General features: G+C 72.9%; 48 protein-coding genes, 2 tRNA genes and 3 pseudogenes (2 of these 53 cut by a window edge). 31 read left to right on the forward strand and 22 right to left on the reverse strand.

All coding sequences use genetic code 11. The features are described 5' to 3' along the window. Nucleotides 1-203 carry the beginning of a Gfo/Idh/MocA family oxidoreductase gene (locus AB0O53_RS29640; protein ID WP_350999771.1) on the reverse strand. 931 nt of this gene lie to the left of the window's left edge, so the window shows 203 of its 1134 coding nt (coding positions 1-203); the start codon lies at nt 201-203; its stop codon lies beyond the left edge, outside the window. A gap of 156 nt (nt 204-359) precedes the next feature. Next, the gene (locus AB0O53_RS29645; RefSeq protein WP_350999773.1) at nt 360-1886 is read right to left on the reverse strand and encodes a peptide MFS transporter; all 1527 of its coding nucleotides are present in this window, start codon (nt 1884-1886) and stop codon (nt 360-362) included. Nucleotides 1887-2392: 506 nt separating this feature from the next. Here AB0O53_RS29645 and AB0O53_RS29650 point away from each other — a divergent pair. From AB0O53_RS29650 to AB0O53_RS29660, 3 genes are all read left to right on the forward strand, one after another. After that, complete coding sequence (locus AB0O53_RS29650; protein ID WP_350999776.1) at nt 2393-2569, forward strand: hypothetical protein; 177 nt, start codon at nt 2393-2395, stop codon at nt 2567-2569. A gap of 117 nt (nt 2570-2686) precedes the next feature. Beyond that, on the forward strand, nt 2687-4639 hold the full coding sequence (locus tag AB0O53_RS29655; protein ID WP_365199716.1) for a glycoside hydrolase family 15 protein: 1953 nt from the start codon (nt 2687-2689) through the stop codon (nt 4637-4639). 193 nt (nt 4640-4832) lie between these two features. Further along, a complete protein-coding gene (locus tag AB0O53_RS29660; protein WP_350999781.1) occupies nt 4833-5231 on the forward strand; it encodes an ATP-binding protein in 399 nt (132 codons plus the stop codon). Nucleotides 5232-5304: 73 nt separating this feature from the next. On the opposite strand, the gene AB0O53_RS29665 is transcribed toward AB0O53_RS29660, so the two are convergent. Further along, the gene (locus tag AB0O53_RS29665; protein ID WP_403142143.1) at nt 5305-6315 is read right to left on the reverse strand and encodes a zinc-binding dehydrogenase; all 1011 of its coding nucleotides are present in this window, start codon (nt 6313-6315) and stop codon (nt 5305-5307) included. Between the two features lie 242 nt (nt 6316-6557). Here AB0O53_RS29665 and AB0O53_RS29670 point away from each other — a divergent pair, with 242 nt between their 5' ends. Further along, nucleotides 6558-7826: a chloride channel protein gene (locus AB0O53_RS29670; protein ID WP_365199720.1), complete on the forward strand. Its 1269-nt coding sequence runs from the start codon at nt 6558-6560 to the stop codon at nt 7824-7826. Nucleotides 7827-7833: 7 nt separating this feature from the next. Here AB0O53_RS29670 and AB0O53_RS29675 read toward each other — a convergent pair whose 3' ends face one another. After that, nucleotides 7834-8010 carry a hypothetical protein gene (locus AB0O53_RS29675; RefSeq protein WP_350999787.1) on the reverse strand — a complete coding sequence of 59 codons (177 nt, stop codon included), beginning with the start codon at nt 8008-8010 and terminating at the stop codon, nt 7834-7836. 250 nt (nt 8011-8260) lie between these two features. On the opposite strand from AB0O53_RS29675, the gene AB0O53_RS29680 reads away from it, so the two are divergent. The 6 genes from AB0O53_RS29680 (at nt 8261) to AB0O53_RS29705 (ending at nt 15420) form a co-directional block, all read left to right on the forward strand. Continuing rightward, the gene (locus AB0O53_RS29680; RefSeq protein ID WP_365199723.1) at nt 8261-9121 is read left to right on the forward strand and encodes an endonuclease/exonuclease/phosphatase family protein; all 861 of its coding nucleotides are present in this window, start codon (nt 8261-8263) and stop codon (nt 9119-9121) included. Nucleotides 9122-9255: 134 nt separating this feature from the next. Beyond that, on the forward strand, nt 9256-10905 hold the full coding sequence (locus AB0O53_RS29685) for an MFS transporter (RefSeq protein ID WP_365199726.1): 1650 nt from the start codon (nt 9256-9258) through the stop codon (nt 10903-10905). Nucleotides 10906-11026: 121 nt separating this feature from the next. Further along, nucleotides 11027-11671, forward strand: a complete 645-nt coding sequence (locus AB0O53_RS29690) for a GAP family protein (protein ID WP_350999791.1) — start codon at nt 11027-11029, stop codon at nt 11669-11671. Nucleotides 11672-11845: 174 nt separating this feature from the next. Then, nucleotides 11846-13066 carry a bifunctional adenosylcobinamide kinase/adenosylcobinamide-phosphate guanylyltransferase gene (locus tag AB0O53_RS29695; RefSeq protein WP_350999794.1) on the forward strand — a complete coding sequence of 407 codons (1221 nt, stop codon included), beginning with the start codon at nt 11846-11848 and terminating at the stop codon, nt 13064-13066. A gap of 212 nt (nt 13067-13278) precedes the next feature. Next, a complete protein-coding gene (locus AB0O53_RS29700) occupies nt 13279-13860 on the forward strand; it encodes a hypothetical protein (protein ID WP_365199729.1) in 582 nt (193 codons plus the stop codon). A gap of 90 nt (nt 13861-13950) precedes the next feature. Continuing rightward, nucleotides 13951-15420 (forward strand): SDR family NAD(P)-dependent oxidoreductase, encoded by a 1470-nt coding sequence (locus AB0O53_RS29705; protein ID WP_435886692.1) that lies wholly within the window; start codon nt 13951-13953, stop codon nt 15418-15420. A gap of 26 nt (nt 15421-15446) precedes the next feature. Here AB0O53_RS29705 and AB0O53_RS29710 read toward each other — a convergent pair whose 3' ends face one another. Beyond that, nucleotides 15447-15710, reverse strand: a complete 264-nt coding sequence (locus AB0O53_RS29710; protein ID WP_365199732.1) for a DUF7683 domain-containing protein — start codon at nt 15708-15710, stop codon at nt 15447-15449. Nucleotides 15711-15794: 84 nt separating this feature from the next. Here AB0O53_RS29710 and AB0O53_RS29715 point away from each other — a divergent pair, with 84 nt between their 5' ends. The 3 genes from AB0O53_RS29715 to AB0O53_RS29725 all read left to right on the forward strand — a co-directional run bounded on the left by AB0O53_RS29715 (nt 15795) and on the right by AB0O53_RS29725 (nt 19235). Beyond that, complete coding sequence (locus AB0O53_RS29715; protein WP_365199735.1) at nt 15795-16307, forward strand: MarR family winged helix-turn-helix transcriptional regulator; 513 nt, start codon at nt 15795-15797, stop codon at nt 16305-16307. Continuing rightward, nucleotides 16304-17158, forward strand: a complete 855-nt coding sequence (locus tag AB0O53_RS29720) for an alpha/beta fold hydrolase (protein WP_365199738.1) — start codon at nt 16304-16306, stop codon at nt 17156-17158. The genes AB0O53_RS29715 and AB0O53_RS29720 overlap by 4 nt, the downstream gene beginning before the upstream one ends. A gap of 439 nt (nt 17159-17597) precedes the next feature. Continuing rightward, nucleotides 17598-19235, forward strand: a complete 1638-nt coding sequence (locus tag AB0O53_RS29725) for a sigma-70 family RNA polymerase sigma factor (RefSeq protein ID WP_365199741.1) — start codon at nt 17598-17600, stop codon at nt 19233-19235. Between the two features lie 16 nt (nt 19236-19251). Here AB0O53_RS29725 and AB0O53_RS29730 read toward each other — a convergent pair whose 3' ends face one another. Both AB0O53_RS29730 and AB0O53_RS29735 read right to left on the reverse strand, forming a co-directional pair. Beyond that, nucleotides 19252-20619, reverse strand: a complete 1368-nt coding sequence (locus AB0O53_RS29730; protein ID WP_365199743.1) for an NAD(P)/FAD-dependent oxidoreductase — start codon at nt 20617-20619, stop codon at nt 19252-19254. Between the two features lie 155 nt (nt 20620-20774). Then, the gene (locus AB0O53_RS29735) at nt 20775-21704 is read right to left on the reverse strand and encodes an AraC family transcriptional regulator (protein WP_350999813.1); all 930 of its coding nucleotides are present in this window, start codon (nt 21702-21704) and stop codon (nt 20775-20777) included. Nucleotides 21705-21838: 134 nt separating this feature from the next. Here AB0O53_RS29735 and AB0O53_RS29740 point away from each other — a divergent pair, with 134 nt between their 5' ends. From AB0O53_RS29740 to AB0O53_RS29750, 3 genes are all read left to right on the forward strand, one after another. Next, a complete protein-coding gene (locus AB0O53_RS29740) occupies nt 21839-22513 on the forward strand; it encodes an NAD(P)H oxidoreductase (RefSeq protein ID WP_365199746.1) in 675 nt (224 codons plus the stop codon). A gap of 320 nt (nt 22514-22833) precedes the next feature. Further along, nucleotides 22834-23406 carry a snapalysin family zinc-dependent metalloprotease gene (locus AB0O53_RS29745; protein ID WP_350999818.1) on the forward strand — a complete coding sequence of 191 codons (573 nt, stop codon included), beginning with the start codon at nt 22834-22836 and terminating at the stop codon, nt 23404-23406. 190 nt (nt 23407-23596) lie between these two features. After that, on the forward strand, nt 23597-25213 hold the full coding sequence (locus AB0O53_RS29750) for a protein kinase domain-containing protein (RefSeq protein ID WP_365199749.1): 1617 nt from the start codon (nt 23597-23599) through the stop codon (nt 25211-25213). Nucleotides 25214-25288: 75 nt separating this feature from the next. Here AB0O53_RS29750 and AB0O53_RS29755 read toward each other — a convergent pair whose 3' ends face one another. From AB0O53_RS29755 to AB0O53_RS29765, 3 genes are all read right to left on the reverse strand, one after another. Continuing rightward, nucleotides 25289-25813 (reverse strand): VOC family protein, encoded by a 525-nt coding sequence (locus tag AB0O53_RS29755; protein ID WP_365199752.1) that lies wholly within the window; start codon nt 25811-25813, stop codon nt 25289-25291. Nucleotides 25814-25979: 166 nt separating this feature from the next. Beyond that, nucleotides 25980-26768 (reverse strand): hypothetical protein, encoded by a 789-nt coding sequence (locus tag AB0O53_RS29760; RefSeq protein ID WP_350999825.1) that lies wholly within the window; start codon nt 26766-26768, stop codon nt 25980-25982. Between the two features lie 529 nt (nt 26769-27297). Further along, nucleotides 27298-27954: a TetR/AcrR family transcriptional regulator gene (locus tag AB0O53_RS29765; RefSeq protein WP_365199755.1), complete on the reverse strand. Its 657-nt coding sequence runs from the start codon at nt 27952-27954 to the stop codon at nt 27298-27300. 113 nt (nt 27955-28067) lie between these two features. On the opposite strand from AB0O53_RS29765, the gene AB0O53_RS29770 reads away from it, so the two are divergent. Together AB0O53_RS29770 and AB0O53_RS29775 are read left to right on the forward strand one after the other, a co-directional pair. Further along, nucleotides 28068-29744: an ABC-F family ATP-binding cassette domain-containing protein gene (locus AB0O53_RS29770; protein ID WP_365199758.1), complete on the forward strand. Its 1677-nt coding sequence runs from the start codon at nt 28068-28070 to the stop codon at nt 29742-29744. Between the two features lie 26 nt (nt 29745-29770). Then, nucleotides 29771-30652 (forward strand): Vgb family protein, encoded by an 882-nt coding sequence (locus AB0O53_RS29775; protein WP_365199761.1) that lies wholly within the window; start codon nt 29771-29773, stop codon nt 30650-30652. Nucleotides 30653-30775: 123 nt separating this feature from the next. Here the strand turns inward: AB0O53_RS29775 and AB0O53_RS29780 are convergent. Both AB0O53_RS29780 and AB0O53_RS29785 read right to left on the reverse strand, forming a co-directional pair. Then, nucleotides 30776-31827 (reverse strand): annotated as a pseudogene (locus AB0O53_RS29780) (IS701 family transposase). A gap of 86 nt (nt 31828-31913) precedes the next feature. After that, on the reverse strand, nt 31914-32162 hold the full coding sequence (locus tag AB0O53_RS29785) for a hypothetical protein (RefSeq protein WP_350999836.1): 249 nt from the start codon (nt 32160-32162) through the stop codon (nt 31914-31916). Nucleotides 32163-32262: 100 nt separating this feature from the next. Between AB0O53_RS29785 and AB0O53_RS29790 the strand changes: the two genes are divergently transcribed. Then, nucleotides 32263-32991 (forward strand): DUF6082 family protein, encoded by a 729-nt coding sequence (locus tag AB0O53_RS29790; protein WP_365199764.1) that lies wholly within the window; start codon nt 32263-32265, stop codon nt 32989-32991. On the opposite strand, the gene AB0O53_RS29795 is transcribed toward AB0O53_RS29790, so the two are convergent. Further along, complete coding sequence (locus tag AB0O53_RS29795; protein ID WP_350999842.1) at nt 32988-33503, reverse strand: hypothetical protein; 516 nt, start codon at nt 33501-33503, stop codon at nt 32988-32990. The genes AB0O53_RS29790 and AB0O53_RS29795 overlap by 4 nt on opposite strands. A 338-nt stretch (nt 33504-33841) precedes the next feature. Between AB0O53_RS29795 and AB0O53_RS29800 the strand changes: the two genes are divergently transcribed. Further along, entirely contained in the window at nt 33842-34405 is a 564-nt protein-coding gene (locus AB0O53_RS29800) for a matrixin family metalloprotease (protein ID WP_365199767.1), read from the forward strand. A 2-nt stretch (nt 34406-34407) separates the two neighbouring features. Continuing rightward, nucleotides 34408-34962, forward strand: coding sequence for a hypothetical protein (locus tag AB0O53_RS29805; protein ID WP_350999850.1), 555 nt, complete (start codon nt 34408-34410; stop codon nt 34960-34962). 130 nt (nt 34963-35092) lie between these two features. Here the strand turns inward: AB0O53_RS29805 and AB0O53_RS29810 are convergent, their stop codons facing one another. The 3 genes from AB0O53_RS29810 to AB0O53_RS29820 all read right to left on the reverse strand — a co-directional run bounded on the left by AB0O53_RS29810 (nt 35093) and on the right by AB0O53_RS29820 (nt 36236). Then, a complete protein-coding gene (locus AB0O53_RS29810) occupies nt 35093-35245 on the reverse strand; it encodes a hypothetical protein (protein ID WP_350999852.1) in 153 nt (50 codons plus the stop codon). Between the two features lie 50 nt (nt 35246-35295). Continuing rightward, nucleotides 35296-35369 (reverse strand) — tRNA-Ser (locus AB0O53_RS29815). A 402-nt stretch (nt 35370-35771) separates the two neighbouring features. After that, the gene (locus tag AB0O53_RS29820; protein ID WP_350999854.1) at nt 35772-36236 is read right to left on the reverse strand and encodes a hypothetical protein; all 465 of its coding nucleotides are present in this window, start codon (nt 36234-36236) and stop codon (nt 35772-35774) included. Between the two features lie 201 nt (nt 36237-36437). On the opposite strand from AB0O53_RS29820, the gene AB0O53_RS29825 reads away from it, so the two are divergent. Next, nucleotides 36438-36605, forward strand: coding sequence for a hypothetical protein (locus AB0O53_RS29825; protein ID WP_350999856.1), 168 nt, complete (start codon nt 36438-36440; stop codon nt 36603-36605). Between the two features lie 153 nt (nt 36606-36758). Here AB0O53_RS29825 and AB0O53_RS29830 read toward each other — a convergent pair whose 3' ends face one another. Then, entirely contained in the window at nt 36759-37502 is a 744-nt protein-coding gene (locus AB0O53_RS29830; protein WP_365199772.1) for a DUF6193 family natural product biosynthesis protein, read from the reverse strand. An 83-nt stretch (nt 37503-37585) separates the two neighbouring features. Next, nucleotides 37586-37990 carry a hypothetical protein gene (locus AB0O53_RS29835; RefSeq protein WP_350999861.1) on the reverse strand — a complete coding sequence of 135 codons (405 nt, stop codon included), beginning with the start codon at nt 37988-37990 and terminating at the stop codon, nt 37586-37588. 105 nt (nt 37991-38095) lie between these two features. Here AB0O53_RS29835 and AB0O53_RS29840 point away from each other — a divergent pair. Then, nucleotides 38096-38392: pseudogene (locus tag AB0O53_RS29840) on the forward strand (formylglycine-generating enzyme family protein); the annotation flags it as partial. 254 nt (nt 38393-38646) lie between these two features. Continuing rightward, a complete protein-coding gene (locus AB0O53_RS29845; protein WP_350999864.1) occupies nt 38647-39714 on the forward strand; it encodes a hypothetical protein in 1068 nt (355 codons plus the stop codon). A 202-nt stretch (nt 39715-39916) separates the two neighbouring features. Here the strand turns inward: AB0O53_RS29845 and AB0O53_RS29850 are convergent, their stop codons facing one another. Next, nucleotides 39917-40933 (reverse strand): hypothetical protein, encoded by a 1017-nt coding sequence (locus AB0O53_RS29850; RefSeq protein WP_365199776.1) that lies wholly within the window; start codon nt 40931-40933, stop codon nt 39917-39919. Between the two features lie 269 nt (nt 40934-41202). Between AB0O53_RS29850 and AB0O53_RS29855 the strand changes: the two are divergent. Continuing rightward, a pseudogene (locus AB0O53_RS29855) lies at nt 41203-41605 on the forward strand (type II toxin-antitoxin system PemK/MazF family toxin); the annotation flags it as partial. A 238-nt stretch (nt 41606-41843) separates the two neighbouring features. On the opposite strand, the gene AB0O53_RS29860 reads toward AB0O53_RS29855, so the two are convergent. Next, a complete protein-coding gene (locus AB0O53_RS29860) occupies nt 41844-42875 on the reverse strand; it encodes a hypothetical protein (RefSeq protein ID WP_365199779.1) in 1032 nt (343 codons plus the stop codon). Nucleotides 42876-43283: 408 nt separating this feature from the next. Here AB0O53_RS29860 and AB0O53_RS29865 point away from each other — a divergent pair, with 408 nt between their 5' ends. Next, nucleotides 43284-47393 carry a hypothetical protein gene (locus AB0O53_RS29865; RefSeq protein WP_365199782.1) on the forward strand — a complete coding sequence of 1370 codons (4110 nt, stop codon included), beginning with the start codon at nt 43284-43286 and terminating at the stop codon, nt 47391-47393. Between the two features lie 133 nt (nt 47394-47526). On the opposite strand, the gene AB0O53_RS29870 is transcribed toward AB0O53_RS29865, so the two are convergent. Then, nucleotides 47527-49959, reverse strand: coding sequence for a hypothetical protein (locus AB0O53_RS29870; RefSeq protein WP_365199785.1), 2433 nt, complete (start codon nt 49957-49959; stop codon nt 47527-47529). Between the two features lie 3 nt (nt 49960-49962). Beyond that, nucleotides 49963-50036: transfer RNA gene (locus tag AB0O53_RS29875), tRNA-Gly, on the reverse strand. A 408-nt stretch (nt 50037-50444) separates the two neighbouring features. Between AB0O53_RS29875 and AB0O53_RS29880 the strand changes: the two genes are divergently transcribed. The 5 genes in view from AB0O53_RS29880 to AB0O53_RS29900 are tightly spaced (at most 5 nt apart) and all read left to right on the forward strand, a layout consistent with a single transcriptional unit that may run on beyond the window. Further along, nucleotides 50445-51410, forward strand: a complete 966-nt coding sequence (locus AB0O53_RS29880) for a 3-oxoacyl-ACP synthase III family protein (protein ID WP_365199788.1) — start codon at nt 50445-50447, stop codon at nt 51408-51410. A 3-nt stretch (nt 51411-51413) separates the two neighbouring features. Continuing rightward, nucleotides 51414-52298: a hypothetical protein gene (locus AB0O53_RS29885; protein ID WP_365199791.1), complete on the forward strand. Its 885-nt coding sequence runs from the start codon at nt 51414-51416 to the stop codon at nt 52296-52298. Between the two features lie 5 nt (nt 52299-52303). Then, complete coding sequence (locus AB0O53_RS29890; protein WP_365199793.1) at nt 52304-54415, forward strand: AMP-binding protein; 2112 nt, start codon at nt 52304-52306, stop codon at nt 54413-54415. After that, the gene (locus AB0O53_RS29895) at nt 54400-55578 is read left to right on the forward strand and encodes an NAD-dependent epimerase/dehydratase family protein (protein WP_365199796.1); all 1179 of its coding nucleotides are present in this window, start codon (nt 54400-54402) and stop codon (nt 55576-55578) included. Before AB0O53_RS29890 ends, AB0O53_RS29895 begins: the two co-directional genes overlap by 16 nt. Then, on the forward strand, nt 55575-56825 hold the start of the coding sequence (locus AB0O53_RS29900) for a non-ribosomal peptide synthetase (protein WP_365199799.1). It continues 2040 nt past the right edge of the window; only the first 1251 of its 3291 coding nucleotides appear in the window; it begins with the start codon at nt 55575-55577; its stop codon lies off the right edge, out of view. The genes AB0O53_RS29895 and AB0O53_RS29900 overlap by 4 nt, the downstream gene beginning before the upstream one ends.

Here is a 56825-nt window from a genome sequence, read left to right on the forward strand (position 1 = left end):
AGAGAACCCACCACCGGGACACGGGAGTCGAGCACCGTCCCCGCCTGCCCGGGGTCGACCACGGCGACGGTCCGTACGCCCAGCTCGGCCAGCTTGGCCCGCTGCATCCGGCCCATCACACCGTGGCCGACGATCACGCACGTCGGGGCGGCCGGGATCCGGGGCGTCGACGGGAGCCGGGCGGCTCCGCTCCGGTCGACCATCGCAGTCCTCCTGCCTCCGGGGTGTGCTGCTGCCGGAGGCGGGGCGCCGCCGGGTGGGCGTCGAGCCCGGCTGCCACCGTAGGGACACCGTCCGGCGCTCCTTGTCCTGCGTTCGGACCGCACCGCGGACGAAGGCCGGGCCTCCGGGCGCGTACGTCAGGGGGCGGTGGCGGGGCGCCAGGCATCGACCCGCCTGCGCCTCAGGAACAGGGCCAGCCCGGCGAGGAGGGCCAGGCAGCCTTCCGCGGCGACGACCGGCGTCGTGCCCAGGTTCACCCCGGACAGCACCAGGAGAGAGGCCACGCTGTCGCCGGCGGTCACGGCCAGGAACCAGATGCCCATGGTCTGGCTCGCGTACTTCAGCGGTGCCATCCTCGTGGTCACCGAGAGGCCGACGGGCGACAGGGACAGCTCGCCCACGGTCTGGATCAGGTAGATCGACACCAGCCACAGGGGGCTGACCTCGGCGCCCCCGGCGGCCATGGCCATCGGCACCACGAAGACGAGGAAGGACACGCCGACCAGGCCCAGGCCGAGGGCGAACTTGACCGTGGCCGTGGGTTCCCTGCGGCTCCGCGCCAGCCGGAGCCAGCCCCACGCGAACACCGGCCCGAGCAGCATGATGAACACCGGGTTCGCGGACTGGAGCCAGGAACTCGGGAACCCGAGGCCGAAGACGTGGCCACTGGTGCTGTTCGCGCCGAAGACGGCCATGGTCGAGGCACCCTGGTCGTACACCATCCAGAACACGGCGGCGGCCGCGAAGAGCCACACGTAGGAGTTCATCCGGGACCGCTCGCCCGCGTCCAGCTCCCGGTCCCGCCGGATCCGGACCAGGACGGCGACCGGGATGGCGACACCCGCCAGTCCCAGCGGCACCAGTGCCCACTTCAGCGTGTAGTGCCCGGACACCACGAGTGCGGCGTAGCAGACCGCGACCGCCCCCAGCCAGAGCCCGAACGTGCGCGTGACGGAGCCGAGCCGGCCCCGCTCCAGCGGCTCGGGAACATCGTCGTGGACGCCGCGCATGTGGCGGGTGCCCAGCACGAACTGGGCCAGTCCGAGTGCCATGCCGACGGCGGCGAGCGCGAAGCCCAGGTGCCAGGAGTACTGCTGCCCGATCGTGCCGATGACCAGCGGGGCCAGCAGGGCGCCGAGGTTGATGCCCATGTAGAACACGGTGAAGCCGCCGTCACGGCGGGGGTCGTCGGGCCCGTCGTAGAGGTGGCCGACCATCGTGGACACGTTCGGCTTCAGCAGGCCCGAGCCGACCGCGACCAGCGCCAGCCCGCCGAAGAACGGGGGCAGGCCCGGCACCGCCAGCAACAGGTGCCCGCAGATGATCACGCACCCGGCCACGATGACGGTGCGCCGCGGGCCCCACAGCCTGTCGGCCAGCCAGCCGCCCGCCATGCAGGGCAGGTACACCATCGCCATGTAGAGCGAGGTGATGGCGAGCGTGGTGGAGCCGCTCATGGCCAGGCCGTGGCCCTGGGAACCGGCCGCGGCGGCGGGCCCGCCCGAGATCAGGTAGAGGGGCAGCAGCGCCCGCATCCCGTAGAAACTGAACCGCTCCCACATCTCGGTGAGGAAGAGCGTGGCCAGGCCACGGGGGTGCCCGAAGAAGGTCTTCCGGGCCACCCCTGCGCCCTGCGCGGCGGGAACCCGACTGATGGTGATCATGGCGGACCAATGCTCGTGGGACGGACGGGGTGCCGCCGGAGGTACGGGGCAGCGCACCGGCAAGTCTCGCGCCGCGCGGCGGGCTCCGGGCAGGTCCGGACGCGGGATCACGGGGTGAACGCCGAGTCCTCCGCGGGAGCCTCCGAGGGCGCCCGGCACGCCCTCCGATCGGTCGATCCGCACCCGCGCGATCCGCGCCAGGGTGGCGTACAGGCAACCGAAGGAGCCGTGATGTTCGCCGTACGCGCCCTCGCAGCCCTGGTCCTCACCGCGGGAACGGTGATGCCCATCGCCCTCGCGCCGTCGGCCCATGTGGTCCCGGTCGCGGCCGCCGAGTCCCGCACCGGCCGGGCGGCCGGAACGCACCAAAGCGCCCGCAGCGCAGCGCAGTTCACCCCAACCGTGCCGTCGTCCACGCGGTCCTCCGATGGGAGGAAGCTCGCCGCGCCGGGCGGTGGTGGAGTGGCCCGTGAACCGTTCCGCATTCCTGTCCGAGGAGGCAGACCATGACACCCACCACCCTCGCCGCCGGCCCCCGCACGTCCCTGGCGGCACACATCGGGTTCGAGCCCGTCGCGATGCCCGGAGTGCCCCAGCGGGACCGGCGCGCATGCCCCTACTGCCAGTGCAACCGCAACTCCGACACCGTGGCGCCCCGGCCGGGCCCCCGGCACAAGAGCTGAGCGCGCCGGGGCCGATTGCGGCTCCCCGCCGCAGGCGTAGTCTGGGAATCTCGGGAGTTCGAGACCCCGTTGCCGACGGCCTTTCGGGGTTCGTCCGCAGGGGAGCGGATCCACCGCATGAACGCTGACCAGTACCCGGCCATCTCGGACTACGCCTTCCTCAGTGACGGGCATTCGCTCGCGCTCATCGGGCGCGACGCATCGGTGGAATGGGCGTGCTTCCACCGTTTCGACGCGCCACCCGTCTTCGCCCGTGTCCTCGACCGGCGCAAGGGCGGGTACTTCCGCATCGCGCCGACCTCCCCGTACGAGGCGACCCGGCGCTATCTGCCGGACACCAACGTCCTGGAGACCACCTTCCGGACGGCGGACGGGGTCGTGACCGTCACCGACTGCCTTCCGGTCCACGAGGACCCCGCGCACCCCGGCCGCCCGGCGAGGAGGGAGCCGGGGCACGTCCTCCAGCGGCACGTGCGCGGTGTGTCCGGTGCGGTCGAGATGGCCGTCGAGTTCTTCCCCGCGTTCGACTTCGGACGCTCGCCCGCCTCCTTCTCCCTCGCAGAGGGTGAGAGCGGTACGTGCGTCCTGCGGGCCTGCGGCGGGGCGGAGGCGCTGGTCCTGCGCAGCGGCCTCGGCACACTGGAGGAGGCCGCGGCCCCCGGCGGGGGGTGCCCGGGCCACGTGTCCCGGGCGCTGGTCACGGCCGGCTCCGCGTCCGTCGTCACCCTCGTCCGCACGGCGGCGGACGACCCGCTCCCCGGGCCCCTGTCCGCCGGGGAACTCGACGACCGACTCGCCGAGACCGTCACGTACTGGCGGGAGTGGGCGGAGCGCTGCACGTACCGGGGCCCCTACCGCGACGCCGTCGTCCGGAGCCTGCTCGTCCTCAAGGGGCTGATCTATGCCGAGACCGGCGCGGTCATCGCCGCCCCCACCACGTCCCTGCCCGAGGAGATCGGCGGCGAACGCAACTGGGACTACCGCTACACCTGGCTGCGGGACGCCTCGGCCATGCTCGCCGCCCTCGCCGGGAGCGGCTACGCGGACGAGGCCCGGCACTTCTGCGACTGGCTGGTCGACGCGACCTCCGGCGCCGCGAAGGAGCTCCAGGTGCTGTACGGGATCGCCGGCGAACGCGAGCTCGACGAGACGTGCCTGGACGACCTGGAGGGCTATCGCGGCTCGCGCCCCGTGCGCATCGGCAACGAGGCCTGGGAGCAGTTCCAGCTCGACGTCTACGGGGAGCTCCTCGCGGCCCTGGACCTCGCGATGCACTTGCGCGGCGACGACCACCGCCCCGAGCGGGCGACGTTCGTGCACGACGTCGTCGAGCTGGCGGTGGCCCGGTGGCGGGAGGCGGACGAAGGTATCTGGGAGGTCCGGTCGGGCCGCAGGCACTACGTGTTCTCCAAGCTCATGGCGTGGATCGGCCTGGACTCCGCGATCCGCATCCTCGACCGCCACCCGGACCAGCCGCGCGGCGCCGAACTGCGCCGGCGCTGGGAGCGCGAGCGGGACGAGATCCGCGCCGAGATCGAACGCCGGGGCGTGGACCCCGCCACCGGCGCGTTCGTGCAGGAGTTCGACGGTGCCGCGCCGGACGCCACGGCCCTCCAGGCGATCCTGCGCGGATTCGTCGCGCCGGACGATCCGCGGGCCGCGGCCACCGTCGACCTGATCGACGCCGAGCTCACCCGGGACGGTCACGTCTACCGTTACCACGGGGGCGACGGGCTGAAGGGCGAGGAGGGCAGCTTCGTCCTGTGCACGCTCTGGATGGCGAGCGCGCTCGCCTGCCTGGGCCGGACGGAGGAGGCAGAGCAGCGGCTGAGCCTGGTCCTGGGCTGTGCCAACGACCTCGGCCTGCTCGCGGAGGAGTACGACCCGCTCACGCACAGCCAGCTCGGCAACTTCCCGCAGGGCTTCAGCCACCTCGGTGTCATCGCGGCGGCGTACGTCATCGAGGTCGTCAAACGGCAGGACGAGACCCCCGGGCCGTCCCGCGGGGCGTCCCCCGGGGCGGAGGACTACCTCGACAAGCTGGCCCGCGTCCGGCGCGCGGCGGCATGACCGGGCCCACCGGGCCGCGCGCAGGCGCCGTACGGTCGTTCCCGGCTCGTCCTCACGCTCGGCCGACCGGACGACGCTCCCCGACCCACGGATACGGCTCACTGGTGCGTAGACGGGCGACACCGCCCGCTCCGCCGAGACCAGCGGACCGCCGGGCCTTCGCGCCCCGGGGCCGTGACCGGATGTGATCGCCATGCACAGGCACGAACACGCAGAGCACACCTTCACCGCCGTACCCGAGTCCGTCGCCGAGGCGCGCAGCTTCACCACCCGGACCCTGAAGGCGTGGGAGGTGACGTGCCGCGCCGACGACATCTGTCTGTGCGTCTCCGAACTGGCCTCCAACGCCGTCGAGCACGGCACCCGCACCACCGGCGGCCGGGGCGCCTTCCTCGTCCGCATCGACGCCGACGACACCCACGTCCGCGTCGAGGTCGAGGACGACGACCCGCTCGCCACCCCCCGCGTCAACCGTGCGCGGCAGGAGGACACCGGCGGACGCGGCATGACGATCGTGGCGACCCTCGCCACCGCCTGGGGGTTCGAGACCCACGCTCTCGCCGGCAAGGCCGTCTGGTCCGAGTTCAGCTGAGCCGCGCAGCCCGGAGGCCGCGCAGCCGTGCAGACGGGCTGCCGTGCCCCGCGTAGCCGCCTGCCAGGTGTCGTCAGGGTGTGAGGATCAGCCGGATCGGGTTCCCCTCCTTGCGTTCCAGAGCCTCGACGGCCTGCGCCGCGTCCGCCAGCCGATAGGTCCCGCTGATCGAGCCGGAGAGGTCCAGACGCTGCAGGCCCACCAGCCGGACCAGGTCGACGAGATCCTCTGGCCGGGAGCCGTAGTGGCCCAGGACCCGCTGCCGGAACCGGCAGAACCAGAGGTTGTCCCGGATGGTGAAGGGCTGGTCGGTGAGGCCCACCAGGACCAGCCGGCCGGACTCGGCGAGAGAGGCGAGCGCCTGGTCCCGTGCGGCGGGCACCCCGGCGAAGTCGAAGGCCGCGTCGATGCCCCCGGCACCGGCGGCAGCGCGCACCCGGGTGGCGAATTCGGGATCGGCCGGGTCCAGCGCGGCGTCAGCCCCCAGCCGCAGGGCCCGCTCCCGGGCGGCGGGCAGCGGGTCCACGGCGATGACCGGGCAGGCGCCCACCAACCGGAGCAACTGCACGGCGTGCGCGCCCAGACCGCCGACGCCCCACACCGCGACGGCCTCCGCGGGGCGTACCTCCGCGCCCGAGGTGATCGCCGCCCACGGCGTGGAGACCGCGTCGGGGATGACGCACGCCTGCTCGAAGGGGATCCCGGACGGCAGGGGGACCACCGCGTCGGCGGCGGCCACGGTGTACTCGGCCCAGCCGCCGTCGATGTTCACCCCGCGCGTGCAGGAGACGCCGCCGCGGACCTCGCCGGCCTGGAGGACGACGCGGTCCCCCTCCGCGAGACCCGTGACGCCCGCACCGAGAACGGCCACCTCGCCCGCGGTCTCATGACCGAGCGTCACCTTGTTGCCCGTCAGGGGCTGGGGTGCGAGCATCCCCTGGATCAGGTGGACGTCCGACAGGCAGACACCGGCCGCTCGCACCCGGACCAGGACCTGGCCCGGCCCGGGCTCGGGGACGGGTACCTCCTCGACGGCGAAGCCGCCCCCTCCCGTGGTGAGCCTTCCGGCCAGCATCGTCGCCACGTCCGTCGTCCTTCCTGGTCCCCGCGCCGCTCGATGGCGCGCCTGCACCGAGTCAAGCGCAACGGGCCCGGCACACCCCCCACCGGTCGCGGGACGCGCCGGTGCCGAGGACTGTTCGGCCGCCCGGGCCCCGGCGGGCACGGGCGCGCGGCACGCGTTCGCCGCCCGCCGGGACGGGATCCCGCCGAAGTCGGCCCGAGCGTCGTCCGGCCCGGGCCCACGGCCGCGTCTACTGTTCCCCCATGCCGGTCGATCACAGCCCCACTGTCCGGCGGCTCCGGTTCGCCGCCGCGGTCCTCACCGTCGGCCTGGCCGCCGGGGCGGCGGGAGCCGCGCTGGCCCTGCTCCTGCACACGGTGCAGCACCTCGCCTTCGGGTACGACGGCGGCACCTTCCTCGCCGGGGTCGAGGCCGCCTCCCCGCAGCGCCGGCTGGTGTGCGTGACCCTCGCCGGCGTCGTGGCCGGCCTGGGATGGTGGCTGTTGCACCGCTACGGGCGCCCCCTGGTCGAGATCGGGCAGGCCCTGCGGATGGAGCAGCCCCGCATGCCGGCACTCACCACCACCGCGCACGCCACGCTCCAGGTGGTGACCATCGGGCTGGGCTCGCCGCTGGGCCGGGAAGTCGCGCCGCGGCAACTCGCCGCCGTGCTCGCGACCGGCATCGTCCGCAGGACCGGGCTCAGCCCCGCCCAGTGCCGCACCCTCGTGGCCTGCGCGGCCGGCGCCGGCCTCGCGGCGGTCTACGACGTACCCCTCGGCGGCGTGGTGTTCACACTGGAGGTGCTCCTGGGCACATGGGCCCTGCGCTCCGTCGTCCCGGCCGTGCTGACGTCGGCGGTGGCCACGCTCGTCGCCCGCCTGGTGGTGCCGGACGAGCCGGTCTACCAGCTGCCGCCACTGCCGTTCAGCGGTTCCCTGCTGCTGTGGTCCTTCCTCGCCGGACCGCTGGTGGGGGCCTGCGCCTACGGTTTCTCCCGGCTCATGGCGGCCGCGAGCGACCGGGCCCCGCGCGGCAACGCCCTGCTGTGGACCGCACCCGCCGCGTTCCTGTGCCTGGGCCTGCTGGCCGTTCCCTTCCCGCAACTGCTCGGCAACGGCAAGGGACCCGCCGAGGTCGCCTTCACCGCCCAGCCCACCCTCGCGCTGGCGGTCGTCCTGCTGGTGCTGCGTACGGCGGTCGTCGCCCTGTGCCTGCGGGCCGGCGCCTACGGAGGGCTCCTGACACCGTCGTTCGCCAACGGCGCGCTGCTCGGCATCGTCGTCGGCCGGCTCTGGGAAATGATGTGGCCGGGCACCGTCCTGGCGTCCTACGCGGTCGTGGCCGCCGGGGCGTTCCTGGCGGTGTCCCAGCGGATGCCCGTGACGGCGGTCGTGCTCGCCCTGGAGTTCACCGGATCCGAGCAGGAGGTGGTCATCCCCCTCCTGCTCGCCGTCGCCGGCGCGACCGCCACCGGCGCACTGCTGCGCGGCGCGGCCGCACCGGCGGCACGGACGAAGGGGACCCGGTAGGGGGTGGCTACGCCGTGCGGCGGGCCGAGGGGGACGCGGCCTGCGTGGGGTAGGACTCCACGATGTAGTCGTAGGCGTCCGCGACGACCTGTCGGCGCGTGCGCATGGCGCGTTCGGCGGGCCCGAACGGCTTGCGGCCGGCGGCGGTACGGGCACTGAGCTGGGCGGATCGCTGCGGTTCCATCGTTGTCTCCCTCTCCGCGTCCCCCTGGTCCTTCCAGCCTGTCGGCACCCCGGGCCCGTGAACAGCGGCGGAACGGAGGACGGGGCGGAGGAAAGCGGGGGAGCAGGTGGAGGACGACGGGGTCCGTCGGTGCCGCACGACGGTGTGGCGGACGGTCGGTCGCCCGGATGAACGGCGGCGCCGGGAATCCCCGGCCACCGCGTGGAGGGCACCGTGTGATGATGTGCGTCCACTCAGGGGAGGTGTGATCGTGCTGAACAGGGGCGCGCGGTGGGCCGTGGTCGCGCTGACCGCGGTGTGCCTGGTCCTGCTCCACGGCGCAGGCGCACCGAACGGTGGCCTCCCCCTCGCCGAGCCGCTGCCGTCCGGCGCCGCCGGGGCGCCCGTACCGGACCGGGTCGGCACGTGGAACATCTGCAATCCGTGCGGGAGCGGGAACGACTTCGGCCGGGCGACGGAGATCGCCACGTACGCGCCGCAGGTGATCGCCCTGCAGGAGGCGTGCGTACGGGACGTCGAGCGGATCCGCGGATACCTGGAGGAGGTCCACGGGCTCGTCTACCGGGTCGAGTACGGGACGGTCCTGCGGAACTGGAACCGCTGCGGTGGCCTGCCGTGGCGGCCCGGCGGCTACGGCCAGGCGATCCTCTCGGCGGCACCCATGACCGACCGGGTGAGCGTCGCCTACCCCGACGGCGGCTCCGAGGCCCGCGGCTACCTGGCCGTCACCACCCTGGTCGGCGGCCGGCCCGTACGGGTCTTCAACACCCACCTCGCCGAGCGCCGGCAGGCCGAGGTGCGCGCGGGGCAGGTCAGGGTGCTCGCCGCGGCGGTCGCCCGCCACGACCGTGCGATCGTCCTCGGCGACTTCAACGCCGTGCCGGACGCGCCCGAACTCGGCCCCATGTGGGCCCTGGCCCCGGACACGGACCCCGGCTGCCGCCCGGACGCGGGTGCGGGCGCCTGTACGACCACCACCGACTGGGACAGGAAGTTCGACTACGTGTTCCTGCGCGGCATCACCCCGGGCCCGCACCACGTCCGCCCCAGCCCCTACTCGGACCACCACCTGCTGTACACCGACCTGAACCGGGCCCAGGCCCTGTCCTGAGCGCTCGGCATCTGGACCCAGGGGGGCATGCGGGCGGTGTCGGTGGCGGTGGGCGTGTCATCCCCACGGGGCGGTGCCTGGCACGGAGGATCAGGCGAGACCCTCGCCGAGCACGACTTCGCCCCGGAGGTTCCATGTCGACAAGCGGCGCGCCTCGCACCGACGTTCCGCGTGAGGCCCCGGCACGGGCGTCGCTCGTCCTGGCGTCCCTGATCATCGTCGCCGCGGTGGCCAACCTGAACCTGTCGGTGGCCAACGTGGCGCTGCCCGCGATCGGAAAGGCCTTCGACTCCTCCCAGACCACCCTGAACCTGGTCGCCGTGGGGTACTCCCTCGGCCTCGCCGCATCCGTGCTCTATCTGGGGGCGGTCGGCGACCGCCACGGGCGCAAGCTGCTGCTCCTCCTCGGCGTTGCCCTGTCCGTCCCCGCCTGCCTGCTCGCCGCGTACGCGCCGAACGACTCCGTCCTGGTGGCGGCCCGGATCCTCGGCGGGCTCTCGGCGGGCATGGCCTACCCGACCACCCTGGCCCTGATCACCGCCCTGTGGGCGGGCCCGGCCCGGACGAAGTCGATCGCGCTGTGGTCCGCCCTGGGCGGCGGCATCTCCCTGCTCGGGCCGGTGATCGCGGGCGCGCTGCTCGAACGCTTCTACTGGGGGTCGGTGTTCCTGGTCACCCTGCCCCTGGCCGTGGTCGCGCTGGTCATGGCCCTGCTGTTCGTCCCCGCGCACGCGAACGAATCCACCGAACCGGTCGACAACCTCGGCGGCGTCCTGTCCGTCCTCCTGGTCGCGGGACTCGTACTGGCGATCAATTTCGCCGCCGTCCCCGGCCAGGGGCCACTGGTCGCCGGCCTCGGCGTCATCGCCCTGGTCGCCGGCGCGTCGTTCTACTGGCGGCAGCGCCGGGCCCCGAACCCGCTCTACGACCTCCACATCGCCGGCCGGCGCACGTTCTGGGTCGCCGCATGCGCGGGAATCATCGTGTACGGCTCGATGATGGGATCGGCGTTCATCAGCCAGCAGTACCTGCAGAACGTGCTCGAGTACAACCCCGTCGAAGCCGGCGCCGCCATCCTCCCCCTCGTCGTGATGATCGTGCTCGTGGCGCCACGGTCCGCGAAGCTGACCGAAACACGCGGTGCCCGCGCCACCCTGCTCAGGGGCTACCTGTTCCTCTTCCTCGCCTTCGCCTGGATGCTGGTGTTCTGGGGCGAGAACAGCAGCTACTGGCAGATCGGCTTCGCCTACGTGCTCATCGGCATCGGCGCCGGCCTGGCCGGGACGCCCGCATCCCACTCGCTGACCGGATCGGTGCCCGTGCGACGGGCCGGCATGGCCTCGGGCACCGCCGACCTGCAACGGGACCTCGGCGGGGCCGTCATGCAGTCCGTCATGGGCGTGCTCCTCACCGCCGGCTACGCCTCGGCCTTCAGCGCCGCGATCGCCGCCTCGCCCGAGAGCAAGGACGTTTCCGACCAGGTGCAGAGCGAGCTGACGAAGTCGTTCGCCTCCGCCGGACAGGTCGCCCAGCAGCACCCCGAGTACGCCGACCAGATCGTCGCCGCGGCACGCCAGTCGTTCCTCCACGGCGACGACTGGGCGTACACGGTCGGCCTGGCGGCGATCGCCCTGGGTGCGCTGCTGATCTTCTTCCTCTTCCCGCACCGGGACGCCGAGCGGGAACTCCTGCGGCGCTTCTGCACCGAGGACACCGCCGCCGCAGCCTCCGCGGCCTCCACAGGCTCCACAGCCCCCGGGACGCCGAAGGGACGGCGAACCTGAGCCGCGGGCGAGCATGCGGGCGTGGCCCGCTTGACCGGCCGCGCCGCCACCCGCAGAGTCGGGGAGCGGCACCGCGGCGCCGCCCGACTCTGCTGACCGGCCCCGAGGAGCGGCTGATCGTATGGTCCTCGACCTGCTGGTGATCGGTACGGCCGTCACCTTGGGGCCGCTGCACAACAGCGCCTTCATCCTGCTCCTCTCCTCACGGCGCGGCACCCGCCAGGGCCTGGCGTTCCTCCTGTCATGGCTGGCCAACCTGGTCGCGGTCATCGCCTGCGTGATGCTGCTGACCGGCGGACAGCCCCCGGCCCGCAACAGCACGCCCTCGACCGTCGCGATCGCGGCGAAACTCGCCATCGGCGTGGCTCTGGTGCTCTACGGCGCCCACCGGCACCGCCGGCCGCCCCGCCCGCACGGCCCACCGCGCTGGGCCGCCCGGGTCGACAACGCCTCCCCGGCCACCGCCGCCGGCCTCGCCTGGCTGCTGCAACCCTGGGCACTGGTCGGTGCCGGCGCCGCGATCGCCGTCGACGCGGACCTCTCCACCGCCACCGACTGGCTCGCCCTGACCGGCTACTGCCTGCTCGCCACGCTCAGCCTCATCCTCATGGAGGCGTACGCGCTCCGGGCACCCGCGGCCGCCGGCGCCCGGCTGAACGCCCTGCGGGGCTGGCTGGAACAGCACCAGGAGCAGCTGATCGTCACGCTCTCCCTGCTCGTCGGCCTGTGGCTGACGGCCCGGAGCACCTACGAGCTGATCGCCTGACACGGCCCCGGCACGGCGGTTCGTCCCGCCCCGGGTCCGTTCGGAGGACGCGCCCAGCACGGCGCGCCGCGTTCCATGGAAGTGCCGGCGAAACATCGGCGGGACTCCGCGTGACTCTGCGGGACAGAGAGTGCCCTCCCGCCCTCCGGCTCCCCTTCCGGAAGGACACCACCCGTGGAACTCGCCCTGCTCGGCACCGCCGCCCCCGAGGGCCTGCCCCGACCCGGCTGCCCCTGCGCCGGCTGCGCCACATCGGTCGGGGTGCACGCCCGCGCCGCGACCGCGGTCCTCGTGGATGGGGTCCTCCTCCTCGACGTGACACCCGGCGCCTGCGCGGCCGCCGCCCGGGCCGGGCACGCACCGTCCGGGATCCGGTACGTACTGGCAGCGCGCCCCGAGGAGGGCGGCCCGGCCGGAGAGCCCGGGCCCGGCCTGCCCCCGGCGGGCCGGCTGCCCGCCGGGCGGGAACTCGCCGCGGCGTCCGGGCACCGGGTGCGGGCGGTCGGCGTCGACGTACCGGGCACCGGCTACGCGGTGACCGGCCCCGACGGCACCCGCGCCCTGTACCTGCCGCCCGGCGCGGCCCCCGCCGGCTCGTACGCCGGCGGCGCGGAGGGCGCGGAACGCCCGTACGACGTCGTCCTCGCGGACGTGCTGGGCCGCCCCGAGGCGCCGGCCCGGCTGAGGGCCTCCGGTGCGATCGGCCCCGGCACCGACGTGATCGCGGTGCACCTGGACCACGACGACCCGCTGGGCGCCGAACTGGCCCGCCGCTGCGTGGCGGCCGGTGCCCGGGCCGTGCCGGACGGGACCGCAGTGCTCACCGGCCGGCCGGCAACGGCCCCGGCCGTGCCCCGCCGGACCCTGGTGGTGGGCGGGACCCGCTCGGGGAAGTCCCTGCAGGCGGAGCGCCGCCTGGAGGCCCACCCGGACGTGGTGTACGCCGCCACCGGAGGCCGCGGCCGCGAGGGGAACCCGGACTGGGGGCACCGCGTACGACAGCACCGGGAGCGGCGACCCGCCCACTGGCGGACGGTGGAGACCCAGGACCTGCTCCCGCTGCTCGCCGAGGACGGTCCGCCCTTGATGATCGACTGCCTGGCGTCGTGGCTGGCCGACGCGATGCAGCGGATCGATGCCGCGGACGACACCGCCTGGCTGGGCGGCGGGCAGGAGAAACTGCGCGCCCGGTCCGCCGAGTTGGCCGCCGCGGTGCGGGAGGCCCGGCGGCGGGTGGTGCTGGTCAGCAGCGAGGTGGGATCCGGGGTCGAGCCCGGCACCGTGTGGCAGCGGCGGTACCGCGACGAGCTCGGCTGGCTCAACGCGGCGGTAGGCGCGACCTGCGAGGAGGTACTCCTCGTGGTCGCCGGACAGGTGATGCCCCTGAAGGGCTGACCGCGGCTCGTCGCCCGCCAAGAGGCGCGCCGCCACCACGCCGCCGCCGCGGCCGGGCCATCCGTGTCGAATCCGGCTGCCTTGCCGCGGACCTGACCTCCTGCGGGCGGCCGGGCCGTTCTGACGGACGCGCACGTCCGATACTCACGGGTACGCGCCGAGCAGCATGTGTGACACTCCCCCTGGAAAGATCACTCGGGGGGAGTTGCGCGTTGAACGCGTTGTTGAAGCGGGTGTGGATCGGGATGGCCGCGGCCTTGATCGTGAGCCTGGCCGCCACGATCGCGCCGGACCATGTGCAGATAGGCGACGACGGACGCATCCACCTCGGCGCGCCCGCGCCGACACCGTCCCCGTCCACGGTGAACCCTGAACCGGAGTCCACGGAACCGCCGCTGACCCGGGACGCCGTGGACGAGGCGATCCGGACCGCGCTCGCCTCGGCGGGCCTCGACCCGGAGCAGGGTCGCCCCTTCGCGGCCGGCGCCGCATCGAAGAGGACGGGCTGGACGGCGGTCCGCGAGAAGAACGCCGCGCAGGCGGAGATGAAGGCGGTCTGCGCGGACCTGGAGCGCCAGGGCTGGACGCTGAACCCGGACCCGCGCGGTGACCGCCCCGAAGCCCGCAGCTACAAGCGCGGCGGCTGGTACCTGGTGGTGAACACGCGCGAGAAGACCGGGGCGCCGTCCACCACCTCCGCCCCGACCGGTGCGGAGGCCGACCTGACCCTGACCGGGATCCAGTTGAACCTCTCCGACATACCGCTCCCCGAGATCACCGTCCGCATCGGCTGACCCCGCGAACCTGCGCCCGGCCCCGGTCCGCCCGCCCCGCGCCGGGGGGCGGCGGATCGGGTCAGGGCGGCCCGCACCGAGAATGGGGCGGTGAATGCGAAGACGTGTATGGACAGCGAGTCGGTGGAGAACCTGCTGGCGCTCCTCGAACAGGCCGCCGGGCTGCCGGCGCAGGACGCGCAGCGGCGCCGCATCGAGGGAGCCGCCAAGAACCTCCTCCGGCGCGGCCGTCGCGATCGAAGGGCCCAAGCACGCGTACGGGACCGGGAGATCGATGCCACGCTCCTCGCCGCCACCGTCACCGGAGCGCACGACCGGATCATGGACACCGCGCTTCCGACCCGGGCCGCCGGCCCGCAGCAGCTGACGGAGGCCGGACCCGGTACCGAGCCGCCCGCGGACGGCCCGGCGGCCCCCGCGAGGGAGCGGGCGGCCCTCGGCACCCTGCGCCGCGGCCAACGCTGCTACGTCTGCAAGGACCACTACCGGGAAGTGCACCCCTTCTACCACCAGCTGTGCATGCCCTGCGCCTCCGCCAACCTCGACCAGCGCACCGCACGTACCGACCTCACCGGACGGCGCGCGCTGTTGACCGGCGGGCGCGTCAAGATCGGCCACGAACTCGCCCTGATGCTGTTGCGCGACGGCGCCGACCTGACCGTCACGACCCGTTTCCCCCGCGATGCCGCAACCCGCTTCGCGGCCGCCCCGGACCGCGACCGCTGGTGGAACCGGCTGACGATAGCCGCGCTCGACCTGCGGGACCCGCGGCAGGTGCTGGCCTTCGCCGAGGAGGAGTTGCTCCGCGCCCGCCCGCTCGACATCCTCATCAACAACGCGGCCCAGACACTGCGGCGCCCACCCGAGACGTACGCGGCCCTGGCCGCCACGGAGGCCGCCGGGCTGCCGGCCGCGCGCCACTGGGTCGCTCCGGGCTTCGTCGTGCCCGGCCATCCCGACCGCGCCCTCACCACCCCCACCACCGACGCCGTCCCCGCCTCGGCGACCGCGCCGGACATACCGGGGAGCCTCGGTGGTGGTGCGGTCGATGCGGCAGGGCTGCTGCCCGACACGGCCCCGATGAACTCCTGGACCCTCCAGCTCGGCCAGATCGGTGCCGCCGAACTCATCGAGGTGCAACTCGTCAACGCGGTCGCACCGTTCCTCCTCGCCGACCGGCTGCTGCCGCTGATGGAGGCCTCGCCCCACCCCGCCCGCTACCTGATCAACGTCTCCGCGGTGGAGGGCCAGTTCGGCGCGCTCAACAAGTCGCCCGACCACCCGCACACCAACATGGCCAAGGCCGCGCTCAACATGCTCACCCGCACCAGCGCCACCGCCCTCGCCTCGAAGGGGATCCACTGCTGCTCCGTCGACACCGGCTGGGTCACGGACGAGAAGCCCGCGGCCGCCCGCGCGCGGCACGCGGCGACGGGATGGAGGCCGCCGCTGGACGTCGTCGACGGCGCGGCCCGCATCTACCACCCCATCCGCGAGGGCGAGGCGGGCCGCCCCCTGAGCGCGGTCTTCCTGAAGGACTACCGCCCGGCTCCCTGGTAGCCCTACGGGTCCACGGAGCCGGGCGATCAGTCCGCCCGGTAGCAGCCGGTCTGGTAGTCGAGCGTCGGGTCGGGGGGACCGCAGTGCAGGATCCCCTCGACCTCGGGCCAGATGGTGACGGGCACGTCGTAGCCGTAGACCATCCACGGATCGTCGGGGTCCGGCGTGAGGACCTCCCGGAGCCGGATGATCTGGTCCCGACTGATGGTGTGCCGCGTACGCAGGAACTCGTCCTGCTTGCTGTACCCGTCGAGTACCCAGACGACGTTCTGAGGTTCATCCGCGATCATCGAGCGACCCTAACGGCTGCCCCGGTTGCCTGTCATGGCGATAATCCCGCGCGAAGTCGACACCTATAGTGTCATGATGACATCATGAGTGTCGTTGAGCATGTGAAGGATGAGTCCCCGTCAGGGCCCCTCCTGTACGAAGTGATCCGCAGCCTGTGGCCCCTGCACCGCACGGTCGTGCGCGCAGTGGAGCGGGAGCTGGCGGGCACGGGGATGACCGCCGGACAGCATGCGGTGATGGACGAGCTGCACCGGGGCGGACCCCGGACGGTTCCTCAACTGGCCCGCCTGCTGGGCCTGGACCGCCAGCCGGTCCAGCGCCTGGTGAACGATGCGACGGCCCTCGGCCTGGCCGGGAGCACCCCGAATCCTGAGCACCGGCGCTCGCACCTGATCCGGCTCACCCCTGCGGGGGAAGCCGCCATCAGGGCAATCCAGGACGCCGAGGAAGCCGAGCTGCGCCGTCGGCTCTCCGATCTCACCACCGGCGAGGTCAGGACGACCCTGCACGTACTCCGGCGTCTCGGCGAGGAGTTCCGGGACCTCGCACAGGACGCCCCGCCGCACCCCACGGACCGAGGAGATGACCCACGATGACGCATGCGCGGACACGGACACCCGAGGTCACGGCCGCCACCGTACCCGTCGAGGCCGGTGAACTCTTCTGCGAGTCGGCCGGCGAAGGACCCGCCGTCGTCCTGCTCCACGGCGGCATGCTCGACCTGCACATGTGGGACGAGCAGTTCCTGCGACTCGCACGCCTGGGCCGCCGCGTCATCCGCTACGACGCCCGCGGCCACGGAAGCTCCTCCACCGTGGCCGGGGACCACGCCCACCATGACGATCTGCGCGCTCTGCTCACCCGCCTCGACGTCCCGCGCGCCACCCTCGTCGGGCTCTCCCCCGGCGCGCGGACCGCCGTCGATACGGCGCTGGCCCACCCGGATTCCGTGTCGGCGCTGGTCCTCGCCTCGCCCGGGGTGAGCGGCCGGCCCTTCACCGACCCCTACGTCGCGCACCACACCGCACAGCAGATGGCCGCGGTGGGCGACCCGGACGGTGGGGCGCAGCGGTTCGTGGAGCACTTCCTCCGGATGTGGGTGGACGGGCCCCGCCGCGAGGCGTCCCAGGTCGACCCCCGGCTGCGCGAGCGGATGCGAGCGTCGGCGTCCGCCAATGTCCTGCGGCACGCGCGCGGCCTCGGGGCGGGCATGCCGAGAGAAGTCGGTGCGGCGGACCGGCTGGCCACCATCGGCGTGCCCACCCTGGTCCTCGACGGCGACCTCGACAGCGGCGACATCTCGTCGAACGCCCGGGCCATCGTCCGAGCCGTTCCCGGGGCGCGGCGCCAACGGTTCGCCTCGGCGGCCCATATGGTCAACCTGGAGAGCACGGCTCTCTTCAACCGCGCGGTCGTGTCCTTCCTCGCCTCCACGGCCCGCCACTGACCGCCTCCGGACATTCCGGTTCGTGTGATCCTCCTGACGAAAACGGCGGCGGAATGGGAGGAGTCCACGAATCCCAAGCCCGCCGTGGAGGCCGTCGCCACCCCGCGCGAGAACGGGGGCGGCGCCCGCCGGTCCTGTTCCCATCGACGGCCGGGACCCGGGGAGCGTCCTCCAACAGGCAATCGCAGCACATGAGTTGGGGTCGCACCAGACATCTCGGCGCATCGGGTGCCGGGTTGGCCGACCGGGCCGCTCCCGGCGGTCGACCCGAACCCACCGGGCGCCACCCACCCCTCACGCCCATGACAGTCCGTTTGCTTGCGGCCCGGCGACCGTGCACACTTGCGCGAAATTCCGGTCGGGCGCAGCGTCGCACCCCCATGTCAGACATACCCGGATCCGACGCCCGGGTCTCCAGCAAGCCACACGGGAGCGCGTGTTGAGTACACCGGGTACCGCCCGTCAGCAGCACCTTCGAAGCCTCAGCGACGGGGAACTGTGCGCCCTGCTGCGCGGGCACACCGCGGAGCCCGACGCCGCGGTCAGCGAAGTGATGGACGAGGTGTTCGCCCGTCACCACTCCTCGGTGCTCGCCTACGCCCGTACGTGCTGCCGCGACCTGTCCACCGCCCAGGACCTCGCCGCCGAGGCCTTCGCCCGCACCTACCGCGCCATCGCCTGGGGTGCCGGACCCGAGTACGCGTGGCGGCCCTACCTGCTGACCTGCGTGCGCCGCCTGGCGGCCACATGGGCGCGGGAGGCCACCCGTACCCGGCTGTCCGACGACTTCGAGGAATGGGCCGCGCAGCTCTCCGACGGCCAGGACGCCGAGGAGGCCGTCTTCACGGCGGAAGAGGGGTCGCTGGTCCTGCGCGCCTACGAGTCGCTGCCGGAGCGGTGGCAGGCCGTACTGTGGCACTCCCTCGTCGAGGACGAGCCCGCGGCCGAGACCGCGGCACGCCTCGGGATATCGGCGGGAGGCGTCGGCTCACTCGTCGCCCGAGCGCGGGAGGGCCTGAAAGAGGCCTACCTGCGCGCCCATCTGGACCGGAGCGCGAGCGACGAGTGCAAGCACTACGGCGGGCAGATCGCCGCCAGGCTGCGCCGGCCGGGCAAGCGCCTCACCAGGGACCTGAGCCGCCACCTCCAGGCGTGCGACGACTGCGCACGGGCCGAGCGTGACCTGCGCGAGGTCAACGGCCGACTGGGCGTGCTGCTGCTGGGCGGAATCCTGCTGTGGAACCCCGCCTCCTTCCTGTCCGCCCTGGGCGGGAACGGCACGCAACTCGCCGCGGCCACGCTGAACGGGACGCAGCTCGCCGGAGCCAAGGCCGGCGCCGTGAAATGGGTGGCCGCGGCCGCCGTCGTGGGCACGGCGACCACCGCGGCCGTCCTGCTGCCGGCCGACTCCGGCAGCAGCGGCTCCCGCCAGGCGGCGGCCCCGGCCAGAACGCCCGCGGCCACGGGCGGCCCGTTCCCGGTCCCGGGACCGATCGAGGCCATCGGCTCGGCGGCCTTCGCCAAGGCCCCCGCCACGGGACTCCCGTCCGCCTCCGCATCGGGCTCCGCCTCCGCGTCCGCCCCGCCGACCTCGGCGTCCCCGTCACCGGATCAGACCGGCCCCGCACTGGTCAACGTGGCGTCAGGACTGTGCGTCGGCGTCGATGGCGGCGGCGGTTCCGACGGCGCCTATGGTTCGCTGCAGCTGGAGAAGTGCACCGGGAAGGCCGACCAGGGCTGGCAGCGGCTGCCCGCCCAGCAGAACGCCTACCAGCTCCGCAACGCGGAAACCGGCACCTGTCTCGAAGGAACGGGCGGCGGCAACGTCGCCGTGGTCACCCTCCGCACCTGCCGGACCGGCCCGGACCGGGTGACGCAGCTCTGGCGGTTCGAGCAGGACGCACGACACGGCGCGTACCGCGTCTGGTTCGTGCCGAAGGTCCCGCACAGCGACTACCCCGACCATCTTCTGGGCCCGCGGAACTGGCCGAAGGCCGATCCGCCGCGCCCGGGATCGGAGATGGCGCACCTGCCCAACTACTACAACTCGGTGAACCTGCTCTTCGCCCTGAGGTGAGTCCCGCACGCTGCCGTCAGCTGCCTCCGCCGTCCGCAATGCGGGCCCGTACCTCCTCCGGTGTGAGGTAGTGGTCGGTGTACTCGAAGTCGCTCAGCGTCGCCGGCTTGTTCGTCTGGAAACCGGTTCGGACGAAATCGTCGCCGGCCACGGCGTTCAGCAGCCAGTTCGTCATCACCCGGGTCTTGGCGGCGCCGGTGCGCAGCGCCGCCCAGTGGTAGCCGCGGGCCACGGCCTGGGCGGGCATGCCGCGCAGGTCGATGCCGAGCGGCCGGGAGACGCCGTCGCGGCCGCCCAGGTCGACGACCAGTCCGAGGTCCTTGTGGACGTAGCGGCGCAGCGGTGTCCCGCGCAGTGTGGCGACGACGTTGTCCGCGGCCACCTTGCCCTGGCGCATGGCGTGTTGTGCGGTGGGCGGGCACACCGCACCGTCCCCGCCGTCGGCGAGGTCGGGCACGGCGGCGGCGTCGCCGAGCGCGAGGACGCCGTCCGCCCCCGGCACCCGCAGGTCCGCGGCGACGACGAGCCGGCCGCTCCGGGCGGTCTCGGCGCCCAAGGTGGCGACGAGGGGGCTCGCGGCGACGCCGGCCGTCCAGATGAGGGTGCGACAGGGCAGTACGCGCCCGTCGGTGAGGGTGACGTCCTCGGGGCCCGCCTTGGCGACGGAAACGCCCAGCGAGACCTCGATCCCGCGGCGGCGCAGCACGTCGAGGGCGGCCCGGCCCAGCCGGTCGCCGAGTTCGGGCATCAGCTTCGGGGCCACGTCCACGAGGTGCCAGCTGATCTCGCGGCGGTCCAGCCGGGGGTAACGGCCGACGGCGTTCGCGGTGAGCCGCTCCAGGGAGGCGGCCGTCTCGGTGCCCGCGTAGCCGCCGCCGACCACGACGAAGCCGAGCCGCGACGCCCGTTCCGCCGAGCCCGGTGCGGCGGCGTCGGCCAGGTCGAGCTGGGCGATGACGTGGTCGCGCAGGTGGGCGGCCTCGGCCAGCGTCTTCATGCCGCGCCCGTGTTCGGCCAGGCCCGGGATGTCGAAGGTGCGGGTCACGCTGCCGGGCGCGAGTACCAGCTGGTCGTAGGGCTGGTCCACCAGTTCCCCGGTGATCTTCCGGATGACGCAGACCTTGGCCCGGGTGTCGACGCCCACGGCCCCTCCGGGCACGATCCGGGTCCGGTGGCGGCTGCTGCGGCGCAGGGACACCGCCACGGACTGGGGGGTGAGCACCCCGGAGGCCACCTGCGGAAGCAGGGGCAGGTAGAGCTGGTAGGAGGACGGAGTGACCAGGAGGATCTCCGCCTCCCCGGGTGACAGCGTCCGCTCCAGGCGGCGTACGCAGGCGACGCCGGCGAAGCCCGCGCCGACCACGACGATCCTCGGTCGCGCCATGGTGTGTCCCTTCCTCGCTGTACGGGTCCCTGGCGCACCTTCCCCGACGGACCGGTTCCTGCACGCGGAAATCGGGACGGACCGCTCCGGAGGTCAGGACCTGCCGCCGAACGGCCGCGCCCCCGCGTGCGGCCATCGGGGGCGCCCGGCGTGACTCACGCCGCCGTGGTGCGGAACGTGCTGGGGCTGAGGCCCTTGTGGCGTTTGAAGGCGGCGCTGAAGCCGAAGGCATCGGCGTAGCCGACGGCCTTGGCGATCCGGGCGATGCTGAGGTCGGTGTCGGCCAGGAGCGCCGCCGCGTCGTCCATGCGGCACTCGGTGAGGTAGGCGAGGGGCGGACGGCCCATCAGCTCGGTGAAGCGGCGGGCGAACAGCGCGCGGGAGACGCCGGCCCGGGCGGCCAGCGACGCGACCGTCCAGCTCTCGGCCGGACGCCCGTGGAAGGCGTGCAGGGCGGGGGCGAGGACCGGGTCGGCGAGGCCGCGGTACCACTCGGGCGCGTCGGCGCCCGCCCGGTCGAACCAGGTGCGCAGCGTGCAGACCAGAGCCCAGTCCAGGAGCCGGTCCATCAGCGCCTGCGAACCGGCGGAGAGCCGGGCGGCGTCGGCGGCGGAGTTCTCCAGCCAGGCGCAGACCTCGGCATCCTCGGTGACGACCAGGACGGGCGGCAGCGCGCGCAGGAGCCGTTCGTGGCGGTGTCCCGAGGCGCGGTAGGCGCCGACGATCAGCGCGGTCGCCCCCTCCGGGCCGGTGCCCCAGTGGATGCCGTCGAGTTCCTCACCCGTGCACGCGGCGTCCGCGGTGAAGCAGTTGATCTCGTACGCGGCATGCGGGCGTCGGACGGTGGCCGGCTCGTCCGCGAGGCGGAACCGTGCGGGGCCCCGGACGATGGCCGTGTCGCCCGCGCCGACCGCCCGCTCGGTGCCGTCGGACAGCAGCAGCGTGCCGCCCCCGCGCAGGACGCTGACCATGGTGAGCGGAGCGGCGTCGGCGAAGGTGATGCTCCAGGGCGCCGTCAGGACGGCATGGCTGACGACCGAGCCCTCGGCCCGGATGCCGCTCAGCAGTGAACTCAGGGGATCCACAGCGCAATCGTAGACGATCTCCTATGTACTGGAGATTTTCTCCCATGGATCATCCACGGAGCCGCGGTTGTACTGGACTCACCGCACCGATCGAGCCCTCGGGAGACACCGTGCCGCAGCACAGGAGTGACACCATGCACAGCAGTGACGCCAGGACGGCCCTCGTGGTCGTCGCGCACCACCGCAGCGATTCCCTCACCGCCCACACCGCCCGCCGCGCGGCGGCCCGGTTGGAGGCCGCCGGATACCGCATCGACCTGCTCGACCTGCACGCCGAGGGGTTCGACCCGCGGATGAACGCGGAGGACCAGCCGGACTGGGGCGACCGGGAGAAGCCGTACTCGCAGGAGACGCTCGCCCACATGCGGCGGATCCTCGACGCCGATGTCGTCGTCGCCGTCTTCCCGGTGTACTGGCAGAGCGTGCCCGCCGTCCTCAAGGGATGGATCGACCGCGTGTGGAACTACGGGTTCGCCTACGGCCGCAGCAAGCCCCGCCTGGCGGGCAAGCGCATGCTGTGGCTGGCCCTGGCCGGAGCCACCGCCGACGACCCCGTCGCGGGGCCGATGCAGTCCGCCCTCGAGGCCAATCTGAGCGACGGCATCGCCTACTACTGCGGCTTCTCCCGCTCCAGCGTGGGCCTGCTCCTGGACGCGGAGGAGCGACCGCAGCGCATCGACGCCGAGGGCAATCTGCTGGTCGGCGAAGCGGTCGCGGGTGCCGAGCGGGAGGCGCAGTACGCCGACTTCGACCGGCGGGCAGGGAAGTTCGTGGAGGAGTTCCTCGCGGACGAACGCGTCACGGCCTGACGCTGCGGCCGTCCATGCGGCCCTACGTGAAGCCTTGCGTGAGGCCTTACGTACGGGCGCCGGTCGCAGCCGCCGGTCGCAGCCGCCGGGCCACCGCGCGGACTGCTCGTGGGTGTCGCCCGCTGACCGGGCACCGGCCGGAGTACCCGCCGGATTTGGCTGGCATGCGCATGACGGCTTGGTGCGGTGCGGGGCTACGGTCTTAGGGCTCTGGAGGGTGGCCGGCCGAACTCGCGCTCCACAGGCGGGCGGTGGCGGCGTCTCCAGCGCCCCGGCTCCGCCGAGGGGCCGGGTCCCCCCACGCATGAAGGAAGACCGCCATGTCTCTGGGCACCTGGCTGAAAGTCGGCGCCGCCTCCGCGGCGCTGGTCCTCGCGGCGGCACCCGCCGCGACCGCGGCACCCGCGCCCGTACCGGACGCCACCGCAGCGGTAGTGACACTCCGTTACGACGACAGTCGGGCGGTCGGTTGGGAAGCGGCCATCGCGGCCGGTGTGGCTTCCTGGAACGCGAACGTGAGCAACGTGCGGCTGGTGGAGGCCGCGCCGGGGGTGCGGGCCGAGATCGTCATCGTGGCGACGACGGGCTGGCCGCAGGCCACCCTCGGTCCGGTCCGTCCGGGGCGGCAGGTGCGCGTGGAACTCGGCGCGCAGGCCGTGAGCCAGGGGTACGACAAGACGCGTATCGCCGCGCACGAGCTGGGCCACAGCCTGGGCCTGCCGGACACCAAGCCGGGACCGTGCTCCCAGCTGATGTCCGGGTCCAGCGCGGGGACGGCCTGCACCAACGCCGTGCCGAACGCGACGGAGCGCTCGCGCGTGCAGAACGCGTACGCGGGCGGGCTCGCGGCAACCGTCCCGACCGACGGCCGGGTACTCGTCGACGCCCCCTGACCGTCGGGCCGACAGGTGGGCCGGTGCGGCGCCCGTCCCGGGACGTGACTCCCGGAACGCGGGCCGCGCCGGCCCGTTTCCGTTTCCGCGCTTCGCGGCGTCCGCACCTGCGGGCGGGGTGTGGGGGCGTCTAGGGTGGCCTGGTCGGGGTGGCCCGTTGCGGGCGGCGTGGTAACAGGGTTGGGGTCGGGTGGTGTGGGTGGAGGTGCTGCGGCCCGATGATCCGTCGGAGATCGGTGGCTACCGGCTGCTGGGGCGTCTGGGCGAGGGCGGGATGGGCGAGGTGTTCCTGGCCCGTACGCTGTCGGGGCGGCCGTTGGCATTGAAGACGGTGCACCGGGATCTGAGTCTGCAGCCAGGTTTCGCCGAGCGTTTCGACCGGGAGATACGCACCAGTGACCGGGTGCGGGGTGCGTGGACGGTCTCGGTCGTCGACTTCAGTGCGCCGGGGGCCGCGCGGCAGTGGCTGGCGACGGAGTACGTGGCCGCGCCGTCGTTGGCGGACTGGGTCCACCGTCACGGGCCGCTGCCCGGGCCGGCGCTGTACTGCCTGGGCCGGGAGTTGGCCGCTGCGCTGGTCACGGTGCAGGCGGCGGGGGTGGTCCATCGTGACATCAAGCCGGGGAACGTGCTGCTGGGCCGAGAGCGGCCGTTCCTGATCGATTTCGGGATCGCGCGCGGGGTGCGCGATGCCCGGTACACCCAGACCGGCGCGGTCGTCGGCACTCCCGGCTATCTGGCTCCGGAGCAGGCCACCGGCGGGGTCGCGGAAGCCGGTGCGGACGTGTTCTCCCTGGCCGCGGTCCTCGTCCACGCGGCGACGGGGCACGGCCCGTTCCTGGGTGCGGGGGAGGAGCTGCAGGTGCCGGCCCTGCTCTACCGGATCGTCCATGACGAGCCCCGGCTGGACGGGGTTCCGGAGGATCTGGCGGTCCTGGTGGGGGAGTGCCTCGCCAAGGACCCTGCGCTGCGGCCCACTGCCGCGGAGTTGCACCGGCGTCTGGCCGCCGCGGCTGCGGGGCAGGGGGTGGGGGAGTGGGCGACCGTGGTCCCGGCGGCCCTGGCCGAGGACGTCGCCGGGCGCGAGGGCGAACTGGGCCGCCTCCTGAACCCGCCGCCCCCGCCTGTGCCTTCGGTGCTGCCTGCGCCGGCGGGGCCGCCGGCGGTTCCGTCGCCTCCCTCTACGGCTCCCGCGGTGTCGGGGCCGGGGGCGGCGTCGGCGCCGGGCCGGGGCCGGCTGTTCGCCGTGGCGGGCGGGGTGGCTGTTCTGGCGGTCCTGGCCGCGTTCCCGCTGCGGCTGCTCATGGACGGTGACGGCGATGGCGACGGCGACGGCAAGGGCGCAACGACCCCCACCGCCTCCGCCCCGGCCTCCCCCTCCGGCTCTGCTTCCGCGTCGGGGGCGGGCGTGCTGCCCGCGTCGTGGGTGGGGACCTGGTCGGGGGTCGGGCCGGGGACCCCGGATGCGGATGGTGTGACTCGGGTGCGGGCGGGCGCGTTCTCGGTCACGGTGACGTTGAACGCCGCGGCGGTGGGCGAGGTGGTGGGCCGGCAGGTCAGCGACGTCAAGGAGTTGGTGACGGGGCGGAACGTGGGCTGCACGGAGGCGCTGGAGTTGCGGCAGGTCCGCGGGGACTCGGCGGTGTTCGCGGCGGTGACCAGTCACCCGACGGACCGGGCGGCCACGTTCGAGTGCCCGCGGGGCAATCTGTACGTCCTGACCATGACGGGGTCGGACCGGGTGCTTCTGGAGTCGGAGGGGGCCCAGTCGGCGGGTGCTCCGGAGGCCCTCACCCGCCGCGGCTGACCCGTCCTGCCGCCGCGGTGGGCCGAGGCCGCGTCCAGGAACAGGACGTGGGCGTGGTCACGAACCCGGGAAGGCTCAGGGGGTCGGGCGCCGCGGGGCGCTCGCCCTCCCTGAATCGCGGCCGCTCAGCGCGATGTCCAGCGTCTCCTGGGCCATGCGCATCGCCTCGGCGTACTTCGGCTCGGACATGCGCTCCCAGGCCCGGTCCGGTGCGACGTCCTCGACCCGGCTCACCACCCACCAGATGTTGCCGAACGGATCCCGCACCCGGCCACCGCGATCCCCCCACGCACTGTCGGCGGCCTCGGTGACCAACTGAGCCCCGTGCGCCACAGCGGCGGCCAGGGCGGCGTCCGCGTCCGGGACGTAGACCCGCAGCAGCGAGGGCATCACCGGCCAGTCGGACCGCCGGTCGAAAGCCAGCACCACCGTGTCGCCGACACGGATCTCCCCATGGCCGATGGTGCCGTCCTCGACCGGAACCCGTGCGATCTCCTCGCCGTCGAAGGCGGCGGTGATGAAGTCGAGCAGCGCGCCGGTGTCATCCGTGACCACCCACGGTGCAACGCTCGTGTATCCCTCGGGTGCGGTGTGCCTCATCGGTCTCGTCCTCCCTGTCGGTCCCTCGCGATGGGACGACCCTACGACCCGACCCGGACGACGCCGCTGGAGGACGGCCGCCACTGCGGGGCGGCCGTGACGCGAAGCGCGCATCGTCGTCCGCGGCCTCGCGGCTGCGGACGACGATGCGCTGCCGGTCAGGGGTTCAGCCGGCGCGACGCGTCCTGACTCCGGAAGCCTCGAAGTCGTAGATCGTCCCGTTGATCCGCAGGCCGTCGACGGCGCCGATCCACATGTTGTCGCGGCCCTTGCCCACCGCGGCGGTGTAGAGGGTCGGCTGTGTGCCGCCGTCGTTGAGCGCGGTCTTCAGCTGCGGGAAGGGGCACGGGGTCGCCGGGCTGCAGCCGGTCGCGGTGCCCGCGCTGCCCGTCAGGAACCACGTACCGGTCGTGGTGGCGTCCAGGTAGCCGCTCCAGGCGTTCGTCACCGGGGAGGCCGGGGGAAGCCACACCAGCGACGAGTAGGCGGTGGCTGCCGCGGCGAGGTTCGGATTGATCTCGAACGTGATGTTCGGCATGTTCGTCGGGCCGCCGTAGGAGATGTTCTCGCCGGTCTGGAAGACGTGGAAGCCGACCTGGTTCAGACCCTGGGCGCCGAGGACCGGCTTGCCGTAGAAGTCGACCTCGTTGCCGAAGCTGGCCTTCTCACTGGGCGGAGTCAGCGAGGTGGCGCGGTCCGAGACCTCGATTCCGAGGCTGCCCCGGCCGTAGGGCGGCCTCGCGGCGGTACCCGTCACACCGAATGATCCGTACGGGCCGTCCCGCAGCGCAGCGACGGGAGAGCCGATGGTGTTGCGGGTGATGACACCCCAGTGGTGCGGGCTTCCCGGACCTCCGCCGGTCAGGGCGGCCGCCGGGGCGACCCCGGCGGCGATCGCGATCAGCGCTGTCACCCCAAGCGCGACTTTCCGCTTCATGCCGAAGCGAGCGTTCACGCTCACTCCTTTCGTGGTCGGTACGTGGAGGGCAAGACGTGGGCGCCTCAAGTCGAGCCTGTGTCGAGCACGCCACGGTAGGGGACCGCAGCACCGGAACCCGGCACAACGCGCATATGCCTTTGGCAATTGGTTCCGTTGGCGGAGCGGATGATCGGGGGACCCGATGCGGCCCGACGCGGCGGTGGGGGACGTTGTCGTACGAGCCCGACGGCGCCGAGTGGACCATCGCCGGACACCGGCCCGACCGGGTCATCGACAGCGGCGAACCGGGAGACGGCGAACGCGCTCGTGGGGTGTTCGGGCGCCGCGCGAACCCGGGGGGCGGTCCTTCGCGTGGGCGGCTCGCCGCATGACGTCCGCTGCAGCCCGCCGAGGGGGACGCCGCACGCCAACGTCCGCACCCTTGTCGGTTGCCCTGCCGGTCGGCACGTCCAGCGCGTAGAGGCGGTAGGTGCCATCCGCACGGGGCATTCGGCTCCGCTTCAACCGGCGTGCCCCCGGCTCCGTCAGGAGACCGCGCCCGCCGTCATGCCCCCGGGACGCCGTAGGCGCCCGTCCGCCCCGCCGCCGCGGCACCCGCCGCGGCCCGGCGGGGGAGGTCCGGGTCGGGGGCCGTCCGCAGGAGCAGGAGCTCGTGGTAGAGCGGTGCGGTCGCCGCGACGAGCAGCGCGCGGGCGTCCGCCGGGCCCGGCAGCTCGCCCCGCCCGGCGGCGCGGGCGACGACCACCGCGCAGCGCGCGTAGCGGTCCTCCCAGAAGCGGGCCAGGGCCCCCGCCGCCTCGGCCGAGCGGAATCCAGCGGCGATCAGCGCCGTGGTCAGGCTGGGCCCGCCACCCGCCAGGGCCTGGTAGACCTCCTGGTTGAGCGCGGCGAGGTCCCCCTCCAGCGACCCGGTGTCGGGCGGGCTCCACGCGTCGTCGGACGCGGCGTCGAGCACGTCGGCCAGCAGGCCGCCGACGTCGCGCCAGCGCCGGTAGACGGTGGTGCGGTGCACGCCCGCCCGTTCGGCGACTGCTTCGACGGTCAGCCCGTCGTACCCGTCCGCCATGAGCAACTCGCCCACCGCGGCCAGCACCTGGGCCCGGACCCGGGCGCTGCGCCCGCCCGTCCGACGCCGCGGTACGGCCGAATCCGGATGATCTCCATGGCCGGAATTCTCGCTTGCCTGCTCATCGGTATCCATGGAACGATCTTAACGCAACATCAGTCGCTATAAGGAGCTTTCGATGACCCTCACCCGTCACCACGCCGCCGCTTCCGCACTCTTCTTCGCCCCCGAACCCCCGGAGCCGCTCCATGACCGCACAGCTCACCGCGACTGACCTCCGCAAGTCCTACGCGGGCCGCACCGTCCTCGACTCCGTCGACTGCTCCGTCACCGACGGAACCCGCCTCGGCATCGTCGGCGAGAACGGATCCGGCAAGTCGACCCTCCTGCGCCTGCTCGCCGGAGCCGAACGCCCCGACAGCGGCACGGTGACCGTCCGCGCCGAAGGCGGCATCGGCCACCTCGCCCAGGAGGAGCACCTCCCCGCCCGCCTCACCGTCCAGCAGGTCCTCGACCGCTCCCTCGCCGAACTCCGCGCCATGGAAGACCGCATGCGCCGCACCGAGGCCCGCATGGCCGACGGCGACACCGCGGACGAGACCCTCACCGCCTACGCCGACCTCCTCACCGCCTTCGAACTGCGCGGCGGCTACGACGCCGACGCCCGTACCGAACGCGCCCTGCACGGCCTCGGACTGCTCGCACTGCCCCGCGACCGGACCGTCGGCAGCCTCTCCGGCGGCGAACAGGTCCGCCTGCGTCTCGCCGCCCTCCTGGCCTCCGACCCCGAGATCCTGCTCCTCGACGAGCCCACGAACCACCTCGACCACCCGGCCCTGACCTGGCTGGAGGAGCACCTCCGCACCCGCCGCGGCATCACCGTCGCCGTCTCCCACGACCGCCGGTTCCTCGAACGCACCACCACCGCCCTCCTGGAAGTCGACGGCGACCTGCACCGCACCGTCCGCTACGGCAACGGCTACGCCGGCTACCTCGCCGGCCGCGCCGCCGAACACCGGCGCCGATCCCAGGCCCACACCGCTTGGCGCGAAGAGACCGACCGGCTGCGGCAGTCCGCCGCCGTCACCGCCCGCAGAGTGGCTCCCGGCCGGGCCATGAAGGACGGCAACAAGATGGCGTACGACCGCGCGGCCGGCCGGGTCCAGCAGTCCCTGGCCGGCCGGGTCCGCAACGCCGAGGAACGTCTCGCCCGCCTGCTGGCCCACCCGGTCCCCGCACCGGCCGAACCGCTCCGCCTCACCGCCGTCCCGCGCACCACCGCCAGCGGCACCGCCAACGCCAGCGGCACCGCCAATGCCACCGTTGGTGCCACCCGCGGCCCCGCCCTCACGGCGGAGGGAGTGTCACTGGCAGGCCGCCTGGCACCGGTGGACATTTCCCTGCCGGCCGGCGGCCGTCTCCTGATCACCGGCCCGAACGGCGCCGGCAAGAGCACCCTGCTCGGCGTCCTGGCTGGCACCGTCACCCCCGACCGGGGTCGCGTCGTCCGCCACGCCCGTACCGGACTGCTGACCCAGCACAACCACCCGGGACCGGCCCACCGCCCGCTCCTCGCGGCCTTCGCCGCGGGCCGCCCCGGCACGCCCGAGGAGCACACCGAACAGCTCTTGTCGCTCGGACTGTTCGCCCCCGGACAGCTCACCACCCCGGTCGGCACCCTCTCCGCCGGCCAGCGACAGCGGCTCGCCCTGGCCCGGCTGATCACCGAACCGGCCGACGTCCTCCTCCTGGACGAGCCGACCAACCACCTCTCACCCGCGCTGGCAGAGGAACTCGACGAGGCCCTGGCCGTCTACCCCGGCGCCGTGGCCGTCGTCAGCCACGACCGCCGCCTGTGCGCCCGCTGGCAGGGCGACCGCCTCGCCCTCCGCGCCCCCGCCCAGGCCGCCACGACCGCGGCCTGAACCACCCCCTCCCGAAAGGCCCCCTCTTGACCCGCCTGATCCACACGTACACCTTCCCCACCGCGGGTGCCGGCCCCTACGCCCTCACCCCCGGCCCCGACGGAAACATCTGGTGCACCCTGGTCCACGCCGGCCACATCGCCCGCCTCACCCCCGACGGCCGGATCGACGAGTTCCCCCTGGATTCCCCCGACTGCGGCCCGACCCTGATCACCACCGGCCCCGACGGCGCCCTGTGGTTCACCCGCAACCGCGACCACCGGATCGGCCGCATCACCCCCGACGGCGAAGCCCGCTCCTACCCCGTCCCCGGCTCCGGGCCCGGCCCGTACGGCATCACCGCCGGCCCTGACGGCGCGGTCTGGTTCACCACGCTGCACAGCGCGACCATCACCCGCCTCACCCCGTCCGGGGAGCTCACCGAACACGCGCTCCCCGACGGCTCCTTCCCGTCCTTCGCCACCACGGCCGGCGACACCCTGTGGTGCACCCTCAACCAGGGCAACGCCCTCGCCCGGACCACGGTCACCGGCGAGACCACCCTCCACCCCCTGCCCACCCCCGGCGCTGCTCCCGTCGGCCTCGCCGCCGCCCCGGACGGCACCCTCTGGTTCGCCGAGATCGCCGCCGGCAGCATCGGACACCTGACCCCCGCAGGAATCACCGAAATCCCGCTGCCGGACCCCCAGTGCCGCCCGCACGCCGTGACGGTGGCCCCCGACGGCTCCTGCTGGTACACGGCCTGGGCCACGGGCCGCATCGGCCGCGTCACCCCGGACGGCACCGTCACGGAGTTCCCCCTCCCGACCCCCGCCTGCGAACCCCACGGCCTCGCCTTCGCCCCCGACGGCACCCTGTACGTAGCGCAAGAGAACGGCGAGGTCACCCGCTGGGACGTCAGCCCGTGACCCCGCCGGCCCGCGCCGACCAATGGACGTGGAGGAAGCCCCGTTGCGCCCCTGAGGAGCTCGTGCGCGCCACCGATATAAGTCCCGTCGTCGCCCCGCCGGCCTCCTATTACTCCAGTGCGACTAACGGAGAGTCGCCGCCGGTAGTGGCTGCGGCGTGCCGATGCCCAGTGCCCCGATCACATGGCGGACCTCCGGGACGGTCAGGTCGACCGGCTCGACGCTTCGGGTGGGACGGTCCGGATGCGCAGGTCTGGTCGGCCGCGCGTTGTCGCCTGCCACGGCCAGGAACGCGAGGGCGAGCATGGCCAGGGTTGTGTGCCGGTGCCAGGCGGTCCGGTTGCGAACCTGATAGTGGTCCAGGCCGACCTGCCCCTTGGCTGCCTGGAAACACTCTTCGATGCACCAGCGGATGCCGGCGACGCGCACGAGCTCGGACAGCGCCACGGTCCGGGGCGACCAGCACAGGTAGAAGGCAAGCTCGCCGGTGGCGGGATTGCGGCGAAGCAGCAGGTGGCGATGGTCGTCGGTGCCGATATGTACCCAGGCCCAGTCGTAGTAGCGCGGGCCCTTCGCCCCGGGACCGGCACTCTGCCGGTGCCAGGCGGAGACGGGCAGCCGAGAGGCGACCTCGTCCACGCGGACCAGGGTTCGGCCCTGATTGATCCGCGCCCTGGTCGCGCAGGAGACGGCCGGCACGTAGCCGGCCTCGCGGGCCTCCAGTCCGGCCCGCAGGCCGGGGTCCTGGCCGTATGCCTCGTCGCCGGTCACCCACAACGTGCGCACTCCGGCATCCAGGGTCGCCGCGATCATCTGAAGGGCGAGACGGGGCTTGGTCGAGAAGACCACGTCCTCGGGCACGCGGCCTTGCGGCGCCGTTCGGCGTCCTGGCGCCACGTGTGTTCGGGCAGATAGAGCCGACGGTCGATGATCAACGCCCTTCCCCCGCTGGAGGCGTACGCGAGGCAGACGTCCACCTGGCTGTTCTCGATTCGCCCGGCGGTTCCGGTGTACTGCCGCTGGACGCCCGCCGAATCGCGGCCCTTCTTCAGGAAGCTGGTCTCGTCCACGATCAAAACGCCGCCATCGGTGCCGAGACGGTCCACGACGTAGCGGCGGACCTCGTCACGCACCGCGCCCGCGTCCCAGCGCGCACTCCGCGGCAGCCGCTGCATCGGCCCGGGACGGACATGGCCCGCGGTCACCGCATGATCTTCGAGAGTCCACACAACCCTTGATCATCTCGCGGTGGCCGTACCTGTCAGGCGTCGTAGTACTCGCCGTCGTCGCCCTGAACCCTCGCCTCCAGGACCTTCGCCACCTGGCACATCGTCGCGATCACCGCATCGCTCGGGTTCTTGGACACGATCCGCCCGGCGTTCCACCACATCGGAACCATCACGAGGCCGGGATGGGCAGCGACCACCGCTTCCCATTCCGCCGTGTTGATGTCCTGACCATCTTCATCCCACCAGTTCTCACTCCGCGTGATGTGCACGTCGTAGCCCATGGCCAGCCAGAGTAGACCGTGAGACCGACGTGATCGCGAAGTCGCACTGGAGTACTAGGACCTGTCCGGCCGATCAAGTGGGGGCCGGATTGAGTGCCTCTTGCCGGGCGTCAACGCCGGCTTCATTCTGTTCAGCGAACCGGCAGTCGGCGTTTCGGGGGGACATGTGACGACTGGAAGCGGCAGGACGCAGCGCACGACATGGGCACTGACGGCCTTCGCGTACGGCCTGCTCGGACTCGGACTGCTGGGGTTGATCGTTTCCACGCCGTTCGTACTGGCCGCTGTGGCGCCGGCGAGCACTGACTGGGGAAAGCTCAGTGACATCAGCCAGACGTACGGGGCCGTGTCCGTCGTGCTCTCAGCCATCGCATTGGCCGGTGTGGCTCTCTCGCTCCTCTACCAGGTCCGGCAGGCACGCACGAACAGCGAGCAGGCCATCAGGGACAGCCATCTCCAGCTCGCGGCACTCGCACTGAGCGACCCGAATCTACTCCAGGCATGGTCACCGCCGGTTGCGCCGGTGACCTTGAAGCGGCATCAGCAGCACCTGATCACGTCTCTCGCTCTCGGAGAGCTGTTGCAGCGCTTCCGCATCGGCCATCTGTCCGTCGAGAAGCTCGCGGTGAAACTTGACGGGCACTTCCGCGGGGAGATCGCGCGGGAACAGTGGGAACGCGAAGGGTCGGGGTGGCGCCGCACCATGGAGGCTGGTGATCGCCGTGACCGTGTGTTCGTTCGCCTGGTGGATGAGAGCTACCGGGCTGCTGTGGTGGCGGGGCCGGCGTCCCCGCTTGTGGAGTTTCAAGATCGGCCAGACAGGTCCTAGCGGGGCCGACGGGCGGACAGTCCGGCTCGGGCCCGCCAGTAGTCCGCGTCGCCAGGGTCGGCCAGCCACCCCATCAGACGCTCAGTACCTGCTTGGAAGGCGCCGGCCAGCGAGTTCTCCTCGCCGACGACCAGCCTGAGCGCGTCGACGTCATGAGTGGCGTGATCGGTGTCGCACCAGCAGGCGACGGTTACCGCCGCCTCGACTGCGAGCTGAGCCAGGCCTGTCCACACCACCCAGAGCTGGAACTCCAGCTGATCGCCCATATCCGCCCGCTCAATGACATCCAGGCCGAGGATGAGCGGCGTCCCCTGCTGCGTACGCGGGAAGACCGCGTGTTGCAGTGCCCATTCCCACTTCGCCCCTTCCCCTTCCCCGTCTCCGTCCCCGTCGACGCGAGCCGCATCGACTGCGCGGGCCGCATGCCTCAGGACTTCCACGTCGGCAGGCGACAGGAAAGGGAAGAGCGTGGTCAAAGGAACGTCGTCGAAGGCACCTCGGCTCATGGGCATGAGCCGATCATCTACTCTCCCCGGCTCGGACAAAGCGCCGGGGGTGCACCGCGGAGCCGGCGTTCGACCAGCGTTTGTCCCATGTGACGAAGCGACGCAGTTGCTCGCGGGGATCGGGGCCCTCGCCCCCGCGCCGGACCTGGTTCTCCCGCTCCCCGGCGGGGACGCCGCTGAGCAGCATGTCGTGCATGTCGCGCATGGCTGTCACGGCTGTGGTCCCCCTGACTCCAACCCATGGTCGTCTTGCTGACGATAACGCTCTGCGCAGAGATGTTCGGGTGGCTGGTCGTGGCGCTGAAACGATCTTGCTCGACGGGGGCTGCCCTACCGTTGATGGGATGCGCAACTTCTTGGTCGGCCCGGCGGTTTTCGCCGCAGTGCTGCTTCTCGCACCGGCTCCGGCGCATGCAGCGGTGGCGGCGCCGTGCATCGCGAAGTCGGGGAGTGACGCGACCGAGACGCGCGAGGACAGTTCGGTCGATGACGGTGAGATCCGGTGGACGGCGAGCACGAAGTACCGCGCCGAGTACGCCCACGCCAACCGGGCCTGGTCGTACCCGGGCGCGAGGATCCGGATCGCGCCGGATGCGGCGACGACCGTCAACGACCTGAACTACGAGGACTTCTCCGACCCCCGCAGTTCAGCGGCAGGGGTCTGGTCCCGACGGCCGGGCCCGGCGGCGACCGACCTGATCCGCTTCAACAAGGCGCGCATGGACACCTACGATCCGGCCACCCGCCGGATGGTCGCGGCCCACGAGCTCGGGCATGCGCTGGGTCTGTGCCACAAGTCGGGCAGTGGCAAGAGCGCCGTCTCGTCGGTGATGTGGCCGGACGTCGCCCAGTACCCCGATGCCCCGACCGATGTCGACAAGGCCAACCTGAAGAAGCTGTGGGGCTGATCATGAGCGTGAAAGTGTGGGTCGGCGGCTGCCTCGTCGCGGCCGTCGCCGCGGCGGGAGCCGCCTGGTTCACCATCGCCCAGGACACCGGGAGCACCACGCACGCGGTGTGCGGACCGGACCTCGGCCGGGACGACGTCGTCGCGGCCCGGTCCCAGGCCGTGGCCGTCGTCGAGGCCGTCGAGAACACCCGCTACCGGGAGGACGGCGGCAGCGCCTACCTGACGACCCGGGTGAAGACCCTGCACACCCTCAAGGGCGAGTTCGGCGACGTCCTGGACGTGACGCAGGGAGTGAAGAACGGTGGAGCCCCCGGCCGGTACACGACGGAGGACCCGGACCGCTACGCGGTCCTGGAGCCCGGCCGCCAGTACGTGATCGCGGTGCAGTCCGGATCGACCACGGGCGCCGCGGGCAGTGAGGCGTGGGCCTGGTACGCCGAGCCGGCCGAGCGGGGCCTGGCGGGAGAGCGGGAGCACTGGCAGAAGGCGATCGCCACCCCGCCCGAGACAGCCGCCAACAGCGCGTGCGAGGACATCGACGCACCGACGGGCTGACCGGCGCCGGGCGCGCCCGTGTACGAGGGCGGCCGCCGCGCGGGCGTTGGCGATCGCGCTGGAGCCGCCGCCGTACGGGCCGCTCCCGGCCCTCGTGACGCTGTCGACCGCGGGCAGGACCCTGCTGCCGTCATACGTCGCCGGTACCGCCCGGTCGCTGGCATCGCTTTCCCAGAGCGGTCGGCCCCTTCATGGAAGGGGCCGAGTTCTCCGCGCGCATCCAGTGGCCCGTCATCTCCTTGCGGGCCCGGCTCGCCTCGTCCTCGGGCATGGCCTTGGTCATGGCGAGCATGTTGGCCTCTGCGCCCACCCTGTCGCGGGTAACGCACGACGGGGGAGTGGCCGGAATCGAACCGGCGTCCTCCCTCTGAGCAAGAGGGCACGTCGACCTCTGCGCTACAACTCCCCCGCCGCGGTGCGCGCACCCTATGCGCTTCCGCCAGGACCCCCGTAGCGGTTTTCGAGCCGGCCGTCTCCGGCAGGAGCACAGCTGTCACCTCGGCGACCGGACGGTGTCGTCCGGACCGGATCTGGCAGCAACGCTCGGCGCAGGCGCGGAAGCCCTCGCCGCCCGGGAGTCGCTGTGCACCTCCCTGCGCAACCGCGGCGCAGCGATGGCTGGCCGAGGCCTCACCGTGACACGGGGACACGCTCCTGAGGCTGGTGCGTTCCCATGCTGATGGACAGGGACACGATGCCGCCGACACCGTGGACGTACTGTCCGTACGTCATCGGCGCAGCTCGCTCTGGCTCGCGTAGTGAGCACCGGAGGACCGGCCCACCCGTAGCCCGCCTGTTGCGCAGGTGGTTCAAGGCATCTTGGCGGCGGCCCGCAAGACGGCGCCGCCCCGTAGAACACCCGGCCGGACCGCAGCGCGGAGGGCCTCGATCACCCGACGTTGGTCGCTCTGCCGCATCATGATCAGGGGGATCTTGAGCTCCGGTTCGCCGGCCTGACGGCAGCGGATCACATACCCGAGGCCCCCCGCCTCCTGCACCTCGACGCTGTCGAGGTCGCCCAGCGGTAGCCGCCTCGGAGTGAGGCCCCGGCGCACGGCGACGTACCCGTCTGCCACCGAGACGGCGAGCAGCCAGTGCAGGGCGAACGCAAAGACAACGAACGCGGCCCCGAGGGCAAGCCAGACCGGCCTCGGCAACACCTGGCCGCCGCTGGTGAGACCTTGCGTGAGCGCCAGGAGTACTGCGGGGGCAGCAGACACCAGAAGGCGGCGTGGGTCAGGGCGGACGAACACGGGCTCGCTGTGTGCATGCATGGAAGGACGCTTCCCCCGTCGAAGTGGTGGGTGGGGCGAGACCCACTCGGGGCCGACCGGGCCCAACCCTTCGTCACGCACGGAGCCTGGTCAAGTTCCCGCTGTCCGGCGGGAGCAGTCGTGGGCTCTTCTCCGAGGAGCCCGAATACCAGCCCCATGCCTGGTTGTCTCCCGGCTCGGGGGGCTCTCCTCAGCGCCGGCATGCAGCAGCCGGGCGAACAGGACGGCACCGACACCGTCGCCACGCACCTCAACCGCCGCACCAGCGAGACCTCCTGGCAGGAAGCCACCTGCACCGCCCTGGCCGGCCGCCTCGTCGACCTCGAATTTTTCTGCCGCGGTGGGCCGAGCTCCGTTGCGCCAGGATGATCACATCTCGAAGACATCGCGAACCAGTTCGACTTCGAGCAGGTGGTCGAGGCCGGGTGGCGGTTCGTCGACCGCTGCGACGGCCGCGGCGGAGGCCGGCCCGCCAGGGTGCCCCGCCCCCTCCCGCCGCCGCGTTCCGGCCCTGTATCGCTCTCAGAGGCTTTGGGTGGCTCGCTCAGAAGACGTCTGGAGCAGCTCGGCGGGTATCCGGCCGACGGCAATGGCGATCGCTTCGCCGGCTGTGGGCACGTGATGCAGGGCAGGGCCGCCAGCCCACTCCCTGATGGTGTAGTCGCCGGCTTCCCGGGGTGAGCTGATCGACACGAAGGGCGGGGAGAACGGGGGTTCAGGGGTGTTGGAGAAGCTCAGGGCCCAGTGGCTGGTGAAGGGGTAGAGTCCGCGGAGCCTCGGTTCGGCGTGGGCGGATTCGATGAGCGCCTGGTACTGCGGCCAGTCGGCGTCATCAGCATCCTTCAGCAACCACTGCCACTCTGAGGCGATGACGTCGGCGGGGTTGTTGTCGGGGACCTCGAAACGTCCCGTCAGGAGGTCGAAAGCCGCGGCCTGCCTGATGTCGTCGAGGCCGGCCCCCTCCGCCCAGGCGCGGATCACCGGGGGAAGCGCACGGACGTCCTTGGTGTTCCCGCAGATCATGAGCCTGTCGTTCGACGAGCCGTAGACGCTCCAGCGTCGCTCGTGATGCCACGCCGTGACGTACGACGAATGGCGATGCGGAGCGACACTGGTGATCGTGGCATGACGCAGTGGATCGGACGGGGTGACGGCCAGGGGAAGGGACATGCCGTGTTCGGCAGCAGCGGCTTGGAGTGCTGCGGCAAGGCTGCCGTGGGCGGCCACGTCCGGGTAGAGGACGGCTGGGTCTGGTTCGCGACTCATGATGTTCCGATCTTCACGCTTGTGCAGCCGCAGTGGAAGCCTTCGTCACCCTGGGATGCTGCCTCATCCGGCGGCGGCACCTGTCACAGCCGACCTGAGCCCTCGCCCTCCCGCAGTACCCATTCCCTGACCGAAGGAGAACGGTCAAGGAGCCGGCTGACCTGCATGCCTTCTTCGCGCGAGGTCACCCTCGGCAGCGGGGTGAAGTCGTCGGGAAGTACGTCGAGCCAGCTCACCACGCGGTCTCCCGCACGCAGCGTGATCAACGATTCACACCGCAGCTGAGGTGGAAGGTCCGGACGGTGGAACGGGCGGTTCCACAGAGCCGGCCACAGGTAGTGGGTGCCATCGGGCGCCGTATTCGCCCGGACCCACGACGGGTCCAGTCGCGCGTTCAGGCCGAGGTCACATGCCCGCTCCTCCAGCCTGCACAGCGAGGCCGAATCGATGACCTTCACCTCGCGCGGCAGCGGCTGATCGAAATCCATGCCCCCATGCTGTCCGACAGCACCCAACGACGAGGAACCGACCCCCAACCAGCGGGCGAACCGCTCGTAGGCGGTCTGCCAGTGTCCGTACCGCTCGGGCAGATCCCGCGCTACGGGGAACTCGACGAGATCGGCTGGTACCGCGGCAACTCGCACGAGCGCATCCACGAGGTGGGCGGCAAACGCCCCAACTCCTGGAGGCTCTACGACATGCTCGGCAACGTCTGGGACTGGTGCTTGGACGTCTACGACGCCGAGGTCCATGGCGCCTACCGGGCCCTCCGCGGCGGTGGTTGGTTCGATGAGCACTGGAGTTGCCGGGCCTCCGCGCGGCGCCGCAGCCACCCGACTTTCCAGGTCGACGACGTGGGATTCCGCGTTGCCCGTTCCGTCGTGCGCTGATCCACGTCGTGTCCAGCCCGACCTGTGCGCGGTCGATCGGGAGAGAAGCGAGGCCCCATGCTTGTTCAAGCCGGCGCGAGTCCGGCGCACCCATACCGCGTTGGCCTGGAACGCCTTGCGGCACACAGGGCCCGCGCAGGGTGTTCAGGGAGCGTTGCGGTTGGCCTCGGTCGTGTCGTTCGTATGGTGGGGCCACCCGAGGGTGCCAGGGGGGCCGGCCCCCTCTGTCGGTAGCTGGTGACAAGATCACCGGCATGAGTTTCGTACGAACTACTCCGCCGCGGCCTGTCGAGGTGACAGCGGTCTTCCCGGAGCTCGCGCCGCTGGCGCGCCCGGCGATGCGGCTGCATCCGCGTCCGGGGCAGCCGTCGGTCAGGGACAGTTCGGTCGGCGGGCCGTTGCTGTGGCCGGCAGGCGAGCCGTGGCCGCACTGCGAAGACGTGCACCTGCATGTGGATACCGGATCCCGCCGGTCGCCGACCGAAGTGCGGCTCCGCCGGAGCCTGTCTTCCCGGTGGAGCCCTGACGGCCCGGTTCCCACGCTCACACCCGCAGAGGAGGCGCTCAAGGAGCGCAACGCCGCGTGGCTCGCCGAACGGCTCGAAGCCGGCCCTCCCGGCTCGGCTGAATGTCCGGTCCCGATGCTGCCCGTAGCTCAGCTGTTCCTGTGCGACGTACCCCTGTTGCGGCCGCCCGGGCAGGCCGATCTTCTTCAGATTCTCTGGTGCCCGTATGAGCACGATCCGGATTACAAGCCGGCGACCGCACTGTTCTGGCGGTCAGCCGCGGAGGTCGGCGACGTCCTCGTCACACCACCGGAACCGTACGAGGCGGACTATCCGGGCTACGTGCCGGAGCCGTGCCTGCTGGCCCCAGAATCGATCACCGAGTACCCCAACACCCTTGATCTGAGCCCGGTACTGCAGGAGATGCTGGAGGACCGGAACAGGTGGCAGGCAGGCGGCGCCGACGTGGCCGGCTCCTATGCGGCGTATCCGCGCGAGTTCTATTCCATTCATCTGGGCAACGCGCCCGGCTGGAAGGTCGGCGGCTGGCCCCCGTGGGGCCGCACCGACCCGATCCCCCGGTACTGCGTCGTGTGCGAGGCACAGATGGTTCCGCTGCTGACGATCGCTTCCCGTGAGTGGGACGGCGACGACGGCTGGGTGCCGCAGGAAGACCAGGCCGACGCCGCTGGCCCCCACTACGCCGGCCAGGACCCCTCGCAGCCGACGGGGGTAGAAGTAGGCAGCACGGACAACATGCAGATCTACATCTGCCCGACCGCCCCCGAGCATCCGCACACCGACTTGATCCAATGATCCGTCCCAGCGCGCCGGTGACACTCAGCCAGCTTCGCGCGCTGCTGGTGACAGTCCGGGTGCGGCTCCCACGCGAACCCCCGCGCGTCAACGCCGCGCCTGAACGGGGAATGGGCGCAGGAGCCACTGCGGGGAGCCGCCTGCGGTCGGGCCGTTCCGGGCCCCCGTGGCGCCGTCGACCGTTGTCGGGTCGTTTGATCGGTCATCGGCAGTATCCGGTGTGCAGGAAGTCGCGTTGGCCCGGTGTCCCGAGGTCCAGCGGGATGGCGACATGGCTCGGCAGCGCGGTGAAGGGGGCGTTCGGCAGGATGAACTCGCGCCCGGTGTACCTCTCCCGCACGCTCTGCCGGTCGGCGGGCCGGCACACGAACGGGTTGGCGTACGTGTTGTAGCCAAGCCCCACACCGGTGTTGAGGAACCCGGCGTCCTGGCACTGGAACAGCGCGCCCCGCAGTGCCGAGGCGTCCCGGTCGCCCCGGTAGCGCGTCTGGAAGTTCGCGAAGCACGTCGATGAGCCGGCGCCGTCGTACGGGGACGGGCCGGCGGCGGCCAGGGCTCCGAGGAAGGAGAGGGTGCAGCCGATCTCCGCAGAAGGAGCCTCACCCGCGAGCAGCGCGTCACGGCGGCAGCCGGTGACGTCCTCGAACGCCCCGACGACGTCCTTGTCCCGGTCCAGCCGGGAGTACGCGACGACCAGGTCGCGCTGAGCCGCGAGCGGGTACGCCCCCGTCGAACCGAACTCCTCGTCGAGCAGCCGGAACCAGGTCTCGAAGGCCGGGACCTGGGCGCGGACGCCGGCCGGCAGCGTGTAGACCTCCAGATCGGTCGGCGTCGACCAGTCGTCCAGGCCCGGGTAGCCGACGTAGGACAGGACACCGATCCCGACCTTGGCCGGCTGGTCGCCGTACCGTGCCCGCAGCCTCAGGTACTGCTCGAGGTTGGTGCTGGACCCGGCCCAGGCGTAGCGGAAACCGCTCGGGTAGAGGGAGGTCTCGCCCCGGGCGTGCGTGGTCCCGAAGAGAGAGGGTGCCACGCACCGGACCTCGCGCGCCTCCCAGGCGGCCCGGTACTCGGCCGGGGTGGAGACGCACGGCGCGGCGGGGCCGCCCGCACCTTCGCGGGAGAGCGGGAAGGCGCTCGGCGCACCGAGAAGGAGCAGTCCCACGACGAGGGCGGCCAGCACACGGGAGTGCGATCCGACGGATCGTTGTCTCTTCATGGGGCTCAGTCTCGAAACGCCCGCCCGGCTCCGCGAGCCCACTGCTCCACCCGGCCCAGCCCCTCAGGGCGGGCGCCGAGTACCGGCTCGCGGACGCGCGCGCCTGCGAGACCACGGAGTACTTCGACGCCGTCTGCGCGTTCTCGTTCTCGTTCCCGCTGCTGCTCATGCCGCAGTGGGACGTGGTGGCATCGTTACGTCCGGTGCACCCTGTGCGGGCGTTCGGTGGACTGGCAGCGTCTGCCTGCCGTCATGTGTCAGGAGGACTTGTGCAACGTGGCGAGGTCTGGTGGGTCCAGTTCGACGAGCGGAGGCCTGTCGTACTGCTGTCGGGAGACGACACGTCCGGGATCAGGGTGATGCAGGTCGTTGCTCCGGCGGGCATCGACATCAGCGGTCTGGGCATCGAAGTGACGGTCGGTACCGGTGAAGGACTGCCGTTCGAAGGCGTGCTGCGGCTCGCGTTCCCGCGTCCGGGCCTCACCCCGTGCACGTGGCAGACCACTGTGTCCCGGGACGACCTGATAGAGCGGGCGGCCGTCCTGTCCTCCGCGAAGCTCAGCGAGATCGACGACGCCCTCCGACTCGCTGAACAGGCGCAGGAGCGGAATAGGGCCACGACCGCGAAGCTCAGCGAGACAAGGGGACGCCCTCCGGCGCGGTGAACTCGGCTCGACGGAGAAGGAGCCGAAGTGCGGGACGGCGTGGGCGATCTCGGGCAAGACGATCGACGCCGGCTGCCTGCCGCCTCGGCGCCCCTCACCACCGCCGGTCAGAAGCGGCTGCGCGGGCCCGGGCGGGTGGTCATGCGGTGCGGCCAGGGCCGCGACGGTACCCTGTGGCTCCGCGCCGGCCGAAATCCCCCTGGGGAGCCGGTTGGCGGGGGACCGAACGGGCTGCAGACCGCTGGCTACTCTGCCCCGCATCTCTTTCGGGAGGCGGGACGCGTACGCAGCCAGTACGAGCGTGCCGCGATGGTCAGGGCGATGCCGTAGACGGCGAAGGCGACCATCCCGATCCAGCCAACGAGCAGCGCGTCGCCCGTGGAGTGGAAGTCGCCGCGCCGCATCGTCAGGACGCCCGCCGTGGCGAGGGCCAGGTATCCGATCCCCACAACACCGTACGGGGCGAGCGTGGCAGCCCCGAGCAGAGCCGGGGCAAGCGGGAGCCAGCGCGGCACCCGTAGGCCGCGCAGGAACAGCGTCCAGCGCGGGAAGACCTGCCCCCACGGACGGACCAGGCCCCAGAGCAGGGAAACGCCGAGCACGGCCAGCAACGCGGTGGGGTCCAGGCCCCAGGACTCCAGGGTGAGGAAGATCTCCGAGGCGCCGTTCCGCTCCGAGACAGCGAGCATCTCGTGACCTGTGATTCCCGCGAACGTGCCGCCCGACGCCCAGACCAGCTTCATCGCCGCGTACGGCACAAAGGCCAGTGTCCCTGCCCAGGCGGCGAGTTGGACGAACGGTGACGCCGCGGACGGAGTCCGTGGGTCAGTACCGGCGGGCACGCGGTCGGACCGGGCCGTGGCCGCCAGCAGGACCGCCCCGACCGCACCCAGGGCCTTGTTCGCAGCGGAGGCCGGGCTGTCCACTCCCTGACCGAGGATCAGCGTGATCACATCCATCAGCAGGCTGAACGCCGTGATGCCGGCCAGCCCGCAGGTCACCCGGAGCAGCCCCCGCAGCGCCGGCCGCAGCCCGTAGCGCACCACCGCCGCGCTGCCCAGCGTCCCCAGCGCGCCCACCGCCACGACCGCCCAATCCAGTCCGGACAGCGCTGGGTCACCGCCGTGGCGGAGCAAGGAGGTCCCGCTCAGCACGCACGCCAGGCCGAGGCCGGCATACGCCACTCCCCACAGCATCGTTGCCCAGGCCACCCAGTGCGGCCATCGCCGCCACCAGGCGCTCCACAGCACCTTCATCGTCCTCATTGCACTGGTCATGCCCTGAACGTCGCATCGACCACGGCGGGGTGGCGTCGGCCGCCGGAACGAACGCACCCACCCGGCCGGGTGAGTCACATCTGCGACCACGGTATGAGTGACGGAGCGTGATATCACGAGGTGGCACTCGGTCTTCAGGAGTCCGATCTCTTCCTCGATGTGTTCACCGTGGTGGTGACACCGAGGAGGGTGACGCCCGCCGAGCCGATCGCGACGAGCGAGATCGCGCCGAGGTGACGGGTGAGGACGAAGGCGAGGAGCGCGCTTTTCCGGCGGCGCCGGTGTCGTCACGGGGTGGATGATGCGACGGCCGTCCCTCAGAGCCGCCTCCTGCCGGTCCGGCAGACCCTGTCCGACGCCCCGGAACCCCCGGACCCGCTGTCAGAGCCCCCTGGCAAGATCGCACGTATGACCAGCAACACCGGAACTCACGTCCCACTCCCAGCCAATCACCGAATCTCCGAGACGTACGCCGACTGGGCACGTACGCAGGGGCCGGGCGTCGAGGCCGACGCCCGCGACACGCTGGAACGGGCCGGCAGCAGCAGGCACCGGGCCTGGGAGAAGCCCGGCCGGTTCGTGGATGACGCGGAGCGCCTCGCCCGCGGCCTGCCGGCCGCCCACCTGCCCTGGTTCTGGGACACCATCGGCCATTGGATGCTGGAGACCCACCGCCGCTCCGCCGCCCGCGCCTACGCACACGCGCGCGCCGCCGAGCGCACCCACGCCCTGCCGGTCGATCCCGACTGGCGGCGGGCGAACCAGCTGCTGTTCGCCCGCTTCGGCGGCCTGCCCGCCAGTGAACTCAGCGGAGCGGCGGCCTGGTTGGCCGGTGTCCTCGAACCGGATGACGCGCACCGCGAGTTCGTCCGCCTGCTGAACGCCTGGGCGGCGTCCCCCGGCGAGCTTCCCGCCGATCTGGCCCGCCGCGTCCGGGACTCGGCCCGTGCGGCCGGGCTCGGCAGCGAGGAGGAGGCCCGGGTACTGGGCGGTGTGCTGGCCGCGGCCCGCGGCAAGGCCGTACCCGACCGGCTGCTCGACGCGGCAGCCGGCCCGCTCGGCGACCACCCGCCCGCCGACGAGCAGGCCACCGCCCTCATCGACCTGTTTCCCGAGTCGAAGAACGACGCGGCTGCCTGGCTGCGGCTGCTCATCGCGTGCGGCGCCGCCGAGGCGGCCGCGGCCGGGCGGATCACCCCGGAGGGCGGCCTCGGCGACTGGCTGCGCCGGTACGCCGCCGGATACTCGCACCGCACGGTCCGCGGCGGTGGGGTGACCCGCCAGCCCATGCCCGCGGAACTCCTGGACCTGGTGGGCCGGTTCGCTCCGCTGCTGCGCGCGCACGGCACCCCGGTCCACCTGCACGAGGACCGCTACCGGTGGCAGCATCTGGACGCCGACCTCCTCGACCTCTGCCTCGCCGAGGGCATACCCGTCCACGACCCCGGTGCTGCGATCAGCCTGGAGTTCTGGGGTGAGCACTCCCAGCGCGACCTCAAGGCACTCGCCACCGACCCGGTGTTCGGCCCCCGGCTGGAAGGCACCGTCCACGCCGGGCTCCGCACCTTTGGCGGCCCTGCGATCAGCGGCACCGCCATCAGCCGGCTCCCGCACAACCCGGGCATCACGGCCGAGGTGCACGCCCGCGTCGAGAAGCTCCTCGGCTCTCTGCGGGGCGGGGGCCTAGCCGCCGCCGACGAGGCCGTCGACGAGCTGTACGGCCTCCTCGACCGGCCCACCGCCATCGCCCTGGACGGCATCGAGGAGGCCCTCGACGCGCTCGACCTCACCGGCCCGCTGGCCCGCGCGCTGCGGGCCGGGCTCCCCGAGGAGCTGGGCTGGCCCGCCCTGGACCAGGCCCTCGCCGCGTTCCGGCCCGACGAAACCGTGCACGTCACCTGTACCTGGCCGGTGCTCACCGTGTACGGCGAGACCCGCGCCCTCGCCGTCGACCACGCCGGTCTGCGCGCGGACCACACCCTGGAACTGCCCGACGGCGCACTCGGCCACACCGTGCACTGGGTCGGCGGCCAGTTCCTCGTCGGCTGGAACGAGCAGCACGAGGAGAACGCTTCCCACACCGCCTACTGGTCGGACCACCCCGGCGAAAGATTCGAACCGGAGCAGACGTACGGACTGCGCCCCTACGGCGGCAGTATCCAGGGAGGCCTCGGCTACCAGTTCGAAACCTCGGACGGGGGCGGCCGGTTCGACGGCGAGCGCGTTTTGTGGGCCGGCGGACGCGAGGGCATCGGCCACCGCGACTACCAGATGAGCGACGGCCACACCCTCTGGAGCGCCGAGGTGTTCAGCGAGGACTGCGGTGGCTGGAACCGCCGCGATGCGGCCACCGGCGTGCCCACCGCCGACCGCACCCTGCCCGCCTTCCACGACCCCGACCGGTCCCCGCCCGGCATGAAGCCCTTCCCCGACCACCGCATCCTCGCCGCACTGCCGCCCGGCGCCCCGCCCTCCCCGCTCGGCCAGGACGGCACACTCACCGGCTGCCGGGTCGACTACCGCACCCCGTACGCCGGTCCCTCGCCCCGCGAGTTCGTGCTGGAGGCCATCGACGGCCGCACCGCCTCCTACCGCAGTAACACCTGGGGCCGGCGCCCCTGGGGAATCCTTGCCCTGCCGCTCGGCGGTGAGGACGCCGTCCTGGCCGGAGGGACCACGATCCGCTGCCATGCCGCCGCCGACAACTCGTTGCTCTGGCAGGTCCAGGGCTTCCCCGGCAGCCGCCACAAGGGCCGGAGCCGGGCCACCCTGGGCGAACTGGCCGGGCCGGTGCCGCCACCTGCCTTCTGGCACTTCCTCACCCCGCGCGACGAGCCCTCGTCCCGGGCCCTGCGGACGGTCACCGACAGCGCGGTGCGCGACCTGCTGCACCAGGGCACCGGGCACGCCCTGCCGGGAGTGACCGACCCGCAGGTCCAGGAGGGCGTCGACCGCGCCGTCCGGCTCGCCGCCGACGTACTGCGCCGCCGCCAGGAGCTGTCCCACCGGGTCGGCGTCATGCGGGCCGGGCCGGTCGTGGACCTGCCCGACCCGGCACCGGACAACCGGCTCGTCCCGGCCCTCCACGGCCTGCTGCCCCAGCTGCGCGGCTACGAGGAACGGCCGCCGCAGCCACAGCCCGCCCTCCTCACCGCGGTCGCCGCCGACGGCCGGTACCTGCGCGGCCAGATCGACGACGAGATACGGGTGCTCGCCCTGCCCGCGCCGCCCGCCGAGTGGGCGGTGCTGACCGGCCGGATCGATGCCGTGGCCTGGCGGACCGTCGTCGCGGCCACCCCCGACGAGCAGCGACAAGCGCTCGCGGCACTGCTCGGCGTATGGAGCCGGCAGCCGTTCGCGGAGGCTGGCAGCTCCTGGCGGACAGGCCGGGCCCCGGAGCAGCGGATCGCCGCACTGCGCGCGGACGGCTTCGCCGTGGCCTCCGGCCCGGACCGCAGCGGCCTCGCCCCCTTCCTCCAGCGGGCAGCCGATCCGGTGCCCGCCGACGCCGAGGAGTGGTCCACGCACACCGTCGTCGCCGATGACACCACCCGGCTCCCCGGCCTGCTGGCCCTGCTCGCCGGACAGGGCCCGCTGCCCGTGCCCGAGGAAGCCGTGGACCTGTTCCGCTGGCGCACCGGGGTGCCGCGCCCGATCGCCGCCCTGGTCCTCGACGGATTCGCCGGCAGCGACGACTACGGTGCGCACCGCAAGCTGGTCCGCTCCAAGCCGTACAAGGCCGACCAGAACACCCGCTACGCGTACGACGAGTTCCGGCGACGGCTCGGTCCGGCCGGCCGGCGCACCGTACTCGCCGCCGCTCTGCCCGGCGACCCGGCGGAGCTGTGGGCCCCCGGCGGGACGACCGCGGCCGCGGAACGCATGGCCGCGGCCTGGACCCAGCTGCTCGGTGCCGCCCCGTACACCGATGACGGCAGCCATGCCGCGGCCCTCGCCGCAGACCACGGACTCCCGGAGACCTGGACCACGGCCCTGCTCACCGGCCGCCTCGAGGAACCCCTTGAGGCCGACAGCGTGCGGGCCGCCGCCACCGCTGTCGCCTGGGCTCTCGCCGAGCGCCCCGTGGGCGACCCCGCGGCGCAGGGTGCCCGCGTCCTGCTCGGCAGGCTCACGGACCTGCCCGCCGATGTGCTCACCGCGCTGAGCAGGCTGGCGGACCGGTCCGCCGCTACCCCCGTTCCTCCCGGCCAGTACGAGACCAACCCGCTGTTCAGCGTCCCGGACCTGGTGGACGAGGTGGCGGCGGCTCTCGGTGTCGGCCGTGACGCGGCCGCCCTCCAGCTCCAGCTGCATGCATTGGACCGCCCGGCCGACCGCACCGTCCGCCGCTGGAACTCCTGGTCCGTCGACCATCACCGCGCCGTCCGCAGGGAGCTGACCGCCGCGAAGGCCCCGCGCCCCAAACCGACCGCCCCGGCAGAAGCTCCCCCCGCGGTCCCGGCACCCGCGCACGAGCGGTTCACCCGAGCATGGGCGGACAGGTGCGGCACAGCCTGAAACGAAGGCGTGACGGCCACCGCCGCTGACCGGCACGCGTACGGGCCGTCGCCCCACCGGGCGACGGCCCGTACCGCCGCGGGGACTGCTCTCACCGATACCCGAATCGGGCGAACGGTCGGCCCCCGACCGGTCAGCGGACGGCCGCGCGCATCCAGTGCCCGGTCGTGGTCCAGCCTTGGAACCGGCGGGCCAGGCCGCCCAGGGCGGTGCCGTCCGCGTCGAAGGTGCCGCCGCCCACGACCAGGCGCAGCCCGGCGATCGCCGGGGCGAGGCGGGCGGCCGTGTGCCACGGCTGTCCGGCAGCCTCCGCCGCCATCCGCTGGACGAGAGCGGCCTGCCGGGCGGCCGGGCACAGCGACAGGAAGAACAGCATCTGCCGCCAGGCGTACGCCGCGTCCTTGATGGTGCCGAGCGGGCGCGGGTGGCCGTGGACACGGGTGACGAGGCGGCACACCGCCGCGAAGCCCGCCTCGGCCAGGGCCTCCCAGCCGGCCTCCGGGGCGACGCCCGCGTGCCGCACCAGGACGGCCAGGTTGTGGGTGGTCAGGATCTGCGCCTGCTCGATGACCGTGCCGTTGCCGGCGGGCGACCAGGCGCGGGCGGTGTCCGTCCCGGCCCGCTCCCCGCACAGCCGGTCGAACGCGGGCGCTGTCGTGGCGGGACGCGTCCGGCCGATGCCGTCGGCGGCGTGCACCACCGCCATGGTGCGCACCGCAGCACAGTCGATGCCGTAGTAGCGGGTGTAGAGGCTGTCCTCCAGGAGGTCGGCCGCCGTGCGTGCGGCGCTCAGGAACTTCGGGCTGAAGGTCCCCATGAAGATGTCGGCCGCCAGCTCCTCGGTGAACTGCGCGGAGAGGTCGGCCTGGCGCGCCAGGTGGGACATCTCCCGGACCAGGGGGTTCGGCAGCAGCGTCCCCGGGAATGCGCCGACGGCCAGCTCTCCCAGACGGCGCAGCGCGGCCTCTGCCGCTGCCCGCGCCCGTGCCTGCGCATCGGCGTCGCTGCCGTGGCCGGCGACCGCGCGCACCCAGGGCAGCTCGTCCACCCGTACCTGGTGCGCCAGGTTGAGCAGCAGCAGCGAACGCCGGTTGCGGAACGCCCGGTAGGTGGCCGCCGCGAGCGTCCGCAGGGCGGGGTCGGCGTGGAGCTCCGCGGTGGCGTTCGCCACCAGTTGTGGAACGAGTTCGGCCAGCACCTCCGCGGAGGGCACCAGACCGCGCGCGACGAGGTCCTCCGGCGGGGCGCTGAGCGCGGTGCGGACCACCTGCCGCAGACGCGGCGGGACAACGGTGCCGGTGGGCAGGCCGTTCCCGGCTGCCTCCGTCTCCGTGACCGGTGTGAGCATCCCGTCGATGTCGGGGGTGCCGGCCCGCTGGTCCAGCGGTGCGAGGCGGTCCGCCACGGCGGCGGCGATCTCGTGGTGAGCCGGCAGGGCCGCCTGGCGCGCCTGTTCGGCGCGCAGCCGGGAGTGCCGGTCCGATCCGGGCAGGCCCCGTTTGGCGACGGACGAGGTCACCGCGTGGCGCAGCAGTCCGGCGAGCCGGGGCGTGAGTCGGCGCCCGGCGGCGGCCTCCTCCAGGGCCCGCAGCATGATGCCCGTGTTGGACTTCTCGTCGCGGTGCCTATGGCACAGGGTGTGGGCCGCGGCCAGGGCGTGGTAGCGCTCCAGCAGGGCGCTCGCCTGCACGCGCGCGTCGCTGCCACCGCTGCCGGGCCGGGCAGTGGCCGGTCCGGCGCCGGGCACGCGCTCCGCTCCCGGCCGATCGGCCGCGTCCCGGACCGGGGTGGTCGCTTCGCCGTGCTGCAGCCAGTAGCCGAGGAGCTCGTCGTCGAAGGGCCGCCAGACGCTCAAGGCCTCGCGCTGAACCTCGATGGCGGTCTTGGGCCCGCGGGCCCGCAGCGCGCCCGAGACCTCGCCGACGCTGCGACGGTGCACCGCGCTCGTGTCGGGCGCGGGCCGGTCGGTCGGGCGGGGCAGGAAGCGCAGCCGGTCGGCGAACGGCTGAAGCTCCGTCACCAGGGCCGCGGCCACGCCGAAGTCGTCGGCCCGTACCAGCCAGGCGACGGTCAGGAGGGCCGCCTCCTCGGGCAGGGACACCTCGTAGCGACCGGTGTCCAGCAGCTGCCACAGTTCCTCGAGGCCCGGCTCCGTCAGCGCGTGGGCGAAGAGCGCCGCTCGGTCGGCCGGTATGCCGGCCCGGCGGGCGACGTCCGCCTCGTGCGGTGTGAGGGGCCCACCCGCGGCGGGTGTTCCGGTCGCGAATCCACCGCGGACGACTTCAGGGGTGACCCAGGCGGGCAGCCCGGCGACCGGAGCGCGCGAACCGACGGTGAGGCTGCCGTCCGCCATGCCCGCGAGCACGGCACGCCATTTCCGCACCCGGTCGAGGGCGCGGTCGCGGGCGGCCGGCTCGGCGTGGGAGACGGAGGTGCGCAGTGCGCGTGCCAACTGGCCTGCGGCGTACGCCGCCGAGGCGGTGGCCGGACCGGTCGTCGCGGCGGCGGGCGCACCGGCGGGGCGGCCGGGCTCGGTCGGGTGCTGCTGGTCAGCGTTCTCGTTCATAAGCCGGCGTGGCAGGATCTGCCCCTGCGCCCTCCGGGTAGGAAGCCCGGTGCTCTGGCTGACTGAGCTACACGCCGTTCGATGCCCCGACCCTAGGGGCGATCGCCCGGAGCGGGCAATCGGATTGTGAGCCGCCGGCCGCGCGGCTCGGCGCCCACGAACCATCTCGGGTGCGGTCAGGGTGTGCCGTCGGACCGCGCTCGGCGTGGCGCCGCTGCCGCCGCGCCGCGGTCGTTTGCCCGGAGCGGTGCCGAGGTGGCCGCCACATCTTTGTACGTTACAGTAACGTGACTGTCCGTCATTCCTCGGGCACTCCTTGACACCTCTGTCAACCCCTGCCCGGGCACTCCCATGCCCGCGGCGGACCGCCACGGAGAGCGATACGCATGAGCACCGCCACCGCACACAGCCGAATAGAAGCCTTAGGCACCTACCTTCCGGCAGCCGTCCAGACCACGTCTCAACTTGCCGCCCTGGTACCGGGGTTGGGAGACGCGGATATCGAGAAGATCACCGGGATCACCGAGCGCCGCGTGTACGACCCCGAACCTGCCGCCGGTGAGGACTCGTTCGGGATGGCCCTGGCCGCCGCCCGGGACGCGCTGGAGTCCTCCCGCTACGAGGCCGCCGACCTCGACATCGTCATCTCCGGGTCGATCACCCGCTTCAAGGACGGCAGCCGCTTCACCTTCGAACCGTCCTTCGCCGCGATGCTGGCCCGGGAACTGGGCGCCCCCTCCGCCATCCACTTCGACGTCTCCAACGCCTGCGCCGGAATGATGACCGGTGTGTGGCTGCTCGACCGGATGATCCGCTCCGGTGCCGTGCGGCGCGGGCTGGTCGTCAGCGGTGAACAGGCGAGCCGCGTCGCCCAGAGCGCCGCACGCGAGATGACCGACTCCTACGACCCGCAGTTCGCCTCGCTCTCCGTCGGGGACTCGGCGGCCGCGGTCGTCCTGGACGCCTCCGTCGACGACGCCGACCGCATCCACTACATCGAGCTCATGACCTGCTCCGAGTACTCCCACCTGTGCATGGGCATGCCGAGCGACCGCACCCCGGGCGGCATCTCCCTCTACACGGACAACAAGAAGATGCACAACCGCGACCGGCTCAAACTGTGGCCGCGCTTCCACCAGGACCACCTGGCCAAGCGGGGGCGGACGTTCGCCGCCGAGGAGTTCGACCACGTCATCCAGCACCAGGTCGGCACCCGTTTCATCGAGTACGTCAACCGGACGGCCGAGGTCGAGTTCGGCACCCCCATGCCCGACTCGCTCTCCGTCGTGGAGCGGTACGGAAACACCGCCACGACCTCGCACTTCCTGACGCTGTGCGAGCACCTCAGGTCGGGCGACGCCCGCCCCGGTGCCACGTACCTGCTGGTGCCGGCCGCTTCCGGCGTGGTCACCGGTGCCCTTTCCGCGACGCTCACGAACGTGGGGGTGTGAACGATGGGCATGGTCATCACCGCGGCCGCCACCGCACTGCCCGACAGGTCCGCCCCGGCCTCCGCCGTGGACCTCGCCGGCCGGGCGGCACGCAGCGCCCTCGCGCGGGCGAAGGTGCCCGCATCCTCGATCGGCACCCTCATCAACGTCGGCGTCTACCGCGAACACAACACCTTCGAACCGGCCATGGCGGCCCTGGTCCAGAAGGACGTCGGCATCAACCTCGACTACATCACCGACCCCGAACCGGCCGCGGGCTTCTCCTTCGACCTGATGAACGGAGCCTGCGGCGTGCTGGCCGCAGTCCAGGTGGGCCAGGCCCTGCTGGACACGGGAAGCACCGAACGGCTGCTGATCACGGCCGCCGACGTCCACCCCGGCGGCGACGCGCGGCGCGACGCCGACTACCCGTACGCGGACCTGGCGGGCGCGCTCCTGCTGGAGCGCAGCGCCGACGACGGCGTCGGCTTCGGCCCGGTCCGGCACTACACCGCCGACGGACCCACCGACGTCGAGGGCTACCTCGACACCGCCACCATGGGCCGGCACGGGCGTACCGCCATCACCGTCCGGCGCGAGCCGGACCACGCCGAACGGCTGGGCGCGTTCGCGGCGCGGGCCGCCGCCGACTACGCGCGCGAATTCGGCATCGACCTCGACCGGACACTGGTGATCGGCCCGTCCACGTCGGCCGACGACGTCGGGGCACACGGAGAGCCGCACACCGCGGCACCGGTCCTCGGCTACCTCGCGGCGATGGACGGCGTACGTCACGACGGCCACGACGACGGCCATGGCCACGACCACCGACACGACCAGTTGCTGTTCGTGTCGGTCGGCGCCGGCCCGAGCGCGGCGTGCGCCCTCTACCGGCCCGAGGGGCGGTGAGCCCCGTGCCGCAGACGAGGTTCACCGAAGACCCGGCCGCGGAACGATCCGCGGCCTTAGCGGACTTACCGGACGGCCCGGACGGCCTGGCGGGATGGCTGGAGCGCAACGCCCGCACCTTCCCCGAGAAGCCGGCCGTCATCCACCCCGACCGCCGGGGTTCCGGCGGCTACAGCACCGTCACCTACGGCGAGTTGCAGCACACGGTCGAGGAACTGGCCCGCGGATTCGTGCGCGCCGGGATCACCCGCGGCACGCGGACGGTGCTGATGGCCCCACCCGGGCCGGAGCTGTTCGCCCTCTGCTTCGCGCTGTTCCGGGTCGGGGCCGTGCCCGTCGTCGTCGATCCCGGGATGGGCGTGCGGCGCATGCTCCACTGCTACCGGACCGTGGGCGCCGAAGCCTTCATCGGGCCGCCCCTCGCCCACTTGGTACGTGTCCTGGGCCGCCGTACCTTCGCCGGAGTACACGTGACCGTCACCCTGGGGCGGCGCCGGCTCGGCCGCGGCCACACCCTGGCCGCGCTGCGCGCCCACCCGGCGACCGGCAGGCCCGCGGATACGGACACGGACGCGGCGCCGACCGGCGGGGACGACCTGCTGATGATCGGCTTCACCACCGGAAGCACGGGCCCCGCCAAGGGCGTCGAATACACCCACCGCATGGCGCTGTCCATCGCGCGCCAGATAGAAGCCGTCCACGGCCGTACCCGCGAGGACGTCTCGCTGGTCACTCTGCCCTTCTACGGGGTGCTGGACCTCGTGTACGGATCCACCCTGGTCCTCGCGCCACTGGCGCCCGCCCGGGTCGCCCAGGCGGATCCCGCGCTGCTCGTGGACGCGCTGGAACGATTCCGCGTCACCACCATGTTCGCCTCGCCCGCCCTGCTGCGGAACCTGGCCGGACACCTCACCGGCGCCACCCGCGGCCGCCACCCGCTGCCCGACCTGCGCTGCGTCGTCTCCGGCGGAGCCCCGGTGCCCGACGCGGTCGTGGCCGCCCTGCGCTCCGTGCTCGACGAGAAGGCGCGCATCCATGTGACGTACGGGGCCACGGAGGTACTGCCGATCACCTCGATCGAGGCGGCCGAGATCCTCGGAGACGCCGACGCCGACGCCGACACCGACACCGAATCCGACATCAACACCGCCCGTGAAGGCGGCGGTCCCGGTACCGGGACCGCGGCCGGCGCCGCCGCGGGCGAGGGGACCTGCGTCGGCCGGCCCGTCCCCGGCACTCGTGTGGCCATCGCCCCCGTCACCGACGGCCCGCTCACCCGCTTCGCCCCTGCGGCCGGCCTGCCGGCCGGGCGCGTCGGCGAGATCCTGGTCCAGGGGGATTCCGTCAGTCGGCGTTACCACCGCTCACCCGCGTCGGACGCTGCGCACAAGGCGACCGAGGAACGCCCCGGCGGCGCGGAGCCCCTCGTCTGGCACCGGACCGGAGACCTGGGCCATCTCGACGCCGAAGGCCGCCTGTGGTTCTGCGGGCGTGCCGCCCAGCGGGTCCGCACCGGCGACCGAGACCTGCACACCGTGCGCTGCGAGGGGGTCTTCAACGCCCATCCGCTGGTCCGGCGCACCGCCCTGGTCGGCATCGGGCCGGCCGGCGCCCAACGGCCCATCGTCTGCGTGGAGACCGAGACCGGGCCGGACGGGGCAGAGCTCGACGAGGCCGCATGGACGCGGCTCGTCGCCGAACTGGGCACCATGGCCGAGGCGCAGGCCGCGACCACCGGCCTCCAGGAGTTCCTGAGGCACCCCGGCTTTCCCGTGGACATCCGGCACAACGCCAAGATCGGCCGCGAGCAGCTCGCCCGCTGGGCCGAGCGGCAGCAGGCCCGGCCCTCGTCGTCCACCGGTCGGCGCGCAGCCCGGATCGTGCCGCTGGCCGGATGGGCGTACCTCGCCGGCGGGGCGGCGTGGGCCGCGGCCGGGGGAGTACCCGATGTTCCCGTGCTGCGGTGGCTGTGGTGGGCCGACGCCTTCCTCAGCATCGGCGTGCACGCCGCGCAGATCCCGCTGGCGCTGCCGCGCGGCCGCGAGGCCGGCCACGGGACCGCGTCGGTGGTCCGCAACACCATGCTCTACGGCGCGACCTGGTGGCGGACACTGTGAAGATCCTGGTCACCGGAGCAACCGGATTCCTGGGCGGGCACCTCGTCGACGGTGCCCTGCGCGAGGGCCATCAGGTCCGCGCCCTGGTCCGCCCCGGCCGTGCCGCCGAACTCCTGCGCTCCCTGCCCGGCGTCGAGGTCGTCACCGGCGACCTCACCGACGAGGGCTCCCTCGCGCGGGCGGCGGAGGGCTGCGAGGCGGTCCTGCACAGCGCGGCACGGGTCGTCGACCACGGCAGCCGCGCGCAGTTCGAGGACGCCAACGTCACCGGTACGCAGCGGCTGCTGGCGGCAGCGCGGTCGGCGGGGGCACGGCGGTTCGTGTTCGTCTCCAGCCCGAGCGCGTTGATGCGGATACGGGAGGGCGACCGACTCGGCATCGACGAGAGCACCCCGTACCCGCGGCGGTGGTTCAACCTCTACTGCGAGACGAAAGCGATCGCCGAACAGCACGTACGGGCGGCCGACGGGCCGGACCTCACCACCTGCGCCCTGCGCCCGCGCGGCATCTGGGGGCCGCGCGACCACGCGGGATTCCTGCCGCGCATGGTCGACGCCATGCGCCTGGGCCGACTGCCCGACCTGTCGGGCGGCAAACGGGTGCTGGTCTCGCTGTGCCACGTCGACAACGCGGTGGACGCCTGCCTGCGGGCCGTACACGCGCCCGCCGGGCGGGTCGCCGGCCGGGCCTACTTCGTCGCGGACCGCGAGGAGACGGACCTGTGGCCGTTCCTGGCCCGGGTCGGAGCCCTCTTCGACTGCCCGCCGCCCGCCCCGCGCATCCCGCTTCTCCTCGGCCGCGGGCTGGCCGCGGCCGTCGAGACGGGCTGGCACCTGCGCCACCGATCCGCGGGCAGCCGTCCGGACACGGGTCCGGACGCCGGTCCGGACGCGGGTCCGCCCATGAGCCGCTACATGATGGCGCTGCTGACCCGCTCGGCGACGTACGACACCGCCGCCGCCCGCCGGGACCTCGGCTACATCGCTCCGCGCACCCAGGCCGACGGGCTGCGCGCACTGGGGGAGTGGGTGGCCGAGCTGGGCGGCGTGGCCGCCTGGACGGCCCGCCCGTCAGCCTCCACCGAAGCCACCGAGGCGGCTGAGGCCGCCGTAGCGGCCCGCCCGGCATCCGGCCCCACCGAACAAGGGAACACCACGCCATGACATCCCATCAGCAGGTCGACGCCGGTGCCGATGCCGGCGACGGCGTCTGCACCGACACCGATGCGCGTACCGGTGCGTACGCCTGCTACCGCCGTCCGGTGTCGCCGACCGAACGTCTCTACCTCGCCGCCGGCGACGCCCGCGGGGCCATGGCCCTGCGCATCGTCGTCGAGGGCGAGGGCGTACCCGACGCCCGGGCACTCGAGGAGGCCGTGGCGCGGGCCGCCGAGTCCTGCCCGGGATCGCGGCTCGTACGCAGCGGTGCGCTGTGGACCGTCGGGGGGCCGCTGCCCCGGGTGCGGTACGACCTACCGCGCGCCGGCGCGTACACCGACTCGGCGCCCGGGACCGTCGAGTTACCCGCCGGGCCGTCGCATCGGACGGAGCGGCCCGGCTGCGAGGTGCTGATCGTGCCCGGCACGAACAGCACGAACAGCACGAACAGCACGAACAGCGCGCAGGGCGGTGCCGGGAAGGGGACCACCATCCTCGTCTTCAGTGCCCCGCACGCCCTGATGGACGGCCACGGCGCCCTGACCTGGGTACGGGAGGTCTTCCGGGCCCTGCGCGGCGAGCCCGCTCAGCCCGCCCTCGACCCGGACACCGACGCCGGACTCCTGCGCCGGCTCGGCAGCACCCGGACGCGGCCCATGCCGGTGCCTCCCCGGCGCTCCCCGCTCGGCCCGGCCGACGGCGGCGGCCCGCTCCGGACTCTGTGGCTGCGCCGCACCCTGCCCGGCCGCCGGTCCGCGCTCACCGCCCGCCTCGCCCAGGCCCTGGCCGACGCCACCCGCCTCGACACCCGTGTCATGGTTCCCGTCGACCTGCGCCGCCACCGTCCCGGGATCGCGGCCACCGGCAACCTGAGCCTGCCCCTGTTCCTGGAACTCCGCCCCTGGCAGGAGTGGGCGGCCGCGCACACCCGCCTGCTGACCGCCCTGGCCGGCAAGGGCGAACTCGCCGGCGGATTCGAATCGGCCCTCGCGCCGCTGCCCCGGCCCGTGACCGCCGCCCTGCTGCGCGCCGCACAGGCCGTGGCGTCACGTACCGACCGCCATCTCGCTTCGGCCGTCGTCTCCCACCTCGGCCGTCTGGACCTGGCGGAATTCTCCGGCGGCGGCTTCACGGCGTCCACGGCCTACGCGCTGCCGGTGCACGCCCCGCTGGTTCCGCTCTCCCTGGTCGCCGCCGAGACCGGCACGGCGACCGAGCTCACCCTCGGCGTCCGCGGCGCGGGCCCGGACCTC

This window comes from Streptomyces erythrochromogenes, from assembly GCF_040684695.1.
Classification (GTDB): domain Bacteria; phylum Actinomycetota; class Actinomycetes; order Streptomycetales; family Streptomycetaceae; genus Streptomyces; species Streptomyces erythrochromogenes_C.

What these genes read in the sequence shown, in the direction of transcription:
- AB0O53_RS29810 (WP_350999852.1), bottom strand. Translation starts at nt 35,245, where the DNA reads ATGACCAAGGCCATGCCCGAGGACGAGGCGAGCCGGGCCCGCAAGGAG.
- AB0O53_RS29830 (WP_365199772.1), bottom strand. Translation starts at nt 37,502, where the DNA reads ATGAGTCGCGAACCAGACCCAGCCGTCCTCTACCCGGACGTGGCCGCC.
- AB0O53_RS29755 (WP_365199752.1), bottom strand. Translation starts at nt 25,813, where the DNA reads ATGAGGCACACCGCACCCGAGGGATACACGAGCGTTGCACCGTGGGTG.
- AB0O53_RS29820 (WP_350999854.1), bottom strand. Translation starts at nt 36,236, where the DNA reads ATGCATGCACACAGCGAGCCCGTGTTCGTCCGCCCTGACCCACGCCGC.
- AB0O53_RS29675 (WP_350999787.1), bottom strand. Translation starts at nt 8,010, where the DNA reads ATGGAACCGCAGCGATCCGCCCAGCTCAGTGCCCGTACCGCCGCCGGC.
- AB0O53_RS29660 (WP_350999781.1), top strand. Translation starts at nt 4,833, where the DNA reads ATGCACAGGCACGAACACGCAGAGCACACCTTCACCGCCGTACCCGAG.
- AB0O53_RS29770 (WP_365199758.1), top strand. Translation starts at nt 28,068, where the DNA reads ATGACCGCACAGCTCACCGCGACTGACCTCCGCAAGTCCTACGCGGGC.
- AB0O53_RS29860 (WP_365199779.1), bottom strand. Translation starts at nt 42,875, where the DNA reads ATGACCAGTGCAATGAGGACGATGAAGGTGCTGTGGAGCGCCTGGTGG.
- AB0O53_RS29825 (WP_350999856.1), top strand. Translation starts at nt 36,438, where the DNA reads ATGCAGCAGCCGGGCGAACAGGACGGCACCGACACCGTCGCCACGCAC.
- AB0O53_RS29800 (WP_365199767.1), top strand. Translation starts at nt 33,842, where the DNA reads ATGCGCAACTTCTTGGTCGGCCCGGCGGTTTTCGCCGCAGTGCTGCTT.
- AB0O53_RS29850 (WP_365199776.1), bottom strand. Translation starts at nt 40,933, where the DNA reads ATGAAGAGACAACGATCCGTCGGATCGCACTCCCGTGTGCTGGCCGCC.
- AB0O53_RS29795 (WP_350999842.1), bottom strand. Translation starts at nt 33,503, where the DNA reads ATGCCCATGAGCCGAGGTGCCTTCGACGACGTTCCTTTGACCACGCTC.
- AB0O53_RS29845 (WP_350999864.1), top strand. Translation starts at nt 38,647, where the DNA reads ATGAGTTTCGTACGAACTACTCCGCCGCGGCCTGTCGAGGTGACAGCG.
- AB0O53_RS29670 (WP_365199720.1), top strand. Translation starts at nt 6,558, where the DNA reads ATGCCGGTCGATCACAGCCCCACTGTCCGGCGGCTCCGGTTCGCCGCC.
- AB0O53_RS29740 (WP_365199746.1), top strand. Translation starts at nt 21,839, where the DNA reads ATGCACAGCAGTGACGCCAGGACGGCCCTCGTGGTCGTCGCGCACCAC.
- AB0O53_RS29835 (WP_350999861.1), bottom strand. Translation starts at nt 37,990, where the DNA reads ATGGATTTCGATCAGCCGCTGCCGCGCGAGGTGAAGGTCATCGATTCG.
- AB0O53_RS29865 (WP_365199782.1), top strand. Translation starts at nt 43,284, where the DNA reads ATGACCAGCAACACCGGAACTCACGTCCCACTCCCAGCCAATCACCGA.
- AB0O53_RS29690 (WP_350999791.1), top strand. Translation starts at nt 11,027, where the DNA reads ATGGTCCTCGACCTGCTGGTGATCGGTACGGCCGTCACCTTGGGGCCG.
- AB0O53_RS29685 (WP_365199726.1), top strand. Translation starts at nt 9,256, where the DNA reads ATGTCGACAAGCGGCGCGCCTCGCACCGACGTTCCGCGTGAGGCCCCG.
- AB0O53_RS29645 (WP_350999773.1), bottom strand. Translation starts at nt 1,886, where the DNA reads ATGATCACCATCAGTCGGGTTCCCGCCGCGCAGGGCGCAGGGGTGGCC.
- AB0O53_RS29650 (WP_350999776.1), top strand. Translation starts at nt 2,393, where the DNA reads ATGACACCCACCACCCTCGCCGCCGGCCCCCGCACGTCCCTGGCGGCA.
- AB0O53_RS29885 (WP_365199791.1), top strand. Translation starts at nt 51,414, where the DNA reads ATGGGCATGGTCATCACCGCGGCCGCCACCGCACTGCCCGACAGGTCC.
- AB0O53_RS29785 (WP_350999836.1), bottom strand. Translation starts at nt 32,162, where the DNA reads ATGGGCTACGACGTGCACATCACGCGGAGTGAGAACTGGTGGGATGAA.
- AB0O53_RS29710 (WP_365199732.1), bottom strand. Translation starts at nt 15,710, where the DNA reads ATGATCGCGGATGAACCTCAGAACGTCGTCTGGGTACTCGACGGGTAC.
- AB0O53_RS29730 (WP_365199743.1), bottom strand. Translation starts at nt 20,619, where the DNA reads ATGGCGCGACCGAGGATCGTCGTGGTCGGCGCGGGCTTCGCCGGCGTC.
- AB0O53_RS29715 (WP_365199735.1), top strand. Translation starts at nt 15,795, where the DNA reads ATGAGTGTCGTTGAGCATGTGAAGGATGAGTCCCCGTCAGGGCCCCTC.
- AB0O53_RS29765 (WP_365199755.1), bottom strand. Translation starts at nt 27,954, where the DNA reads ATGGATACCGATGAGCAGGCAAGCGAGAATTCCGGCCATGGAGATCAT.
- AB0O53_RS29720 (WP_365199738.1), top strand. Translation starts at nt 16,304, where the DNA reads ATGACGCATGCGCGGACACGGACACCCGAGGTCACGGCCGCCACCGTA.
- AB0O53_RS29745 (WP_350999818.1), top strand. Translation starts at nt 22,834, where the DNA reads ATGTCTCTGGGCACCTGGCTGAAAGTCGGCGCCGCCTCCGCGGCGCTG.
- AB0O53_RS29655 (WP_365199716.1), top strand. Translation starts at nt 2,687, where the DNA reads ATGAACGCTGACCAGTACCCGGCCATCTCGGACTACGCCTTCCTCAGT.
- AB0O53_RS29870 (WP_365199785.1), bottom strand. Translation starts at nt 49,959, where the DNA reads ATGAACGAGAACGCTGACCAGCAGCACCCGACCGAGCCCGGCCGCCCC.
- AB0O53_RS29805 (WP_350999850.1), top strand. Translation starts at nt 34,408, where the DNA reads ATGAGCGTGAAAGTGTGGGTCGGCGGCTGCCTCGTCGCGGCCGTCGCC.